The organism is Rothia sp. HMSC061E04 (assembly GCF_001813685.1).
Lineage (GTDB): Bacteria > Actinomycetota > Actinomycetes > Actinomycetales > Micrococcaceae > Rothia > Rothia mucilaginosa.
Genome location: NZ_KV813701.1, coordinates 328 through 57,371 on the forward strand (window position 1 = coordinate 328; position 57,044 = coordinate 57,371).

The following is a 57,044-nucleotide window of genomic DNA, read 5'->3' on the forward strand; positions in this document are numbered from 1 at the left end:
GGGGGGGGGGGGGGGGGGGGATTACGCACCGCCAACTTAGAGATATTTCTCCAAACTGCTCTCCGCCATGCGGGACAGCTGCTCACGCACCGTGCGGGCACGAGCCTCACCCACACCGTCCACGGCACGCAAATCCTCGAGGGACGCTGCCATCAGGGCCTGCAGGCTGCCGAAGCGCTCCACCAGACGCTCAGAAATAGCGTTCGGGATGCTCGGAATACCGGCGAGCAGACGGAAACCGCGAGGCTGCAGGGGGAACTCCAGATCGGGGTTCTCGCCAAAGCCGACAGTGCGGGCAATCGTGCGCAGATCCACGATAGCCATATCGTCCAGGTTCTGAAGTGCCTCAACACCGGCGGTAATCAGCTCGTCGTTCACCTCGGGCAGGTAGTCGCGCAGAATCAGGTCGCTAGCGGTCATCTCGGGGGCGCGCAGCTCCTCCAGCTGCAGGGCAATCAGGCGGCCGTGCACGCCGAGCTCTAGTACGTAGTGGCTGACCTCGCGGATAATGCGGTTCACCATCTCCATGCGCTGCAGGGTCATCGCCACATCACCCAGGGAAACGTTCGACTCAATCTCCAGGGCAGACAGGCTGGAGAGCACCGAACGCAGACGCTTCTTATAGCTTTCAAGGGTCTGAATCGCCTGGTTTGCGCGGGCCATCAGGTACTGGCTGTCCTCAACCATGTAGCGGGTGCCGTCAACGTACACCGAAATCACGGACATCGATGCGCTCACCGAAATCACGGGGAATCCGGTCTGAATGGCGGTGCGTTCGGCGGTGCGGTGGCGGGTGCCGGACTCGTTCGTCTCAATGGAGGCGTCCGGCATGAGCTGCACGCCGGCGTGCAACAGGCGGGTGGCGTCGCGGTCGCAGATGATAGCGCCATCCATCTTCGCCAGCTCGCGCAGGCGGGTTGCCGAGAACTCGGTGTCGATGTTGAAACCACCCGAAGACAGGGAGGATACGGTGCGGTCGGATCCGAGTACGATGAGCGCGCCCGTACGGCCACGCATGATGCGTTCCAGGCCCTCGCGGAGCTCGGTGCCGGGGGCGATTCGGGCGATAGTTTTAAGCAATAGGTCACTATAATTCATCTGCACAAAAAACATTGTACCCGTAAGGGTGGTTATTGAGCCAGGTCAGGAGCGGAACGGCGGGCTAAAGTGCCTCAAAAGCGAACGGATATTCTCGATATTTATACAGGAGTGCACGAAGTGAAACTATCTACATTTAAGAGTAAAAATGCGTTCTGCGGTACCCCATTTCGCCGTGACCAAACACCGCGCACCATATCGCCCCAGACCCTAAAATAGACCCATGACCGCGCGCACGAAAAACACCAAAACCGCACCCGCCTACCGCTGCACCGAATGCGGCTGGACCACCGCCAAATGGGTAGGCCGCTGCGGCGAATGCCAGACCTGGGGCACCGTCGAAGAAGCCGCCGGGGGCACCCGTGCGCGCACCCGCGCCGCATCCAGCGTGCAGAAACCCGCCCAGCCCATCGCAGAAGTCGACTCGCGCGTAGCCGCCTACATGAGCACCGGAAACCCCGAATTTGATCGCGTGCTCGGCGGCGGACTGGTACCCGGCGCGGTCATCCTCATGGCGGGCGAACCCGGCGTGGGCAAATCCACCCTGCTGCTGGATGTCGCCGCCACCTTCGCGCGCGGCACCGTCGCGATTGCGGGACAGCAGGGAGCGCAGAATATCGTGCCCCAGCCGCCGCGCCCGGTCCTGTACATTACCGGCGAGGAATCCGCCGCGCAGGTCAAGCTCCGCGCCGACCGCATCCGCGCCATTGCGGACACCCTCTACCTGACCAGCGAAACCGACCTCGGCACCGCCCTGGCACATATTGAGCAGGTCAACCCCTCCCTGCTGGTCATTGACTCCGTGCAGACCCTCGCCTCCGCGGAAGTTGAGGGTAGTGCCGGCGGCGTGACCCAGGTGCGTGAGGTTGCCGCCTCCGTGATTGCCGCCGCGAAGGAACGCAATATGTGTACCCTGCTCGTGGGCCACGTGACCAAGGAAGGCACCATCGCGGGCCCTCGCCTGCTCGAGCACCTGGTGGATGTGGTCTGCCAGTTCGAGGGTGATAAGCACTCGAATGTCCGCATGCTGCGCGCGATTAAGAACCGCTTCGGACCTACCGATGAGGTGGGCTGCTTCGACATGCACGAGGACGGCATCGCGCCGGTGCTGGACCCCTCCGGCATGTTCGTCTCTAGCACCCCGCACCCGGTGGCGGGCACCTGCGTGACCGTCACGATGGAGGGCCGCCGACCCCTGCTCGCGGAGGTGCAGGCGCTGCTGGATCAGGCGGTGGCACCCGCCCCTCGCCGTACCGTCTCGGGCCTGGATTCGGCGCGTATTCAGATGCTGTTGGCGGTGCTGCAGCGCCGCGCCGGGCTGAACGTGGGCAAGCTCGACTGCTACGTCTCCACGGTGGGCGGGGCAAAAATTGCCGAGCCCGCCGCTGACCTGGCGTGCGTCATGGCCCTTGCCTCGGCGGCGCAAAATAAGCCGCTACCGCGCAAGCTCGCGGTCTTCGGCGAGGTCGGCCTGGCCGGTGAAGTGCGCGCCGTGCCGGGCATCCGCCAGCGCATTGCGGAGGTGGGCCGCCTGGGCTTCACGCACGTGCTGGTGCCCGCCTCCCCGACCGGTGTGGGGGACGTGCCCGAGGGCGTGACCGTGCGTGAGGTAACCACCCTGGGTGAGGCACTCGCGCTGCTCTTCCCGCAGAAGTAGCCGCCCGCGCATTAACAGCATAGAGATAGCGGAGGAGGGGGCTCCCGGCTGGCGTGAATGCCGGCCGGGAGCCCCTCCGCTGTATCTTGATGGTTGCCACTGACCCCACTAGAGCCCCGCTAGAACCCCGCTAGGAGGAGCGGCTCTCCTCCTCGTTCTCGTGCAACATGATGTTGATCGAGCGGGTGTTGAGCTTGTTCGTGCGGTGGGTGTTCACCGCGCTATCGGTCACGTCATCAACCACCATGGAGTCATCCATGTCAGCGTCAACAATCGGGATTGCCGAGGTACGCGGTGCATGTTTGGTGACCGCCTCACCCAGAGGCACCAGAACCGCCACGGCATCCTGGTGGGACATACCGGTTGCCTCCATAAAGTCCACCACAATCAGGCGGAGCATCAGCACGAGCGACTCGCCCTCAAAGGTCGCCACACCCATTGTGCGCGGCTCGAGGGTGCCGGCAAGCTTAATCATGTGCTCGCGTGCCTCCATCATGTAGTGCTCGCGTTCGCCCTCCGTCGGGGCGGACATGCCCAAGCCGAGGCTCTGCGCCGCCAGCGACAGCTCGGTCAGCGCGTCACTGAGTGAGAGCTGCGCGGCGGTGCGCAGTTGCACGTGGTGAATCGTGGACGCCATGCGGCGGTTGAGCACGCGGTCGTTACGGATTGCCAAATCCACCGCGGCGAGAGTCTTTGCCATGCGCGCCAGCTCGCCCTTGCTCTTGCGGCTGTTCCAGGACAGCTCATTCATACCCTGCGCGGTGATCAGGTCGCCTCGGCACGCATCATACAGCGGTTGCAGGGCGCGGGCATCGAGTAGGCTCTGGTACGCCTTGTTGTAGTCGTAGTAGCGGATTGCCTCGGAGGAAAGCTGGAAAACCTTCGCGAACGCATCCATGAGAGCCTGGGCGCGGGCACGCGGGTTCTTACGCGGGTCGCGTGGCATCAGGTACATGGCGAGGAATGCAAAGGCGCCACCAACGATACCGTCAAAACTGCGGGTGAACGCGTCATCAGGCACCGGTAGGAGTAGCACAAAACACGCCTGGAAGCTCAGCTGAATCGTGAAAATAATGCCCTTATCAATGAAGCGGGCAATAATCACGGACAGGAACAGCACGACCGCCGCCTGCCAGGTGCCGTGGCCAAGAAGAATCAGCAGAAGGTCGCCAATGAGAATGCCGAGGGTCACGCCGAAGGACACCTCAAGGATGCGGCGGGAGTGCTTCGCGCCGCTCACATAGCCGAGGGACACGAGGGCAGCAACCGCGGCAAAAATAGGTTCCTGATGACCTAGAACGTGCTCGGAGAAAAGCCACGCGCCCATAGACGCCGCAACAATCTGCACGGACTGAAAGAAGTCAGCCCGGACTCGTTCAATGCCCTCATGGACGAACTGCCGGGCGTTCTGTTCAGTAGTGCGTAGAATATCTGCGAATCGTGCCATGGGCACCATCATACCGGCGCGTGTGCGGTGCACAAGAGGCTAGGGCAGTGTTGGGCGCAAGTGTGAGAGAATCCGCGCCCCGTACCCGCTCTGGAGCCGCGTTTTCCGAGGAAACCTAGCTCCAAAACCGCTGCACGAGCCCCCGTTACGCAGCCTTGGCCCCCGTTACGCAACTTAGCCGCGGAGGCGGCGCGCCACCCTCGCCAGCAGGCCCGGCTGGGCGGGGTGAGGCTGGGCGGGTGCCTCATCAGATGACTCAGACTCAACGGTGACAGGATGCGTTTCTTCGGCGCCGTGTGGCCCGTGAACACCGCGCGTGCTGTACCCGCCGCCGATTGCGCGGGCACGTTCGAGCTGCCGGCGGTGCTCAGCATCCCAGGAGTGCGCCCGGTCAGACATTGCCCACTCGAAACCCGCGGTGAAGGAGGTTTCGGTAAAAAGATCGCGGGCGGCGCGGACGGTTGCACCCAGCGGCTCGGGGAGAGCCGGGACCTGCTCCACGGCGGGGAAGGGTGCGGGGGTTTCTGCTTCGCCTTGAGTTTCTGCTTTGCCGTGATTTTCTGCATTGGGGGCAAGAATCTGTGCGAGCAGGTAGGCACGCTCGGTGCGCAACACCTCCAGCAGTTCGGTGTGGCGTGCATCCGATGCCACCGCCGCGTGCCGCAGAGCGGCGGCAACCATCAGCTCGGGAACGCCACCGGCGAGCATGCCCAGCGGCAGGGTGAACTCGCCCAGCCCGTACAGGTTCAGAGCGCCGCCCACGCGCATCTGCGTGAAGGCATCCGGCGCGAGGGCGAGCACGGGAATACCCGCCGCCGCAGAGAACACCGCCGGGTGGTAGCGGCTGGTCAGCGTGAACGCCGCACCACGGTGCACGGTGACGCTCTGGTCGGCGTGCAGAATCGGCAGCAGGGTCGCCGGGGTGGAGGGGCTGAGCTGCTCAGCGATGCGCTGGTGCGTATGAATATCGCCGCTTTCGGGGTTCTGCGGGTCGCCAAAATGGCTCAGGAACACGGGTGCGTAGCCGTGCTCGCGCCACATGCTATCGAGCAGACGTGCGATTTGCTGCGCCTGCTGTTCGGTGCACTCGTTGACAGTCACGCACACGTAGCGCTCGGGCAGGTTATCCAGTGCCTGACTTGCGGAAATACCTTCCGTATAGTGCAGGGTACGCGCCGGGGAAGCCGGTAGGTAGTCGGTGGCATCGTCCACGCTCAGGCGCGCATCAATACCCCGCTCACGGCACCAGGCGAGGGAAGAATGTTCGCGCACCGTCACCGAACGGGCAACGCGCAGCATACGCTCCAGAACCTGCGCGTCCTCGGGGTTGAGCACCGGGCCCAGGGACTGGCCGGTCACGTACACGGGCACGCCCGCATGCTCGGCGGCACGCACCGCGGCGGCGCGTTCGTAGAGCAGCCAGCCGTAGCGGGAATTGAGGTTGCCGCCGCCGGAGATCACGACCGCGTCCATGGTGGCGATAGCGTCCGCGAACTCCACCATGCGCTCAACGGTCTGCGCCAGCGGATGTAGCACCTCCGGCAGCGCCTGCACCTGCGGCAACGCCACCAGCTCGTTAGCGGAGGGGCGCTCCCGGTCGGCGTGCAGCTGCGCCAGGACGCACTCGAGCGCCGCGAGGGTCAGCTCGCGTTCAGCCGGCGCCCAGGGGAAGAGAAAAAACGGCAGGTACTCGTAGGGTACGCCCGCCTCATGATGTACCGCCGCGCCAATATAGCGCGCTGAATGGCCTACGTCGCGGGTCATGAGGGTGACCGCCGCGCCGCCTTCGGAAAGTGCCTCCGCGCTCGCAATGGTCATGGCTTCGTCGCCCACGTGGTAGGTGTGCTGGCCGATATCGCCGATGACGAGCACGCGCGGTGCTTCAGTAAAGTGCGGTGCTTCAGTAATAGGCAGTGCTGTAGAAGAATGATTGTTCTCCGTCATGGCTATGCGCCCTTCTCGCCGGTAGAACCATCCTCAGTACCGCGACGAGCCTGAGAACGCTGGCTGAGGGAACGCTTCGCCAAGGAACGCAACGCGCGGCCCGGGGTGCGCAGGTGCTTGAGAACCCGCAGACGCTCCTCAATACCCTGCTGACGGGCCTCGATACGTTCCAGGCGGCTCTCAATAGAGCGCAGAATGTCCAGGGATTCGCGGGTCAGATCGTGCCCGTCAATCACGCGGCGCTCCAGGTCAGCCGCCAAATGCGCCTGATACAGGTACGCACCCGGTCGGGCACCCGCCTGCAAATCCTCGCGGATAGCGCGGGCGCGCACCAGCGAATCGAAGCGGGCATGATCAGCCTGACGCTTCACGCTATTCGCCTCGGCACCCTCCGCGTCGGGGCGCAGTGACCAGTACGCCAGCGGCTCATCCACCAGCAGAATATCCGCAACGGATGCGGCACGCATGTTGAACTCCCAGTCGCCGACCACCGGCAGGGACTCGTCATAAAAACCGACCAGCTCGTGCAGGCTGCGGCGGTAGAGAATACCAATCGGCACGGCACGGTTCGTGCGGAAGAGGAACTGCAAACCCATGCCGGGCAGGCCGTCGTGGAAAATACGCTCCTCGTACACCTCGAACTCGCCGTCGGCGTTCTCACGTTCGTACCGCTCCACAACGCGGGTGGTGCACATGAGCGCGCCGCTCTCTTCTAGCGCCGCGACGGTGCGTTCCAGGAACTCGGGTGCCCACAGGTCGTCGTCATCGTGAATCGCCACGTATTCGGAGGTGGTCGCCGCCAAACCGGCGTTGGATGCCGCCTCCATGTTGCCGCCGACGGTGGTCAGCAGCTGCACGCGGCTGGAATCCTGCGCGTTAGAACCCAGCAAACCCAGCGGGGAAGCCTCAATGACGGCGCAGGTTGCCTGCTCGTCGCCTCCGTCGTTAATCACGCAGACCGTGTAGTCGGTGAAGGTCTGCTGCGCAATGTTCTCCAGGGCGCGACTCAAGAAGCGGGGGCGGTCCTTCGTGCGGACCAGAATAGCTACGGTAGGGGAAGACATAACCACAATCAGTCGAGGGCGAATGGGCCCGTGCCAGCCCAAGAACTCAACCCATTATGAAGGTGTGCACTGTTCAGACTCAACCCGCCGCCCGGCTAACCCGCGACAGTGGGCATGCACAGGCATGCACCGCCCCTAAAAACTAGCTGATGGACTGTAGCGCCACCATTGCCAGCACACCGAGCACAAAGCACGCCGGAATGGTTACCAGCCACACCAGAAGAATCTGCAGAACAATCCTGGACTTCAACGCGTTAAGACGCTGATTCACGCCCGCGCCGAGCGCCGATGCAGTCGCCAGGTGCGAGGAGGAGAACGGCACCTGCAGCAGGAAGTAGCCGAGCACCTGCACCACCGCGGTCGTGCCCTGAGCGACCGCGCCACGGAACGGGTCCAGGCGCACCATCTTGTAGGCGAAGGTGTAGCCGATGCGGCGGCCACCGGTCAGCGTACCGGCACCCAGGCTGAGGGCAATGATGATGGTGCCCAGCAGCATCCCGCCCCAGGTGAGGGACTGAATAAGCGCCGGATCCATGATGCGTTCGCTCAGCAGCGCCCACAGCAGCAGGTACAGGTAGCCGGTCTGCAGGCCGTGTAGCAGCGAAATCGCGGAGGCAGACACCGCCAGCACCTCGCGTGCATGCTGATTCACCAGGCGCGGGTTGTGGCCGACCACCAGCCGGTAGAACGGCACCACCATCAGCCAGGACAGCAGAAAAATGAGCGGCGGCAGGTAGAAGAGAGGCAGCAGGGTCGCCCCAAAAATATGCGGCAGGAAGGCGAGGGAACCGAAGCCTTCAACGGCGCTGTCACTCCTCGTCTGGGTCCACCAGCTCACACCGGCGAGGGCACCGACCAGCGCGTGAGTTGAGGAGGACGGCAACCGCAGAAACCAGGTGAGCACACCCCAAATAGCGCAGACGAGCAACGCCGCAACGATGCCGTTCAGGCCGGTGGTACCCTCCGGGGCACTCACCCACGAGGCAGAATACTCACCGAGCAGCAGGAACGCACCGATTACACCGAGCACGTTGAAGAGCGCGGCAAGGTACAGGGCGGAGCGCTCGCCAAGGGCGCGGGTACGCACCGGAACAGCAACGGAGTTGGAGGCGTCGTGCACACCGGTGACGTAGACCGCGGCAATGAAGGCGCAGCAGGCTAGAAGACCCAGAAGCATTAGGATTCCTGAACGATAATGCGGCCGATCTCGGCAGACACATCACGCATAGCGTTGGAGGCAGCGGTCAGCTGCGCCAGGAAGGTGGCGTAGCGGCGGTACCGTTCGGGGGTGTAGCGTTCGGCAATGTACGCGTCGTATTCTTCGGCGGTGCGCAGCGCCTGGCGGGAGATACGCAGCATGTCCATCCAGTAGTTGTCGAGGCCGCGAATATCGGCAAGTTTGGGGATGACGGCGGCGGTCAGCACCGCCTGACGCTGAATAATGTCCAGGATTGAGGTGATGTGCGTGGCGAAGCCGTCAATGCTGTGCAGGGACAGCACGTGCGCGGCACTCGTAAGCTTCTCAACGGCGTTGGTGAGCTTGCGTGCCAGCGTGTACAGGTCTTCACGCGGAATCGGTGGGGAGAAGGAGCTGCGCACCTCGGTGAGGGTGCGGAACAGCAGGTTCGTGGAGTCCGCCTCGTGGGTGAGCATGCGTTCGAAGAGTTCGGGGTACTCCGCGACGGGGGAGCCGACCATTTCTGAGAGCAACGCGGCAGCCTCACCGACCTGCGCTGAAATTTCAGCGAGGGAGGCGAGGGATTCGTTGGCGTGGGGGAAAAGTCGGTGCAGCATAGTTCCCAGTCTAACCAGTATTGGGGGCTGCGGGTGCGCATAGTCCGCGCGTATCTCACGAGCGCCCGACCTGCAAACGCTACTGTAACGACCAGTAAATGTTATAGCGCCGACCTGTTCACGGTTGCGCATGAGGGTTTTAAACAAAAAACGGTGGGGGTCGATTTCTCGACCCCCACCGGAACGTTTAGGGATGTCGGGTTGGGAGCGCCTCTCGGCGGAAGGCCGCTCGAAGCGGCTAAAGATTTGGAGCCCGGGGCTACCTATTAGCAACCCGACATCTTGTAATTATTATCCACCCGCACCCTGCGCAGAGTCAATCGGAAACAGGCTTTTCAGGCCTTTGCGGCCCAATGTGGAACCTCTGCCAATTCGCGGCACGAACCCGCATTTTTAGGCGCTCAAACGTTGCAGAAGACTAGAATGCTTCGAGGTTGGTCTGCGATTTTTCCTGCGCAGAATCAGCCCCGGAACCCCCGTTAGCCTGCTGACCAGCCTCAACGGCGCGCAGCTGGGCGGCGACCGCCTCCAAATCGTGCGCAATCTGCTCCATCTGCTGAGCCTGACGCGGCAGGCGAGCACGACGCTCCACCGCCTCACGCTTCACCTCGTGGCTGCCCGGAACCGCACCATCCTGCCCGGCAGAGCGCGCATAATCGGTGCGAATACCCAACGCCACCACGTGCGCAAACGCGGCGCAACGTTCCATCGCAATATCCATATCGCCGGTGTACAGGCCCGCCAAAATCTCATCAATCGTGCGGACCACCTCGTCGGCACTCGGCGGGTCGGGAACACCCGCCACCACGTGCGAACGGTAATCCTCCGCCATTCCCAGCTCAAAAGCGCGGCTTACCCCGCGCGGCGAACGATGCACCACGTCCCGCAGCCAGTACATACGCCACAGCGCACCCGGCAGGGAGTGGGCGCTCGCGTGCGACCAGAGTTCGGCGAGGGTCTCAATACCGTAGTCGTCGGTGAAGCTGACGAGCCGTTCGGTCATCTGTTCGTCGGTGCCGCGTCCGCGTATCAGCAGGATTCGTGCGGAGGCGTGCGCCGCCTCTTCGCGTGCGGCGGGGTCCATGCCGCCTTCGTGGCGTTCAAATTTCTCGGCGGAGTAGAGGACGGGGCGGTGGTGGGTGCGGTGTCGGGCGCGCCCGGAGGCGCCGGTTGATGATGTGGGTGTAGACATAGGATTTCCCAGTGTACCGTTCATTGGCTGGGGGCCGGTAGTGTATAGTATTTCTATCTGCACACTTTCAGTTTTGTGTGGATAGGAGCGCCTTTAGCTCAGTCGGTAGAGCTACGGACTTTTAATCCGCAGGTCGTGGGTTCGAGCCCCACAGGGCGCACTAGCCGACCCGTCGCCTCCCGCTTTGCGGGGGTCGGCGGGTTTTTGCGTCTTCACCCTCGTGTGCGGGGTTTTATCCCGTGTTGATTCTGTGTGGTGGGGCGTGTCCTGCCGGGTTAGTCTGGCAGTTTTTGATTCGTGTACGTTGACCCGAAAAGATGAGGAAACCCGTGAGCGTCACCATTAAGAACCCTGAAGAAATCACGATTCTTGCCACTGGCGGTACGATCGATAAGTTCTATTCGGTGGCGGGCACCATGGATATTGGTGAGCCTGCCGCTAAAGACCTGCTGGACCGCGTGATTACCGATATCCGTTTTGATATTCGCCCGCTGATTGGCAAGGATAGCCTGGACATGACCAATGAGGATCGTGCCGAGCTGACCGAGGTGCTGAACGCTGTCACTAACGACCAGGTGCTCATCACTCACGGTACCGACACCATGCCGGAGACTGCCCGCTACCTGGTGGAGCACGCCGACCTGGGCGATAAGGTTGTGGTGCTGACCGGTGCGATGCAGCCCGCCGTGATGGCTCGTTCGGATGCCGGTTTCAACCTGGGTGCCGCTATTGCCGCCCTGAACCTGCTGGAGCCGGGCGTGTACATCAGCATGAGCGGTCGTATTTTCCCTGCTGAGAGCGTGCGTAAGGACCGTTCTCGCGGCATTTTTGAGGGCTAAGATGGCTGATTCTTCTGCTCGTATGCTGCGGGGTGAACCAGTTTCTGCTACTGAGCTTGCGCCGGTGGAGGGCTCCTCAGATCTTGTGCCGCAGGAGCATATGTCGCAGGTGCAGCTCATGCAGCAGCAAGCGTTGGATGAGCTGGAACAGCAGGCTGACGAGTTCTGGAATGTCACCAGTGATTACCTGCTGCCGGCTAAGAACCTGTACCTGGTGCGTGTGCTGCTGCTGGTCGTACCCTCGCTGATTACTGTTTATTACTTCATCCGCGTCACGCTTTTCCCGATTGGTGCGGTGCCGCTGGTCTATCTGGTGATGCATGTGTGGCTTGCCATGATTTACCGGGCGAACCGTTCGGTGAAGCTGGTGCTGCTGGCGAATGCGGCATCCGGGGTCGCGGCGGCCATAATGACAGCGTTCTTTGCCTATGCGCTTGTGACGGTGCAGGGCCCGCAGACGCTGCTGGACCGTGTGGGCGTGCTCTATACGGTGAGCCTGCTGACGGTCATGGCGTCGTTTGCGTTGGAGGTTCTGTTCTCGCTGTTCTATAGTTTGGCGGTTCGTAGGAGCTTGCGTTTGACGCGGCAGAAGCAACAATCGGAGCAGCAGGGCGCTGAAGAGCAGAAGGCAGAGGAACCAAAACCAGAAGAGCCGAATCCCGAGGCACCGAACGCTGAGGAGTTGAACACTGAGGCTTCGCGTGCTGCGGAGCAGAGCTAACGCGCACCGACGGGCGGGGATTTTCCTGCGCATCCGCGCCTCTGCCGGGTGATGCCTGACGGGGCCTTGACGGGGTGTTGACGGGGCGATAAGAGGCGGTGTGACACGCTCTCAGTGATGCCCAGCTACTGCTCAGATTCCCTTAAAGTCCGCGTGATACGGTAGAGACAGAAACACGACCAGCACCTGTCAGGAGGTCACCCATGGGCGCTACACATCTGAACACAGATGCTGCTTCATCCGCAGAACACCCGGATGAAGATATCAGTGTGCAGACTCGCTATCAGGCGCCTATCCGCCACGCGACTCCTGCCACGCCGGAGGTGTCCGTTCCGCTGAACGTGCCGCCGGTGGTGACTGGTTCGCATCCGGTTATTTCGGCGACTTCTACCGTCATCATTCAGGATGGTACGAACCCTCCGATTGTGGTGCGTACGCATCCGACGGGTCCTCTACCGCCGTTCCCGGGGCAGGGTCAGTTGCCCGCTTTTCTGCGTACTTACACCGCTGATGAGGTGAAGGAGCGCAAACAGAAGCTTAAGAAGAACCTCCTAGTCCGCGCGGTTATTCTGAGTATTTTGACCCTGGTCGAAGGGCTCATTATTTCTCAGTACACGCAGCCGTTGGCGATTTGCTTTGGTTTTGTGGCGGCGCTTTACCTGGTGGTTCAGATGTGGCCGCTGATGCGCCCTCCGAATGATTCGACGGACGCCTCCGTGTATAGCGTTTGGGCTATCTGCTCCCTGATCGGGTATGTTGCCGTGGGGCTGGTGCTTTCACCGATTACGTTCCTGCTGCTGATGCTCGACTGGGCTGGAGTTTCGATGGGGCTTGACCCCCTGCTGATACTTGTTGTCTTGGGCCTAGTCTGGTTGAGCGAGGTCGGTTTATCGTTGCTGACCATTTACCGCTTCAACAACTTGCGAATTGCGATGGCGAATCAGGCAGATTCTCCGTTGCTACCTGACAGTATTTCTGCGACGGTTGATCCGTCCACTTCTGCCTAGAGTTTTGAGGCGGTGCGGTAGACAAACGCCGCGCCGCCGCCCACACTCACATCACACACTCGCTCATACGTTTTCCGCACACTATCAGCCGATATCCGAAAGATTCAGCTATGTCCGCCGTCGAGTCCTCTCCGCCATCCGCTCCGAACACCACGCATCCTACGAAGCCCGCCACCCCCACTCTCGTGTCTGTGGCGGGTTGGGTTCTGCTTGTTATTGCTGTGGGCTGGCTGGCGCTGATTGCGTACACCGGCGTCTCCTATGCGACTACCCATTTGTCGCATTTTTCGACCTGGCGTGCCCAGTCGCTGGTGGATGCGCAGGCGTACTATCCGGTGCTTTTCCTGATGGTCAGCGCGTTCGGTAATGTGACCCTGCACGGCTTCTGCACGGTGGCGTATCTGCGTGGTTACCGGTGGGCGGCGTTGGTGCTGTCGGTGGCATTGGCGTTGGGCGTTTTGGCTTCTTTACTGATTATGCTGACTGTGGCGGCTCTTCTGGGCACGTTGAATGGTGCGCCGAGCCAGGATGTTGAGCTGCTGCTCAGTAGCGCTTCGCCGCTGTACACGCCGGTGTATATTGCGGGTCCGTACATGCTGGTGTGCGTGGTGGCGTTGGCGTTGGTGTGGTCGCGTCAGTCGCGTTCTTATATGGAGGCGCGCCGTGATTGGCGTGTGCGCCGCAGCGAGGATTACCTGATTTAGCCTCATTTCTTGACGCGGGCACTGCGATACACGGGTCTGCGGCTCACCGATAATTTTATTCACCCAACCACAGTTAGGATGACTCGTGCACCCTACTTCCGAACCTGCGCACAAATCCTCATCGCAGACTAGCCCCGGCGCCCCCAAGCGCACATATGATGAGCGGGCGGCATTTGAAGAGGCGAAAAGAAACCTTGGCATAGTTGGCGAGAGGGAGCAGGAATTTAACCGGGCCTGGAGCTTCTTGGTAAAGCCTATTCCATCGGTATGACGCTCATCCTGGTGTATTTCCTCCTGGATGCGTACCAGATTCTCGTTACTGCGGGTCGTAGTTTGAACATCGGCTCGTTCCTTAGCTATGCCCTGCCGAAGGTTCTGTCTGACGCCATCTTGGTGGTGCCGTTCCTCTGGATTGTTCTGGGGTGGGTCAAAGACGGGTACATTAATCCGCGCCGCCTGATGATGCTGTACCTGCCGCTGTGCTGTGTGAGCGGTGTGCTTTCTTTCGCCGGTGTTTTTGGTATGGCGCAGGTGCTTTTCCCTGCGTTTACTGCTCTGGATCCGGCATCGCATCCTGCCGCCGCTTCATCTATCGTGACGCAGGTTCTGGTTGCGGTCATTACGGCGGGTAGCGCTGTTCTGATGTTTCTTCTGACCCGCCCGGCTGTGGGTGTGGTTCCGAGCTTTGCGGTGATTCGGAAACAGATGAGGGCTATCGAGGAAAGCATGTCGGGTGCTGAGGACGAAGAAGAGTTGACTCGCGAGGATGTTCTTCGTCAGCTTGAGAAGGAAGAAGGCCCGGTCAAGGACTCTATCGAGCAGCTGTTGCGTGAGCTTTCTGCCGATTATGCGCTCTCGAATGATCCGGTGGAGAAGAACCGCCTGCTGGATGAGATACAGCAGGTTCAGCGCGCCCAGAAGGCGGGTGTAAAGCCCAATCTTGGCGGCGCCTCCGCTGGTAGGCGGGTAAGCCCCACGAGCAAGCACACGGGGGCGAGAAGGCTACTGCTGGCTCTACCGCGCCTGAGGTGGTGCTCCCGCCGTGCCCGAAGGCGCTGCGTGGCGTCATGTGGTGCGCTACAGCGATTATTATTCTGTCCGCAATCCAACGTATCTATGTATCTATCCATAACGAGGTGCCAGATCGCGTTATGGAAATGATGCCGGGCATCATCATTTCAGGCATATTCGCTACCTTCATCTTCTCTCTCATACCGATTTTCGTCCTCCGCCGATTGTGGAAGGGCCGTAGATGGGCGTACTTCCTCACCCTCTTCGGTAGCGCTTTTGCGGTTTTTGTTGGGGCGCTGAGTTTGCAATCTTTCATATCGGCTGATTATTTCTCCAGGCTGGCGGATGAATCGTTAACGTCACGACCCAGAGACTACGTAGTTTCCATCGTGGTGAGTGACATTATGGGAGCTTTTCTCACGGCTTTCTATCAGGTGATTGTTGTGTTGCTCTTGAGCCGTTCCACCAGGTCGTACGTGGCTGCTGCGCGGTTGACGCGGTTGAAGGCGCGCGAACAGGTGAACGCTGATGATGGCTGGGTCGTTTTCCATCAGGACGCAGAAACGTGTGCTCACCTGGACGAAGAGCAGACACGTCGGGAAGAGAAGGAAGCTAACTGACGGGCTGAAGAAGCGGCCGCGCAGCAGTACAAGACGACCCGCCGCACGGATGCACGGAGGAACTCCCGCAGCGAGCAACGCGGCTATAAGGATACTTCCGTGTACACCGAGGAAGGCTACCGCCTCAATTAGGATGGGATGCCCCTCTTCATGGGGAGACTCTTCTGCACCCGCCCCGCGCTATAGCGTGCGGGGCGCGAAGAAAAGAAAGAAACAAAGATGTCAGAACGCCCCCCCAAAGCAACCGCTAAATGATCCGGAGTACACGGTTCCCGAGTACACCGTGCTGCTACCCTCCGACGAGGCTAAAAACAGCACGGTGGAGAATAGCGAGCCCTGTGACAGCACCCCCGAGCACGCCAGCACCCCCGAGCACACCACTACCGACAATCGGGAGGCGACCGCCGGATACAACGCTACCGCCTCCGAACATGCGGGTTGGGTACGATCGAAGGCTCTGCGCAGCGCCAAGCGGTGCACCACCGTGATCATTATTCTGTCGCTTTTCAGCACTATCCAACTCTTCCTGTTCTACGGTAAACCGATTGCCGGTTTGGAGACGCTACCTGACCTTGTCGTGCGTATGCTGGGGTACCCTCTCCTCTTTGTTCTTATCCAGTTTTTCCTCTTCTGGATGACCTGGAAAGGGCACAGGTGGGCGCACATACTTATCCTCATGTACAGTGCCTACGAGGTCTTGAGTCGCATGTATTGGTTTGCGCAAGATTTCCTCGTGGACTCCCGCTATATCACCTTGTTGATGGATGAGTTGCAGTCCTCCGACTCTGCAGATTTTGCGGTCGCTCTTCTCATCCATACCGCGATTGGTGTTTTCATTACTGTCCTCTACGTCCGGAATATTGTGTTGTTGACTCGTCCCTCTGCGTGGGCGTACACGACTACCAGCGGCAGCGCACCGAACAACCAAATGGTTGGTCAGAATCCGTCGGAACCTGACGTAAATTCCAATGAGGGTGGGAACCGCCTCAACTAGGGTGTTTGCCTCAAACGACGCCACTACCACCAAAAGGCTCAGGGCGTGAAAAGGGTGGGGATACCAAACGGCATCCCCACCCTTTCGCGTTAAATATCGAAATCTTCTAGCTGGTAAAACCCTTTGAGTTACCTAAAAGGTTCCAGGCTTCGTATAAAAACTCTACAAGACTCGAAGAGCTTACCCTATACTGAAAAAGTATTATTCTCTCAGCTAACTACATCAAATAACTCTTTTAGGTATGTTTCAAGCAATTCTACCTAAATGAGTGGAATAATCACCGACTTACGCACCATCGTGCGAGCATGCGAGAGAAAGAACGACGATGTTTAACAATACTTCCGGTGCCTCCGCGGGCACACTGGCACCTCAGCCTAACGCCGCAGCATCGAACTTTGCGGCACCGAATTTTGCGGCACCCGCCGCAGCGGCGCCTCAGCTTCCGGTTCCTGCAGGTGCCCGCCCCGTGTATGGTGTTCCGGGTGTTCAGCGTGCTATCAATCTTCCGTCGCGCCCTATTGCCATCTGGGCGGTATCCCTATTCTTGATGCTGTACATGTCCACATATCCTCTACAGCCTCTTGTAGGTCTGGAATTTACGGGCGCTTACATGTTTGCAGGTATGACGATGGGGCTTACGATGGTTCTCCCTATTGTTCTTGGAGTAGTCTCTGCCTGGTACCTCAATGAGGGTTATGAGTGGGCGCGAGTGGTGATTATTATCGAGGGTGCGTTACGCATGATCCTAGATATTGTGTATGTAGTTCTCTGTGCTCACGTTTTCTTTGACAATGAATACGATTCGCAAATGCTTAGGGTGTTGTTCTTTGGCCCGTTTATGACTCTTGAAGTCTTGTGTGCAAAGCTCGCCTTTGATTTCATTAGCCGCATCGTGATTATTGTTCTTCTCTGCCAGCCGCAGGTGGGGCGGTACATCCATATGCGTGGAGACCTGCGACGTATGGGTGTGCGCTAAACATAACTAACCGGGGCGCAACCCCGCCCGCCTCTTGAGGCAGGTTTCATACGAGCCTGCCTGGGGATAGAACAATCACCTGAACAATCACCGACTCACGCATCAGCGTGGGGCACATACAAGAAAGAACGACGATGTTTAACAACGCTCCCAACTCTTCGGCTACTGGCCCGACATCTCAGCCTAATACCGCAGCACCGAACTTTCCGGCATCGAACTTTTCGGTTCCGGGCGCACCCGCTCCTTCATACAGCATGCCGGGCTCCTACGGACTCATTTACGTCCCTTCGCAGCCTGTTGCCCTGCGTGCGGCGATGGGCTGCGCAATCGCTGTGATGGTATTGAGCGCCCTATCATCCCTGTACGTGATGGCCTGGCGTGGTGTGGAAGTCGCTGGTCTTTCATGGATTGGCTTTACCGCTATCGGCGGGCTCGTCATCTGGCAGCTCTGGCAAGGAGCCCGCTGGGCGCACATACTGGTCATTGTTGACTGTGCGCTATACCTTGTCCTTAACCTATTGGGCTTGCTGTTGCTTCCTCTTTTGCGTCAGATTGGTGTACCCGTCCTAGAAGTGATTGGGCTAGCAGGCGCATACCACTATGGAGATCCTAATGTCTTCTTTGTGCTGGCTCTAGGCAGGACCGCACTTGATGTTGTCTTGCATATTGCCATCATTATTCTTCTGGCTCAACCGCAGGTATTGCAGTACTTCAAAGCTCACGCAGACCTTCGAAGCATAAGCGTAAAGTAACCTCGCGGAGGTGTAGCTGGCTTCCGGGGCATCACCTCCACCGGGTTTGAGAGAACGCAAAAGGGTGGGGATACCAAACGGTATCCCCACCTTTTCTCGTCCCCGGCTCAGCAGCCGAGAAGGACTCACGTATTACTCAGCAGATTCCTGCTTCGCCTTCGAACGGCCACGCAGGTATTCGATAATAACCGGCACCACAGAAACCGCCACAATAATCACAGCAATGTACTCAATGTTGTTGTGCACGAACGGGATACCGCCCAGCAGCACACCCGCCAGACCAATCGAACCAATCCACGCAACTGCGCCAACAACATTCCACAGGTGGAACTTCTTACGGTCGTACGAAGAAATACCAGCCGCAAGAGACACAAAAGTACGAACAATCGGTACGAAACGACCCAGAACCAGAGCCAAACTACCGCGCTTCTGAAAGAACTCCTCAGTAGTGTGCAGGTTCTTGGTGCTCAGAATCTTCGCGTCATCCTTGAAGATCTTACGGCCGTAACGGGCACCAATCTGGTAGCCAACCTCAGCGCCAGCAATAGCAACCAGCACCAGGACCGGGAACGCAACCCACAGGGACAGGCCCATCTGCTCATGCAGCATACCCAGAGCAAAAATCAGGGAGTCACCCGGCAGAACAGGGAAAAGAACACCGGACTCAATAAATACGATAATTGCCGAAACTACCAGAACCCAGGGGCCGGTATCGAGCAGGAACTGCTCAAGGTCGAGACCCAAGAGCGCAACCGGAAGATGCGCCAAAGCGGTGGCAAGAAAAGTCATAAAAAATCCTGAACTGTGAGTGGACCGCACGCACGGATCGGCGGCGGAGTAACACCAGCATAGAAAGCGTACCTATGGTGAACATTGTGCAAAACTATGCGGAGGCTGTGTATTACTGGCACAATTCTACCGGCATTTACACCGGATGCACGGGTGAGCGAGGCGTAAATCTCCGCGCCCGCATGGCGAAACAACCCGAGGTGACGCGGTGCTCGCGTGCCTCCCCAAGAAATGACCATCCGCAGAGCCGGAGGATACGGGGTGTGACATGATGGAAAGAGAGCACGGCGCGTCGCGGCGTAGCGATTGACCCAACCACCCACCGTTGGAGAGAACCATGAACCCCGAACAGGCGGCTTCCAGCTCCGCCGATCTCCTGCATGCTGAAGCCCGTGAAGTGTTGCGCCGCCTCACCGGCGTCGCTAATGCCGAGTTCCACGACGGCCAGTACGAGGCGATTCGCGCCCTCGTAGCCGACCGCGCCCGCACCCTCGTCGTGCAGCGTACCGGCTGGGGTAAGTCCGCGGTCTACTTCATCTCTTCCCTGCTGTTGCGTGCCCGTGGTATGGGCCCGGCTCTTATCGTCTCCCCGCTGCTTTCCCTGATGCGTGATCAGGTCGAGGCGGCATCCCGCGCGGGAGTGCGCGCCGCCATGGTGAACTCCGCGAACGTCACCGAATGGGATGAAATCCGCACCCGCCTCGAAGCTAACGAGCTCGACGTACTCCTGGTGGGCCCCGAACGCCTCAATAACGCGGCGTTCCGCGAGCAGTGGCTGCCGTACCTGCTGCCGCGCCTGGGGCTACTCGTCATTGATGAGGCGCACTGTATTTCTGACTGGGGTCACGATTTCCGCCCCGACTACCGCCGTATTGGTTCGCTCATTAAGTCTCTGCCAGCGGGCGTGCCGGTGCTGGCGACTACAGCAACCGCGAATGACCGTGTTAGCCGCGATATCGCCGAACAGCTCAGCACCGATACGACCGCACCTGTACATGTGCTGCGCGGTCCGCTATCCCGCGAGTCCCTGCGCCTGGGCGTTCTGACTCTGCCCCATGAGGCGCAACGCATCGGATGGCTACTCATGCACCTGAACAGCCTGCCCGGTTCGGGCATTATCTACACGTTGACTGTCTCCGCGGCAGAAGATACCGCAAATGCTCTGCGCGCCAGCGGCCACGAGGTGCTCGCCTACACCGGCAAAACTGACCCGGATGAACGGCTGGTTGCAGAGCAGGCACTCAAGGAGAACCGGGTGAAGGCGCTTGTTGCGACGAGCGCCCTCGGTATGGGTTTTGATAAGCCTGATTTGGGTTTTGTTGTGCACCTGGGTGCGCCGTCGTCTGCGGTGAGCTACTACCAGCAGATTGGCCGAGCCGGACGAGGCGCCGTCAACGCTGATGTTCTGCTCCTGCCCGGTCGTGAAGACCGCGCCATTTGGGAGTATTTTGCGACCGCCTCCATGCCCAATGAGGAGCAGGCGCTGGCGGTGCTGGATGCCCTCGCCCAGTCCCCGGAGGGGTTGAGCATTACCGCGTTGGAGGCGCGCGTTCAGTTGCGCCGCTCCACCCTGGAGCTTCTGCTGAAGGTGCTGGACGTTGAGGGTGCCGCTGTGAAGGAAGGTAACTATTGGCGTCGAACCTCTTTGCCGTGGCAGTACGATAGCGCCCGTTATGCGGCGGTGGCGCAGGCGCGTGTGGCGGAGCAGAACGCCATGCTCGAGTATGAACGCACTAGTCAGTGCCGGATGCTTTTCTTGGCTCAGCAGCTTGATGATGCTTCCGCGACTGCTTGCGGCCGTTGCGATGTGTGTGCGGGTCCCTGGTACCCGGTTGAAGTTCCCGCTGAGGCTCAGCAGGCGGCACAGAGCAGCTTCAATACGGTGGGTGTGCCCCTGCAACCGCGCCGCATGTGGCCGAGCGGGCTGGATCAGCTGATGGGTGCGGATGCGCCGCGCGGTCGTTTGTCTAAGGACGAGCAGGCTGAAGCCGGTTACGCTTTGGCGCGTCTGAGCGACATGGGGTACGGTACTCGTCTGCGTGAGCTTCTGGCGACGAATGAACTGGGCGAGCCGGTTGATTCTGAGGTTCCTGCCGAGCTGGGTCGCGCCTGCGTGAAAGTGCTTGCCGCTTGGGAATGGTCTGAGGCGGGTCGTCCGGTGGCGGTGTTGACCCTGCCGTCGCCGGTGCGTCCTCGTTTGGCTCAGTCCCTTGGTAGGGGGCTTGCGTCGGTGGGTCGTCTGGTGGATTTGGGTCAGGTGTCACTGGTGGGGGAGCCGCGTTTCTTTGGCGGTAATAGCGCATTCCGCTGTGCGGATGTGCTGCGCTCGTACCGGGTGCCTGCAGAGGTTCTGGACTATGTGCGTGAGCATCGGTGCCCTGTTCTGCTGGTTTCTGATGTGGTGGATTCGCGGTGGGCGTTTACGGCTGTTGCGCGGGAGCTACGGCTGGCGGGTGCTTCTGCGGTGTATCCTTTCTCTTTGGCAGCCACCCACTAGTTGCGCCTATTAACGTTTATTTATTCCCCTGACGAGGTTGTATGTCATATTCGGAATATTCAAAATTGACGGTCACAGACGGTTCTTCCGCCGTGCTCAGCGATATTCCCGCTCGCCCCGAACACAGCGAGTGGATGGTCCGCGCCCTCGCCGAGGGTGCCGCCGCAGGTGAGCGTGGTGAGATCCCTATCGGTGCTGTGGTGGTGGACGAGCAGGGTGTCATTATTGGTTCGGCAGGCAATACCCGCGAGCGGGAGCATGACCCCAGTGCCCATGCGGAGGTGAATGCGATTCGTCAGGCGGCGTCGCATCGTGGTCAGTGGCGCCTGGACGGATGCACGCTCGTGGTGACGGTTGAGCCGTGCCTGATGTGCGCCGGCACGATCCTGGCCTCGCGCGTTTCGACGGTGGTTTTTGGTGCCTGGGAGGAGAAGACGGGGGCTGCTGGCAGTCGTTACGATGTACTGCGTGACGGCAGGGTTGCTCCGGTTCCCGAGGTGTATGCGGGGGTGCGTGCTGATGAGTGTGCGCAGCTGATGGTGGACTTCTTTAAGGAACGCCGCCCCTGACCTCACCTAGGCCCCACCCCTAAAGATGGTTTGTATAACGCGAAAAGCCGCGCAGAGATTGCGTGGCTTTTCGCGTTATTTGTACGAAAAACCCCATTTATTTGAAAAATACTTCAAAAATTTCAAAAATGACCCCTATTTTTTTATGAAAAGCCCACCACATCACACATAACCGGGTCTAACATATATAGGCATTGGAGCCTCCGCCTGCCTGCGCCTGACGTTCTACACCCTGCGTGGTGCCGCGGATGACTCCCAGAAACTCACCCGAACCATCCATTCTCTGAGGGGATCTAACCGTGTTAAGCGTTGACAATATTTGGGCAAAAGGGCGCCATACTCCGCTTTTTGACCGCACCACCTTCTCAGTGGGTGAGGGTGAAGTCATTATTGTTCAGGCGGATAGCCAGTTGGAGCGTACCTCTCTCGCGTTGGCGCTGACTGGTCGCCTTCCCCTGTCCAGCGGCACGATTAGCTGGAGCAAGGGCGATGATGAGCCTCGCCGTATTTCGATGAAGCGTCTGCGTGCTCTTAGCAGCGTGGTGGACTCTCCTGATGTGACCGCTCCTGAGCAGCATATGCGCGTGCATGATTACGTGTCGGAGATGCTCTCCTATAACTTGCCGATTTTTGGTCGTTCCCGTGCGAGCCGCTGGTTGGCCGAGCGCGGTCTTGATGAGCTGGACGGCCTGTGGATGGATGAGATTAGCGGCGAGATGAACATTGAGCTGATGGCTGCTTTGGCGCAGCATAGCCCCTCTGACTTGCTGGTTTTTGATACTCCTTCCCGCCACCTGAACCACACGTACATGTGGCTTCCGTACCTGGAGGAGCTTGCCGCCGATGAGGACCACCCGCGCACTGTGGTGGCTGTTGTTCCGCATATTTCTGAGTCCTGGCATGGTGCGCGTGCCGTGGTCGGTCGTGCCTCTGAGGAACAAGCCTCTGAGGAAAACGTGCCGGCTCCTGTTGAGGGCGAGATTGAACCCTCCAATGATTCCCCCGAACATGGCGAAAACGCTGAGAAGGAGTAAGAATGACTGTTCTGCGTGTTGCACTCGTTGAGCTGAAGCGCCTGACCAGCGGTGTTCTGCCGGTTCTGGTGCTGCTTGCGATGTCCTGCATTCCGCTGCTGTATGGCGCCCTGTATCTGTACGGTAACTGGGATGCTTACGGCAATGTGAATGGCATTGTGGGGGCCCTGGTGGTTGAAGATGAGGGCGCTGAGGATTCTGAAGGTAAGCAGGTGAACACCGGTGCGGACGTGAAGAAGAACCTTCTAGACGCTGGCACGTTTGATTGGCGTCAGGTGCAGACCCGTGCTGAGGCTGTTGAGGGCGTGGAGAACGGCACCTATGACTTTGCGATGGTGATTCCGAAGGATTTCTCCCGTAATTTGCAGAGTGCCGGTTCGTTCAAGCCTGATGCTGACGGCAAGACGGGCACTATTGATGCGCGTTCGGCGGGTATTGAGGTCATTACGAATGATGCCAATAACTATGTGCTGACGAATATTGTCACGAAGGCGGGCACTGCGGTGCGTGATTCGGTGGCGGAGAAGGTCGGTAATTCTACGGCGAATTCGCTGTTGGCTAGCTTCACGACGATTCATTCGAAGATGGGTGAGGCTGCTGATGGTGCGTCGAAGGTGAATAACGGCACGGTGAAGCTGGCGGATGCTATCACTCAGCTGAAGGACGGCACTGCCACGGTGAATGATGGTGCCGTGAAGCTGAAGGACGGCACTTCCTCCTTGGCTGATGGTCAGTCCCAGTTGTTGGATGGTCAGAAGCAGTTGGCGGAAGGCGCTGCGAAGCTTGCTGATGGTGTGTCGACTTTGGATTCGGGTGCCGAGAAGCTGGATTCTGGTGCTGCGAAGCTTGCCGATGGCGCTTCGAGTTTGAAGGATGGTTCGTCGACGTTGGCTTCGGCTGCGGCGTCTGCTTCTGATGGTGCGGCGAAGTTGAAGGACGGTTCGGCGACCCTGGCTGAGGGTACTGCGAGCTTGAAGAGTGGTTCGGCTTCGGTTGCGAAGGGCGCTAATGATTTGGCCTCTGGCATTCATCAGTTGCGTGCAGGTATGGATCAGGCGGGTATTCGTGAGTTGCCGGCTGAGCTGAACGCGATGTGCATGCGCCTGCATGAGACGGATACGTCTGCCGGTAGCGGCGATTTTGGTCGTGATCTGTCGAATACTGTGGTGTCTGCGAGTGCGCAGAAGGTGCGTGCTCAGGTGACTCCGCTGGTTGAGGCGGGTACATTGACTCAGGAACAGGCTGATCAGCTGGTGGCTGCTGTTGATTCTGAGGAGACGAAGAATGAGGTTGCTGAGCTGAATCAGAAGGCTCTGCAGTCTCATTTGGCGGCTCGTGATGCTGCCGCTGCTGATGCCCTGTCGAAGCTGAGCGCATTGAAGTCGAGCCATTGTATTTCTGATGGTTCGTCGTCGACTGCGGCGAAGATTCAGACTTTGGTGACTGGCGTGGATTCGCTGGATTCTGGTGCTTCGTCGCTGGCGAAGGGCGCTTCGTCGCTGGCTGAGGGTGCCGCTCGTGTGGATGCTGGCGCGTCCTCGTTGGCGTCGGGTTCGGCGAGCCTGGCTGATGGTAATTCTAAGATTGCTTCGGGTGCTTCGAGCCTTGCGAGTGGTTCTGCGACTCTGTCGGGTGGTGCTTCTGAGCTGAAGGAGGGTACCGGTTCTTTGAAGAGCGGTACCGCCGAGCTGAAGGATGGTAGCGGCACTTTGGCGCAGAAGGAGCAGTCTGCGGTTGAGGGCCAGCAGAAGCTGGCTGATGGCGCGGATAAGCTGAAGGATGGTGCGTCGCAGCTTTCTGACGGTACGGCGAAGCTGTCTGATGGTTCTTCGAAGCTGAATGATGGTGCTTCCGAGTTGAAGGATGGTACTTCGTCGCTGGAGAACGGTCTGGCTTCTGGCGCGAAGCAGGTTCCGAGCCTTGCGCCGACTGATCAGGCGAAGATTGCGGATACGATGTCGAACCCTGTGACTTTGTCGCAGGAGTCGCTGGCGTCGGCTCGTAACTATGGTGAGGGCATGGGCCCGTTCTTCATGTGCTTGGCGCTGTGGATTGGCGGCTTGATGCTGGTTCAGACGTTGCGTGTGATGAATAACCGTGCGTTGGCTTCGCATGCTCCGTCGATCCGCGTGATGCTCGGTAGCTGGATGCCGTTCGGCCTGGTGGGTATTGCTCAGGCGACTCTGATGTTCGCCGCGATTAAGTTTGGTTTGGGCTTTGAGATGGCTCATCCGTGGCTGGTGTGGCTGTTCCTCTGCTATGTGGCTTTGGTCTTTACCGGTTTCATTCATGGTTTGACGGTGATTTTGGGTGCGCCGGGCAAGCTTGTTGCTTTGGTCATTCTGATTCTGCAGCTGATTACTGCGGGTGGCACGATGCCGTATGAGACTTTGCCTGAGTCGATTCGTTGGATGCATGATTTCTTCCCGATGGGTTATGCGGTGGCGGGCACGCGTCGTTTGGCGTATGGCATTAATGAGTCGAGTCTGTGGGGCATCATGCTGGTTTTGACTTTGTGGGGTCTGGCTGGTCTGGTGTTGGGCTATATTGGCACGCGTCGTGATCGTACGTGGTCCCTGAAGAAGCTTGCGCCGGAGATTACTGTGTAACGAACCCTGTTTGGTCGCACCGGGGGAAAACTGTCTAATAAAATAGAGATATATCTGCAAAAAGGGAGGGAGGACTGCTGATGTTGCAGCGCCCAGTCGCTGAAGCTTCAAGTCGTCGTCCCGGCCGTACAGGTAGAACTCAGTTGAAGTTGTTCAACGCTGCTATGGAAATCATGACCCAAAAGGGGCTTGAGTACGCCACTGTTGAAGAGGTGGCTGCCCGGGCGGGTGTTTCTAAGGGAACCGTGTATTACAACTTCGGTTCTAAGAAGACCATGGTGGATCAGCTGGTTCAGTACGGCACGCAGTTGCTGCTGAGCGATGCGCGTCGCGCGGCGTCGGTTCATTCTGATCCGCGTGAGGCGTTGCGGAGCGCTGTTCGCGCCGCGTTCCAGTATCTTGAGGACCGTCCGGGTTTTACTCGGATGTGGCTTGCGGAGACGTGGAAGGGCGCGGATGGTTGGACCGAGGCGATGAGTGATAACCGTCTGAATCTTCTGGATTATTTGCAGGAGATGACGGAGGCTGTGGCTCGCCGCTATACGGTTGATACTGCTCAGAATCCTCGTGCGATTGCGATCTCTATGTTCGGAGCGATTTATATGCTTGCTATGGATCGTGAAGTGCATCAGGCGGAGCGCAATGCTGAGGATGCAACGCGTGCTGTCATGCTGGTTGTAGATGGGTATATCCGTCATTAGGCGGACCTGTTGGGTCTGTAGACCTAGCCGGGACTTCGGTGTCGGGTGTCGAAAAGGGCACGGTGAAAAGGGGCCGTGAAGAGGGCGACACCCGGCTGCCGCACGTGGTTTTTCTTGCTCTCTTGTTGGGGGTGTGCTATAGTTTTCCACTGTTGGTGGTGTGTCCGAGCGGCCGAAGGTGCATCACTCGAAATGATGTTTGGTGTAAAAGCCAACGGGGGTTCAAATCCCTCCACCACCGCACCAACGAAAACCCGTCGAGATTCGTCTCGGCGGGTTTTTGCATGCCTGGATTGTTCTGGGGTGGTGCTGGCGGGTGTGTTGGTAGGTGCTTGTGCGGGGGTACTTCGCCTCGTTTTATAGGTTGTGTGCCACTTCCGGGGCTTTGCCGGTGCTTGCTGATTCGGGGGTGGGTAAAATCGTATTATGCGTATTAAGATTCTTGACCACCCGCTGGTCTCTCACAAGATTAGTGTTCTGCGTGATAAGAACACCCCGTCCCCGATTTTCCGTCAGCTGGTTGATGAGCTGGTGACCCTTCTCGCCTATGAGGCGACTCGCGAGATTCGCGTGGAAGAGGTTGAGGTTGTGACTCCGGTGGCGACTACTACCGGTGTTCGTATTGCTGATCCTAAGCCGCTGGTTGTTCCGATTCTGCGTGCTGGTCTGGGCATGCTGGAGGGTATGACTCGTCTGGTTCCGACCGCTGAGGTGGGCTTCCTGGGTATGGCTCGTAATGAGGAGACCCTGGATATTGTGACTTATGCTGAGCGTCTGCCGGAGGATTTGACTGGTCGTCAGGTGTACCTGCTGGATCCGATGCTGGCTACCGGTGGCACTCTGATTGAGGCCATTAAGTTCCTGCGTGAACGTGGTGCTGAGTCTGTGACTTGCGTGTGCCTGATTGCTGCTCCTGAGGGCATTGCTGCTCTGGAGAAGGGCATTGAGGGTATGGAGAATGTTGACCTGTTCCTGGCTGCTCGTGATGAGCGTCTGAACGAGAAGGCGTACATCATTCCGGGTCTGGGCGATGCTGGTGACCGCCTGTACGGTCTGGCTGAGTAGTTTTTCAGCGTTATTCACGTGATGTGAGTGGGGCGCCTCTGCATATGTTTAAGCATGTGCGGGGGCGCTTTGTTGTGTCTGCGGGGGGCTGTGCGCAGGTTATACGTTGTGATGTTGGGTGCTTGTGTGGGTTTATGAAACACCCTTGATAATATGTGATGAGGAACACTATAATGCTTTGAGGGCCTCAAAATATATTGAGCATATTCGCAGCTTCACATGAAAATACAGGGTGAAACCAGTAAATAAAAGAAGCTATGAATATTTATAAGGGAAAAAATACTGAAAGCTTCAGGTAGTCCCCGAAACCCTAAAACATGAGAGAGGGCATTGTACTCCTCTCGCCCATAAAGATGAATCCACTATGCTGAATCCGCTTGATTTATCCGTCAAATAGGAGAAATATTAAGTAAGAGGATTGAGACTCGAACAGGTATTGGGGACTGTTTTAGCTCCGCGTCACTTCCGGCGCACCCCACACTACGTACGACAGGGATCCCGTACACAGACTTTGAGAGAAGGTTGAACCATGTCAGGCGCTGTACCTGGATATGTCCACATCTCCCAGCGCGGCCGCGCCGCTAAGCGCCAGGTCGTGCAGCCCCAGCGTCCCGCTGCGCCGGCCGCAACGTTGCGCCCGATGACTTTCTCAGCCGGTGACTCTGCCCATAAGCAGGCTCAGGAAAATGAGGCACGCGGCTTTGTGCTCTATGTGGGTTTGAACGAGGAACTTGCTGCAGCGAATGGTACCTCCCTGGTGCGTATCGTTCAGGATCTGCGCACTTACGCACACCACCTGGCTCCCGAGTCGGAGTCGTACGCCGCTGTGGCGTTGGCTCCGGTGAACGCTGAGGGTAGCGACCTTGAGGTGGTACGTAATGCGCTCGGCGACCCGACCGCAATGTACATGCACCCGGAGGCGAATGTCGCCCGCGAAGCAGAGACCACGAATAGCCATTCTTCGGGTGTGCTGATTGATTTGGCACGCCGCGAGGTATTCCTGGATGGTGAGCCGCTCATGCTGACCTTCAAGGAATTCGAGCTGCTGGCACACCTGGTGGAGAACTCTTCCCGCACCGTGGGGCGTGAGGAACTGCTGAAGGCGCTGTGGAGCTCCGGTGACGAGCATCCGCATGAGCGTACGATTGACGTGCATATTCGTCGTCTGCGTTCGAAGCTGGGCCGCCTGTCGGGTACCGTGCGTACGGTGCGCGGTCAGGGTTACCGCTTCTTTGAGCACCCCGAGGTTGTCGTCTGGGCTGCTCCGGAGTACTCGATTTAGTTTTTAGAGTGCACCCCGGTGTGCTGGCGTGATGCCGGTACGCCGGGGTTTACTTGTGCCCCGCCTGTGGGTGTTAGTGCGCGTGCTGTGCGGCGTGCGGGACGTCCCGGCGCCCTCTAGCTAGAATGGGTGTATGGCTGAAAATTCTTCCAACACTGCATCTGGCTCGCACCGCAGCGGGGCCAAGCGTCTGATTATTATGCGCCATGCGGAGGCTGATTGGGGTCTGAATGATTTTGATCGTCCGCTGACGAAGCGTGGTCATGAGCAGGCTGCCGCCGCAGGTGCCTGGTTGGCTTCTCGCGGTTATATTCCGGAGCAGATTATGTCGTCATCGGCATTGCGTACTCGCCAGACGACGACTTGGGTTTCGGATGGTTTGGGGGCGAAGGCGCCTACCGCTCATCTGGATGAGGGTCTATATGAGGTGTCTGCGTCCCGCATTATTGCGCGCATTAACAGCGTTTCGGAGAATGTTCATTCTCTGATGGTGGTGTCGCATCTGCCCGGTGTGCAGGATGCGGCGCAGCGTTTGATGGGCCCGGATTCTGACCCGAACGCGTCCATGGATGTGTACTACGGTTTCCCGCCTTCTTCCATTGCGGTGTTTGAGGTGCCGGGGGAGTGGGCTCTGCTTGATGGCGCGGATGCGCGCCTCGTGGACTTCAAGAGCTTCTAGACTTCGCACCCGAATGAAAAGGGTAAAGTAAAAGCCCCGTACCAGCTGGTACGGGGCTTTTTGTGGCGGAGACGGGGGGATTTGAACCCCCGGTCGAGTTTAACCCCGACCCTTCATTAGCAGTGAAGTCCATTCGGCCGCTCTGGCACGTCTCCACGGTGCGCTCGCGAGCGCATCCCTATAAGAATATAGGCTGTTTTGCGCTTGGTCAATTCGACCTGTGAGGCGTGAGAGATATATGGGTGGGATGGTGTTGCGGTGGGAGTTGTGAATATGCTGCTTGGTATTCTGCTCAGCCTTTTGAGATGCTGCTGTTGTTTATGGTCCTGGCGTATGTTTAGATGGATATCTTTCATAGCTACTGGTCGGAGAAGACTCGCGAGCGCTCCGTGTGCCCGCAGATTTTTGTATATCCTTTAGAGCACCCAGCTAATGCATTGCGGTGCATTGTGGGGGCTTGGGCAGCGGATGTAGTTGTACCCGTTCCATTCATGGGTTAGGGTGAATTAGGTTTAACGCACACCAGCCGTACGAAAGTGAGATGCCATGTCTCAGAATCCTCGGGGTTCAGACCCCTACGACTACAACCCGGACTACAACCGTCTGAACGAGCAGTACAACCAGAACGGTCAGTGCGGGCAGAATACGAAGTATGGTCAGTATGGTCAGGGCTCTTACGGCCAGTACGGTCAGCCAATGATGGTTCCTGTGGGCTTTTTGCAGAAGACCCCTGAACAGATTGCTGGTGAGAAGGCTGCTCAGACTTCTACGGTGCTCGGTATTATCGGCTTGATTTGTGTTCTGACGCTTGGCTGGTTCTTGATTGGTATTCCCTTTCTGATTCTGGGTGTTATCGGTGTCTCCAAGGCGAATGAGGCGGAGCGTTTCGGTGTGGCGGCTTCGACTGGTCGCATCCTGAATTGGATTACCGTAGTTATTGGTGGCATTTTCCTGGTGCTTTACGGCGGTAGTATTCTGATGCTGATTCTGTTGGCTTCCTCAGAATCCGCGGCCAATTCCAGACTGGTGGATGTTGCGCAGATACTGGCATTCTTCTAAAAGCTTCTGCCCTCGCTGGAGGGTACGCGAGAGCCCCGTTCCTCAATACGAGGAACGGGGCTCTTTGTGCTCCACGCGTGGAGCACAAGCTAAAACGCGGATGGTAAGGGATTTGAACCCTTGAGACGGGGTCACCGCCTACTGGTTTTCAAGACCAGCTCCTTCGGCCGCTCGGACAACCATCCATACGCACCAGAGACCGGCATTTTATGGCAATACCGTGCCGCAGGGCACTACGAGATTATCTCATGCGATAAGCTTTCTGTAAATCGCGCACCAACGATGGTGCTTCCGGCAATGAGGAGGACTCATGAGAGCAATTATTGAGAACAGTCACGGTGGACCTGATGCTCTGACAATCAGCGAAGTACCCGCCCCCGTACCCCGCTCCCACGAAGTTCTCATCCGCGTTCACGCCGCCGGAATCAACCGCGCCGACGCCCTGCAGCGCCGCGGATTCTACCCGCCGCCCGCCGGCGCGAGCGCCATCTACGGCCTCGAAGTAGCCGGCGTCATTGAAGCGGTCGGTGAAGGCGCCTCCGTGGAGAACTGCGGCACCCCCGTCATGGCGCTCCTCGCTGGAGGCGGCTACGCCGACTACGTGACCGTACCGGTCGACCACGTGCTGCCCGTACCCGAACAGCTGAGTTTTGCCGAAGCCGCCGGTATTCCCGAAGTCGCGGCAACCGTCTACTCGAACCTGGTTCTCACCTGTGGTATGAGCATGAACCCCGCCGAAAACCTCAAGGAAGACGGTGAACCCGCGGTGGTGCTCGTGCACGGTGGTACCGGCGGTATCGGTGTGCACGCTATTCAGCTGGCGCTCGCCGTAGGTACCCGCGTGTTTGCAACCGTGGGAACCGAGGAAAAAGCAGAATATGTGCGCTTACTAGGTGCGGAACCCATTATTTATACAGAACATTCGTTCCGTGAAGTTCTGCTGGCTGAAACTGGCGGACGCGGCGCTGACTACATCCTCGACGTCGTGGGCGGAAAGTACCTGGACGACAATCTGCACACCCTCGCCGACGGCGGGCACCTGTGCATTATCGGTCTGATGGGCGGCGCCAAAGCAGAAGTGAACCTGGGGTATATGCTCTCCCGCCGCCTGTCGGTGCACGCTACGAGCCTGCGTACCCGTTCGGATCATCAGAAGGCTGAGATTCTGCGAGGTGTACGCGAACACGTGCTGCCGCTGATTGAATCCGGCAGGATTGGCGTGGGTCTGGACCGTATCTTCGACATGGAGGAGGCGGCTGCCGCCCACGAATACTTCGACTCCGGTCAGCATCGCGGCAAGATTGTGCTGCGCATGGTCTAGAAATCGCTGCGCCCCTGCGGTGCTATTTTAGGCCGGTGCCATTTTAGACTGGCGCTGCGGGGAGCGTCGCGTGAGCGGCGTGAAGAAAATCTGGGTTTGAAATAAACAGTTGACTGCTGACATCTCGTCACCAAAAGAGATTTAGGGTAACCTAAGTATAGGGAGGTTTGCGGGTCGCCGCAGAGCCCATCGCCGGCAGCCTCCACCGACCAACCAACACGGCACACACACCACGCAGAGGAGGGCACATGGGACTTAAAAGCTACCTGCAATCGCGCCGCGACGACGCCGAGCTCGGCAAAGGCATCTGGCGCCGATCCCACGACCGGTTCATTCGCGGTATCGACCGCTTCCACCAGGTCCTCGAACGCCTAGCGGCAACCGACTCATCCGACTCCATGATCGAGCTCATCGTGCCGGATGCAAACGCGCTCGCCGACCTCATCCCGCGCGTGCGTGCAGTCGCCATGGAAGCGCACCGCCTCGCCCCCAGCGACGGCGATATTCCCGCCTCCCCGTTCGGCACCTACTCCGACCTGAACCGCGCCCTCTCCAAGGCAGGTAACGCCGTGGCACTCTGCGCCGAAGCGCTCGCCATGGCACGCTGCTTCGGCAATTGTGCCACCGGATGCGACCGCCAGGTGAGCGTGCACCGCCGCGTGGAAACCGTCATCCAGCACATTGAAGACGCTGAGCGTCTGATTCAGCGCGCCCAGAAGGAAGCCGCCGGCAAGCTGACCTTCGACGATGGAATCCCCGTGGGCCGCACCCAGCTGATTGAGGCATAACACAGGGCCTAAATTGCGGTCAACAGGCGGGTTAGTTTGATGTGCACCTCAACAGGCGATACGCTTAAAGAAGAGGTGTAGGACACTTCTTATGCGGTTCCGTCACAATGGAGGTGACGACACAATGCGATGGTACGCGCGGAAGAACCGCAGGCTTTTTCCTGCCCCTCTACGGCACAACCCAATGCATATACAATTCACGGAAGAAGTCACACACCATGTTTGAATTCCACCGCAATGAGCGTGCGCGTCAGCTGCGCCCCAGCCTCTCACGCTCCTGGCTCCTCGTGCGCGCCAACTCCTCCGAAGAAGTCTTTGAAGAGGCCTTCGAATCCGAGGCTGACTCCATCATCATTGACCTTGAAGACGGCTGCCCCGCCGAAGAGAAGGACGCCGCTCGCGAACAGGTCGTCCGTATGCTCAACTCCGGCGTCGTCGCATGGGTGCGAATCAACGCCATCACCACCGAACACTGGTGGAAGGACGTCAAGGCCCTCAAGAACGTGAAGGGCCTGCGAGGCGTCATGCTTGCCACCGCAGAGCACGCCACCGACATTGACCGCACCGCAGCCGAGCTGCCCCCCGGAACCCCCATCATCGCGCTGATCGAGTCCGCACTGGGCGTGCACCACTCCATCGAAATTGCGCGCGCAATCGGCACCTTCCGTCTCGCATTCGGTGCGGGCGACTACCGCCGCGACACCGGCTCCTCCGCAACCCCCATGGCGCTCGCCTACGTGCGTTCGCAGCTGGTCATCGCCTCCACTCTGGGTGGTCTGCCCGGCCCCATCGACGGCCCGACCCTCGTCGCATACGGCGCTGACCTCTCCAAGGCATGCGGCTACGCGAACGACCACGGCATGACCGGTAAGATTACCCTCGACATCCGCCAGACCGAGACCATCAACGCCGCATTCTCTCCCAGCGAGATCGAAATCGAAGAAGCACACCAGATGCTCGACGTGCCCCTCGACGGCCCCCGCGACGGCTCCTACCTGCCGCGTTACCTGCGTGCAAAGAAGGTCAAGGAACTCGCCAAGGTTTACGGCCTGTGGGGCAAGACCGACAGCGACTTCCAGCGTGCATCCAAGTAAGGTGCTCGCCTAAGGTACACGCGTAAAAAGCCGCGCATCCGACCCCTGAACGGGGAACCGGATGCGCGGCTTTTGTCTGCCTGAAACCTCACGAGGCTACAGCCTGGCGGGCTGCCGGTCAGCAACCTAGTTGCGGGGCGACTTTCCGCCCGTCAGCGCATGAGCGCACACGTACGAAGTCGCCAAAGAAATCACAATCGGCACCAGGAACGAGGTGTCATCCTCATACACGGAACGGTAGAAGAACCACACCGCCAGGGAAACCACCAGCGCCAGCACGTACACCAGCGCAAAACGCATCGTGGGGCTCATCGGGCGTGCAGAGCCCGCAGAGGCGCGGCCTGCCTGCGAACGGCCCCTCTGGCGCTTAGCGGATGCGGATCGAGAAGACATGAGAATCTCCTAAAGTTCGACGGTGACATCTTCGAGAAAACGACATCTCTCAGATGCTAAAAACCGCCGCAACACACCGGAAACCGGCACGCGTTACGGCGGATGTGGAGCCCCCAGTGGGATTCGAACCCACGACCTTTTCTTTACGAGGGAAATGCTCTACCCCTGAGCTATAGAGGCGCATATGCTGCCGTTCTCAACTGCCCGAAAGCAACCGGCGAACAGTGCATACCCCGCAATAGTACCAAAAAGGCGGGGGAGAGGCTAATTACTTTCAACACCGGGCCCGCAGCTGAGAGTAGGCGACAGGGCGGCTATGGTGTGCACTGCATTTACCCCGCAAACCCGCCCGAAGATAGGGAAAGTTCAGGGCAGGGGCATACAATAAAGCCTGTACCCACGGCGGCTGACAGCACCTCAGAGTGCACATCAACCACAGATTAATCAACCACAGATGTAGCAAACAGGCCAGCCCGCCACCCGTAGAGAGAGGAACCCCCATGACTTCACCCCTCAACCGTCGCACCCTGCTGCTGGGCGTAGTGCCCGCCGCCGCCCTGGGGCTGAGCGCATGCGGTTCCAGCTCCTCCCAGTCCTCCGCATCGGCATCGGCGAGCGCTTCGGCGAGCGCCACCGCAAGCACCGCCGCTACCTCGGCAAGTGCATCCGCTAGCGCTTCGGCATCCGCTGACCCTTCGGGTACTGCTTCGGCAACCGCCGATGACGGCTACGTCGGTTACCGCCTCAACCGCGAAGTACCCGGTGCAGGCACCGCAACCCTGTACACCGACTACCAGTGCCCCTACTGCGCTAAGGCAGAACCTAAGTTTGAAGAAGCCGCCAAGAAGCTTGACGGCATCATGAACGTGACCGTGCGTCACATGCCGCTGAACATGCACGCCAACGCCGTACCCGCCGCGCTCGCCGTAGAAGCCGCAGCAGCTCAGGGTAAGCACGTTGAAATGGCGAACAAGCTCTTCGCCACCCAGAACGACTGGAAGAACATCAAAGAACGCGATAAGCTGCGCACCCTCTTCAACGACTACGCCAAGGAACTGGGCCTGAACGTCGAAGAATTCGACAAGGTCCTACTCGCCTCCGACACCGTCAAGCCCATCCAGCGCGACTACGAGCACGCCGTGAAGATTGGCGTGAAGGGCACCCCCACCTTCGCCGTGAACGACAAGGTCATTGAGGGTCTGGATTCTTCCTCCTCGGTGGATGACCTGGTCAGCACCTTCAAGCGTGAAGCTGGCGTGAAGTAGTGGCACACATTCAGCTCTCCGGCGGGCAGCGCGCCGAAATTCACCCCGACGGGTTCAGCGACCACGGCCACGTCCTCGAAATCGGTGGCGCCGAGCAGTCCCACGTGGACGTACAGAACCCCGACTACGTGTTCTACGAGTACCTGCGCCGCATCGCAAACGCGGTGGATGCGCTCGCACCCGCCGGCGAACCCATCACCGCCGCGCACCTGGGCGCCGGTGCGCTCACCCTCGTGCGTTACATTCAGGCGACCCGCCCCGGCTCCCGCCAGGTTGCCGTGGATATTGAGCCCGAGCTCATGGGCTTCGTGACGGACCGCCTGCCGCTACCCGCAGGCACCGACTGCCAGCTTGTGGTGGGGGATGCCCGCGAGCAGCTGGCGAACCTGCCCGAACTGCTGGGCGTGCCCGGCTTCGATGCGATTATCCTCGACATCTTCACCGGCATGGACGCACCCGCCCACCTGGCGAACCGCGACTTCTACCGCGAACTCAAGGACGCCCTGAGCGAGCGCGGCATGGTCGCCATCAACGTGGGCGACGACGCGGGTCTGCCCTTCTTCCAGCTGCAGGCAACCGCCATGCTGGAAGTCTTTGACCACGTGTGGTGCCTGTGCGAGAGCTCCATGCTCAGCGGGCAGAACGAAGGCAACCTCGTGCTGGTTGGCACCGCCCGCGAGCTGGACGAGGACACCCAGGACCGGCTGTACGCGATGGGTCCGCATCCGGCGGAGGTGCTCACCACCGATGAGCTGCGCGACCTGCTGAACGAGCTGGCCGAGAGCTAAACCTGACATACAAAACCGTTGAGGCGGGTACCAACCAGGTACCCGCCTCAACGGTTTTCTATAAGGCTTTCTGTACGCCGCACGCGGGCAGAATTTTAGTTTTTACTCGGGTAGCGGCATGGGAACGGGGTCCTCACCGTCATCCTTCTGTTTGGGGGAATCGCCCTTCGTGGTGGTCAGCGTAATACCCACACTCGCCGTCATCAGCAGACAGATTGCCACCCAACGAATCGGGCCGGTCTCCTGATCCAGCAACGCCCAACCGGCAATCGCCGCAATCGCCGGTTCCATGCTCATCAGCACACTAAACACCTGCTGCGGCAGGTTACGCAGAGCCATCAGCTCCGCGCTATAGGGAATCACCGAAGCGAACATCGCGGTACCAAAAATCATGAGGAGCAGCATCGGATCCTGCGCCGCATTCCACATCGGCTGAGGAGCCGGAACAACCGCTGCCACCGGGGCAATGAATGCGGCACCAACAAGCATCGCAACCGCCAGACCGCTCGCACCCGGAACCAGGGCACCCACCTTCGCGCTCGAGCGAATATACAGCGCCCAGAACACGCCAGCAATCAGCGCGAACGTCAGACCCAGGTAGTCGGTATCCTTACCGACCGCCGCCTCATAGCCGAGCACCAGCATGCCCGCCAGAGCGCAGAGCACCCATACCGCGTCGCGGAGCCTGCGCGTCAGCATGGACGCCAACGCCAGCGGGCCCAAGAACTCCACCGCAACCGCCAAACCAATCGGGATGCGGTCAATCGCGCAATAGAAGAAGCCGTTCATCAGACCGAAAGTCATACCGAAAATGATGACGGCATGCCACTGCTCCTTCGACCACGACAGCGCACCCGGCGGCATTTCGCCGCCGCGGCGGGTATGCCAACGCGCCGCCAACCACACGGCGCTACCCACCACAATGGAAGCAATCGCCAGGCGGCTGACACTAATAGCCAGAGCGCCAAACAGCGGGAAAAGAGTAATCGCGAACGCGGCACCGAACTGCAGCGATGAGCAGGACATCAGCACAAACATAATGCCCAGTGCGGGGCGTTGAGATGAAGTATGCGGCATGATTCTCCTTCCTGCGCCTCACAAGGCGGTACTTCTCCACGTGTGCATGCTGTGCCGCTACGGGGCAGAACGAACGCTCCAATAGCGCCGTTTAAAGAGCGCGCCCCCCGGGCAACACGAGATACTATCCTACTCGTTACCCGGGGGGGGCTAGAAGCCGTTGACACGGCTACAGTTCAGTAGATTAGAGGCCCTTCGCCTCACGGTCAGCCTTAATCTGTTCAGCCGACGGAATCGTAATAGAGTTAGTCGCCATCTGCGCAATATCCACCGCGTGCGCATCCACCGCACCCGGCAGGTAATGGTCCGCATCCTCCAGCGTGCCGTCCTCCTGCGCCTTCTTCTGCGCACGAGCGTGAGAAATCGAAATACCGATACTCGCCGCCACCAGCAGAGCAATAGCAACCCAACGAACCAGGCCGGTAGCTTCACCAAGCATCACAATACCCACAGCCGCCGCAATCGCAGGCTCCAGGGACAGCACCACGCTATAAATGTGCGCGGGCAGCAGACGCAGCGAAGAAACCTCACCCAGCGCCGGCAGGGCAGAAGCCAGCAGACCCATCAGGCAGCCAATAGCCAGCAGGTGCACATCCTGGGTGACCTTCAACAGGTTATTGCCGCTTATCAGGAACGGGAACGGCAGAACCAGCAGGGTAGAGACAACGTTACCCACGACCATGCCGCCCATACCCGGAATCAGAGCGCCAACCTTCTCAGTCGCCAGAATATAGGCGGCACGAGAAATAGCGGTCAGGATTGCGAAAACCACACCCATCAACGCGAAATCTTCAGGCTTCGCCTGGGACTCAGCAGTCAGAATCGCCATGCCCGTAAATGACAGAGCAATCCACACCAGGTCCAGCTTACGGCGCGACATAACCGTCGCCAGCACCAGCGGACCCATAAACTCAATAGCCACCGCAATTGCTAGCGGAACCTGCTCAATAGCCACATAGAAGAAGGCATTCGCACCGGTCAGGGCGACACCGAGGACAATGACCGCCATCCACTGCTGACGGGTCCACGAACGAATCTGCGGGCGGAAGAACACCCACAGCAGGATAGAAGATGTCAGCAGGCGCAGAGCGACCACGCCCCAGGGGCCCAAATCGCCCATGAGCTGCTTGGCAAGAGCCGCACCGAACTGCGCCGAAATAATCGCGCCGGTCGCGTACGCAACACCCAGCCCCTGAGTCGCCAGGGGAGAACGCGCAGCATTGGGCGTATGGGTGGAAGAAGTCATAGTATTCCTTAGGATTCAGAAGAGGTATTAGCCGCTATCTGTCATCAGGCGCAACCCGAATCTCCGTGAAGCAGGTCACGCACTATGCAAACAATGAATAGTGTGTAATCTACGACAATTTTACGCGCTTTAAAATTGGGCGCAAATAAAGACCAAAACACCCTAACAAGCGATCAAAAACCTCCACGCCCTCGGTGAAATTTCACCCCCCAAACCCCACCACAGGCCCCATATTCAGGAAAAATTCACCAAGCCGTGATTTACTGAGAGCATGCTTGACCCGAAGAAGTCTCTATTCGATGAAGACGGCAACCCCCGTCCCGCACTGACCACCACCCTCGACAACGTACTGCGCATGCAACGACCGCTCGCGCTGTCCATCGTCAAAAAACTGCGTGAAGCACACCCCGACGAAACCCCCGAACAAATCCACAAGCGCCTCGACCGCACCTACCTGCGTGACATCACCGCCATCGGCGGCGTCACCGGCGCATCCGCATTCGTGCCCGGCGTCGGCACCGTCACCGCCATGAGCCTGTCCGCGCTCGCAGTCGGCGGCTACCTCGAACGCACCGCACTCTACGCCCAGGCAGTCGCAGAACTGCACGGCGTGCACGTACACGACCCCGAAACCGCCCGCTCCATGGTCATGGCAATCATGCTCGGCGAAGAAGGCTCCCAGCTCATGAACACCGTGCTGCTGCAGACCGGCAAGGCAGGCGGTGTCTCCAACAAGTGGGGCATGCTGCTCGGCAACTCCTCCAGCGGCAAGATGTTCAGCGTCGAACGTACCATCCGAAACATGTTCATCCGCCGCTTCCTCACCCGCCAGACCGGTGCACTGCTCGGCCGTGCCCTGCCCTTCGGCGTGGGCGCAGTCGTTGGCGGTGGCGCGAACCTGACCCTCGGCAAGGACGTCGTGCGCAACACCCGCCGAGCCTTCGGCGACGCGCCCGCCTACTTCCCCGCAGAGCTCATGATTACCCCGCGTGCACCGCGCGTACAGGGCGGCGAAGGTTCGGACGGCTCCTCCGGCGTGGCTGGCTCCCTGCTCAAGGGCGTCAAGGACGCAGGTAAGGCTGTAGGCAAGGTCTTCACCCGCGACAAGGGCAACGACACCGAAACCGGTCACCACCGCATGCTCGGCCGCTAAAATCCTCGCCGGTCATAAAACCGGAACATAGCGAAGACCCAACACGCTAAAGACCCCGAATCCCTGAATGCAGGGACCCGGGGTCTTTTGTTTATATCTTTGCTACGGACTAAGCGTTCTTCGCATGGTCCAGCAGCTGAGCCGCAATACCGTTATAGGTGTGCGGAGTCAGAGCCGACAGGCGTGCCTCAGCCTCGGGGGAGAGACCCAGAGTAGCCACGAACTCCTTCAGACGAGCTGCATCCACGCGGTGCCCGCGAGTCAGCTCCTTTAGACGCTCGTACGGGTTCTCCATGCCGGGAACACCCGCGATAGCCTCAGCGCGCATCACCATCTGAATTGCCTCAGCCAGAACCTCCCAGTTCGCATCCAGATCAGCCGAAATAACGTCGGTCGCAATATCCAGACGCTGCAGACCCTTCACCACATTGGAGATAGCCAGCACCGAGTGACCAAACGCCACACCGATATTGCGCTGCGCCGACGAGTCAGTCAGGTCACGCTGCCAACGAGAAGTTACCAGGGTCGAAGCCAGCGAATCCAGCAGAGCGTTGGACAGCTCCAGGTTAGCCTCCGCATTCTCAAAGCGAATCGGGTTCACCTTGTGCGGCATAGTCGACGAACCGGTCGCACCAGCCACCGGAATCTGACGGAAGAAACCAATCGAAATGTAGCTCCACACATCGGTGCAGAGGTTGTGCAGCACGCGGTTGAAATGAGCGATATCCGAGTACAGCTCAGCCTGCCAGTCGTGCGACTCAATCTGAGTGGTCAGCGGGTTCCAAGTCAGACCCAGGTGCTCCACAAAACCACGAGAAATCTTCTGCCAATCAGCGCTCGGCACCGAGGCGTAATGCGCGGCGTAAGTACCGGTCGCGCCATTAATCTTGCCGAGGAACTCGGTCGCCTTCACGTGCTTGACCTGGCGCTTCAGGCGGTAGGCGAGCACGCCCATCTCCTTGCCCAGGGTGGAGGGGGTCGCCGGCTGGCCGTGAGTGCGGCACAGCATCGGCACGTCGCGGCCGTCCTCAGCCAGCTTCAGCAGAACATCAATCAGCTCCTCCGCGGCGGGGATCCACACGTTCTCAACGGCGTCCTTGATGCCCAGCGCGTAGGAGAGGTTGTTAATGTCCTCAGAAGTGCAGCCGAAGTGAACCAGCGGCACCAGGTGACCCAGGCCCAGGCCCTCCAGGCGGCGGCCAATGTAGTACTCGACCGCCTTCACATCGTGAACGGTGACAGCCTCAATCTCAGCCAGCTCCGCCACAGAATCAGCGTTGAAATCGGTCACGATGGCGCGCAGGCCCTTCTTCTGTTCCTCGCTCAGCGGGGACAGACCCGGCAGCACCTCGTGCTCGCACAGGTAAATGAACCACTCAACCTCAACGTGGATGCGGTCGCGGTTCAGAGCCGCCTCAGAAAGGTAGTTGGTCAGGGGTGCGGTCACGGATGCGTAGCGTCCGTCGAGGGGGCCCAGCGCAAGTTCGCCGGTGCCCAGGTCAATACGGCCAGAAGGCAAGAAGGTGTTATTGGTGTGAGACATAGCTCTATTTTTGCATGAATTCGCTGAAAAAAAGAGGCGGGAAGAGCATATGGACGTGACGGGCGGCTTGGTTAGTTGCAGAAATATGACAAAACGAGGTGCTGCGGAAGGGATATTTTTCGGGTCTTGAGGGGTCAAAACGTGCGAATTTTTCGAAACAAGCCTGAGTTATCCACAGGTTGGCGTACTCGGCCTGCACGGTCACCGCGGCAGATTTAGCCTAAAACAAACCCGAACACAGGACAGAAACAGGCACACAAACAACCAGTCCAACCACCGAAAGGACGCCCCATGAACACAATCGTCGACACCGCACCACCTCCCGCACCCCAGCTGCCCCGCATCGAACCAACCGATATCCTCCGCGCAGCAGGACACATGGGCATCGGCACCGCTGCCGGCCACGCCCTCGCCGAACAGCTCATGGCGGCAGCCGCCCTCGCCCGCGCCAAAGGCGCAGAACTCGCCCACAGGATGCGCACCGAAGCCCAAGAAATCCGCACCGCACACCAATGCGCCAACGAACTCAACGGCGACCGCTGGGCATCCGAAGCCGGACGCGCCTACCGGCGACAACTCGAAGAACACCGCGAAAAAATCCGCAACCAAGCCGAACAAGCCGAAGGCACCGCCGCCATGATCGCCGCCGCCGGTGAAGAACTCGCCAACGACCTCACCGGCAAAGCGCAGGCTATCAAAGCTGCCGCCTCCGCCATAGATAACCTACTCGGCAAACTCGCCGACGGTTCCGCCGACGCCCTCGAAAAACTTAACCCCGGCGAAATCATCGCCCGCTCAGGCGTGCAAAAAGCCCAGTCAACGCTCGATTCACTCATGCACGTGAACCTGCCCGACGGGCTGAGCTCGCTCATCCGAACCCACTAACCTCACCCCAGGAGACACCATGATTACCGGACCCACCGTTGCACCCATCGGTGACCTCAGCAACTCCGCAGGGCCCACCGCAGGCACCATCAGCGTTGAGCTTGAAGAAATGCCCGCCATCGCCGACGGGCTCGACACCGTCAGCCGCACCTGCGCCGACGGCACCATGCCCATTCTTGGCATCGCCGCTGAGACTCGTCTCTTCCTCGGCATCAACGGACGCGCCCAGCAGGCTGCCGCCCTCTGCACCAGCCTCGCCGCAGACCTCGGCGGAAGCGCACTAAAGTTCGGCGCCACCGCAGCCGCCGTCCGCGCCGCCCACAGCTCCTACCTGCAGGTTGAAAACACCATCGCAGGCTGGTTCGACTCCATGGGCATCGCAAGGGACGGCAAGCTACCCGACGGACGCAGCACCCGAGATCACTTCCGCGGCCTCATCGCTGGAGAACCCGGCGAAGCTAACTACCTCTTGAAGCTCACCATTCCCGAACTCGGATACTTCTCAGCCTATTGGGTATTGCCTCATTCACCTGTAGTGGCAGCCATTATCTTCGGCTTCACTGCCTACATGGATGCCAAATGGAATCCCGAAATTGCTCGTCAGCGTATTGCGGGGCGACTCTCCGCTGTAACAAAAATACCCCAGGGAATCATTGAAAAAGTCTTGGCCGTAGGCGGAGTTGGAATCGTCGGTCCCCTCCGTGATCCGGATTCTGAGAAGAAAGCGCATAACATGCGCACTGCCTCAGCCGACGATTACGGGGTCAGTGCACATGCTGGCGAGAAGGATCGTCTCACGGTGGACGCTAGCGCTGAACGTCTGCAGGCTGCTGCCAAGGCACAAGATCAGGAGTTTGAACGCTCCCAACAGGACCCGACTAAGGGCGAACGCGGTGCCGTGCTCGTCACCGTCATGTACGAAGCAGGACACGAAGGTGACCCCGCCCATGCTCTGTACGTCGTGAGTATTCCGGGTACTAACTTTGCATCCCTTGGTGGATCGCCTATGGATGTTCCTGGGACTCTTCGCGAAGCACTGGGTAACGATACTCTGGAGAACCCCGCCTATCAGATGGTTCTGCAGGCCCTCCGCGATGCCGGAGCGCCTCAGGGTGCCCGCGTGTACATGGAGGGTTTCAGCCAGGGTGCCATGATTGCCTACAACATGGCTAATAGTCTCGAGGTTGCCAAGGAAATCAATATTGTGGGTGTCTACGCTCAAGCCTCCCCGCTACGAGGTCTACCGGCTAAACGCCGCGACTTTGGAGTGGATTACGTGGAGGGAGATGGAGACCCGGTTCCTGACTCTGCGTTGAGGCCTGAGGGAGGGTGGCGTCCCGATGAACGTGATACCGCAATTACAATCTCAAATTTTAGACATAATAGCGGGGAATACCGAGAAACTCTGCAACGTGAAGGATACGGAAACCAGACTCTGGGTGCCCTCAGAGCGGCTATGGGCAACAAAGGTTACGTGCAAGGGGAACAAAAGGTTACCTCGGGCTCTGCTATGCCAGATGGTTACACGTTTGAAGAACGTCTGAACGAGTATGGACTGCGTGGGGCTAGGTACACTCAACAGGCTCTTGAAGCTGGGGTGCAGCTTGATTCTCGAGTTTTATATGAGGGTATAGACCAACTAACAGATGGAGAACTGCACCGAGTAGATAGTGTAGTGCGTGGCAACGTCGAAAATACGCGGCAGAAAATCGAAGATACCGTTGCAGATGCCCAGGTGGGCATGGAGATTGCCAAGCAGAAGGCAGAGGGTCTTCAACGAGAAGCTGGAGAAACCGTACAGGCGGCTGCTGGGCAAATCGCCGCCGTCATCGAGGGCGTCCAAAAGACCATCCCTCACCCCGAGCCTGCACCCATCAAGATGCCCACTCGAATCGAGGCAGAGAGGCAGTTACCCCCTGCAGGTCTAATCCCGCCGGATATTCTGCCCAAACCTTCAGAGCTGCATACGCACATCGAAAAGGCTGTTACTCAGCCAATCATTGATCATCTGCAGCTCCCTACAGCTGGTTCTGTGCTCAAGAATCCTCCAATCTTCGGAGCCGGACAAGGTGGAGACTACGGTGGCGTTGAGTCGCTCATTCCCATCCTGCCAGGCCAGAAGCCTGCACCCATGCTCCCGCCCAAGAGCATTGACCCCGGGTTCCTCGCACCAACTCCACCCGAGAATATCGACCCCGGGTTCCGCGCCCCGGGCCCTCCCGAGGACCTGACTCCCATCGAGGAGAGTGAACCCCTGATGGTCTAAACACCGAGTCTAAAAGTACCAATCTCAAGGACTCGGTGGAGGGTGGAGGGGACGAGTAGAGTAGAGAAGAGAAAAGGAGGGGCGCCACCGGGAACAACCCCGGCGGCGCCCCTCCATCTTTGCGTACAGCTTTTACACACAGCCTTTTGCGTACAGCGCTCGCGGCCAGTATCTGCTGCCTGCACAGCTACAGCTTGCTCGCGACCTGCTCTCCAGGTGAGAAGCGTTAGCCTCCGAGCCGCCCGCAGGCACATACTGGAACCATGAGCCAGTCAGCTGAACACGCCAACATCCCGGTCCGCCCCGTCTTCAACACCCTGCCCAGCTACGCGGCAGGCAAGCCGCCCGTACCCGTTGAAGGCCTCACCCAGTACAAGCTCTCCTCGAACGAGAACCCGCTGGGCCCCGTACCCGAGGTCGCGTGCGTCCTCGCAGAATTTGCGACCGCGCACCGCTACCCCGACCCGCTCTCCACCGCCCTGCGCCACAAGCTCTCCGCACGGCTCGGCGTGGACGCTGACGACATCGTCACCGGTGCCGGAAGCCTCGGCGCGCTCAACCAAATCCTCAAAACCTTCGCCGGTGTAAACGCCGACGGCGTGCAGGACGAAGTCATCTACGCCTGGCGTTCCTTCGAGGCATACCCGATCCTCATCGGCATTATGGGCGCTCGCAGCGTGCAGGTGCCGAACCTGCCCGACGGCTCGCACGACCTGGACGCCATGGCGGCAGCCATCACCGGACGCACCCGCCTGATCCTGGTCTGCACCCCCAACAACCCGACCGGCCCCGCCGTCACCGAAAGTCAGACCCGTGCGTTCCTGGCGAAGGTGCCCGCCCACATCCCCGTGGTTATTGATGAGGCGTACTTCGAGTTCTGCGCCGCCTCCACCGTGCCGGAAGGTGAAGAAGCCCCGCTGAATGGCATGGACATCTACCGCGACTACGAGAACGTCATCATTCTGCGCACCTTCTCCAAGGCGCAGGGCCTGGCGGGTCTGCGCGTGGGCTACTCAATTTCGCACCAGCAGATTACGCAGCACCTGCGCGTGGCGGCAACCCCGTTCGCCGTGACGGCGCTGGCTGAGGCGGCGGCTATCGCCTCCATCGAGCATGAGGATACGGTCATGGAGCGTGTGAGTCACCAGGTCGCTGAGCGTGAGCGCGTGACCGCTCGACTGCGGGAGCTGGGCTACGATTTCCCGAGCACTTACGCGAACTTTGTGTGGTTGCCCCTGGGGGAGCGCACGGGTGATTTTGTGCAGCTGATGTCTGAGCATGCGCTGTCGGTTCGTGCGTTCGGCACCGAGGGTGTTCGCGTGAGCATTGGCGAGGTGGAGGCGAATGACCGTTTTCTCTCGCTCTGTGAGGTCTTCGCGAAGGGGCTCTAGAGCGTCTTGTGAAGGGGTGGGGGGAACCCACTCGACCCTAATTGAACAATGTACTATTTTCCCTTGTCGAGGTTTGTTTGGGCTTTTCAAATGGTTCTCGCGCGAGAAAAATGATGGCCCGAAAAAGCTCTCAATAGCTAAACTAAACCTCCCATATATTCTCGAAAAAGAATATACGGGAGGTTTAATTTAATGATGTTCAAATAGTGAATGACAGGGCATAATACACTGCGTTATCAGCGTAACTGCCGCGAGATAAAGCCGAAAAGAGTAGACTGGTAACTATATATGCCCAGACCCTCACAGGCTTGCCGGAACACCTCAAACCCTGCACCATCAGGTGAAAGTTGAGACTAAAACCCAAGCCGCTGAGGGCCAAGCCCTCGTCACGTGTGGAGGTTAGATGCACGAGAACGACAAGTACCCCGGAGTGCCCGAACGCATCCAGCTCATGGATGAAAACGGCACCGTACACGAACACCCCACCTACAGCCGGTACATCGAAGACGTCAACGCAGACACCCTGCGCGAGGCATACCGCCTCATGTACACCACCCGCCGATTCGACGACGAGGCAACCGCCCTGCAGCGCCAGGGTCAGCTCGCCCTCTGGGTACCCAGCCGAGGCCAGGAAGCCGCACAGGTCGGATCCGCACTCGCCTACGCACCCAACGACTACATCTTCCCCTCCTACCGTGAGCACGCCGTCGCCCTGACGCGCGGCGTGGACTTCCGCGACCTGATCACCATCTTTCGCGGCTCCACCACCCACGGCTGGGACATGAAGGCACACAACTTCCACACCTATACCAAGGTGCTTGCCGCCCAGACCCTGCACGCAGTCGGCTACGCCATGGGTCTGAACTTCGACGCCGACATCGAGGCTGAAACCGGCACCCGTCGCATCGGTCAGGGTCAGGCAACCGACCCTGCCGAGGATACCCAGAAGCCCGCCGTGGCGGTCTACTTCGGTGACGGCTCCTCCACCGAGGGTGACGCACACGAGTCCATGGTTTTCGCCGCCTCCTATAACGCGCCGGTGCTCTTCTTCGTGCAGAACAACCGCTGGGCTATCTCCGTGCCCTTCGAGGTGCAGTCCCGCGTGCCGGTGTCCACCCGCGCCGCAGGCTACGGCTTCGAGGGTATTCGCGTTGACGGCAACGACGTTCTCGCCGTACTGGCTGCAACCCGCTACGCCATGGAAAAGATTCGCGCCGGCGAAGGCCCCGTGCTGATTGAGGCTGAAACCTACCGCCTCGGCCCGCACACCACCGCGGATGACCCCACCAAGTACCGCACCGACGCCGATCTTGAGGGCCCGCTGCACCGCGACCCCATGATTCGCCTCGAGAAGTACCTGCGCGAGCAGGGCTACGCCGATGATGCCTTCTTCGAAGAGGTTGCAGAATCCGCGCAGCAGGTCGCATCCGGCGTACGTGAGGCAGTGCTGAACTCCGAGGTCGCCGACTTTGAGCGTTTCTTCGACCGCGTCTACGTGCAGGAACACCAGCAGGTTGAAGACGACCGCGAGTTCTACCGTAACTACGTTGCAGGCTTTGAAGAGGAGTAAGCATGAGCGAGAAAATTGAACGTTTGACCCTCGCCAAGGCGATTACCCGCGGCCTGGAAGACGCCATGGAAGCCGACCGCACCGTCGTCATGCTCGGTGAGGATATCGGCAAGCTCGGCGGCGTGTACCGTGTGACCGAGGGCCTGCAGGCGCGCTTCGGCACCCGTCGCGTCATGGATGCGCCCCTGGGAGAGTCCGGCATTATCGGCACCTCCATCGGTATGGCGCTGCGTGGCTACCGCCCCGTGCCGGAGATTCAGTTCGACGGCTTCGTGTTCCCCGCCTACAACCAGATCACGAGCCAGCTGGCGAAGATCCACAACCGCACCGATAAGCAGTACACGGTACCGGTGACTATCCGCATTCCGTACGGTGGCGTGATTGGTTCGGTGGAGCACCACTCCGAGTCCCCGGAGGCGCTGTTTGCCCACACTGCGGGTCTGCGTATTGTGACCCCCTCGACCCCGCACGAGGCGTACTGGATGACCCGCAAGGCGATTGAGTGCCCCGACCCGGTCATTATTTTTGAGCCGAAGCGCCGCTACTGGCTCAAGGGTGAAGTGGACTTTAGCGATACTTCCTTTGATCCGTTTAGCGCCCAGGTGGTGCGTGAGGGTACGGACGCGACCATCGTTGCGTACGGTCCGCTGGTGCCGGTTGCTCTGGCAGCGGCAGAGGCTGCCGTGGAGGATGGCCGTTCGATTGAGGTCATCGACCTGCGCTCGATTTCGCCGCTGGATGTGCCGACCGTTGCCGCTTCGGTGGCGAAGACTGGCCGCCTGATTGTCGCGCACGAGGCGCCGACCTTTGGCGGTATGGGCGGTGAGTTGGCTGCGGCGATTACGGAGCGTTGCTTCTACAGCCTGCAGGCGCCGGTGATTCGCGTTGGCGGCTACTACATGCCGTACCCGGTTTCCCGTGTTGAGGAAGAGTACGTGCCCGATATTGACCGTATTCTTGAGGCGGTTGACCGCGCTTTTGACTACTAGGCATTCCCTGATCTGACGTATCAGCGTGTTGCGCTATGGCGGGTTGCGAGCCCGCACAGAATATTCCGTATAGGGTATATGCCCTAGTGAGAGGTAAAAATGTCCCAGATTTTCCCGCTCCCTGACGTGGGCGAAGGCCTGACCGAAGCAGAAATCCTCAGCTGGAAGGTGGCAGTCGGCACCGAGGTCGCCATCAACGACGTCCTCGTCGAAATTGAAACCGCAAAGAGCGTTGTGGAGCTTCCCTCGCCCTTCGCCGGCACCGTCGAGGCGCTGCTCGTTGCCGAAGGCGAAACCGTTGAGGTGGGCACCCCGATCATCAGCATCTCCGGTGGCGACAACGCCCCCGCAACCCCGGCGGCACCCGCCGCGGCAGAGCCTGAGTCCGGCACCGCGCTGGTCGGTTCCGGCCCCAAGGCGGATGCTGTGAAGCGTCGCGCCCGCAAGCGCCCCGCCTCCGCAACCCAGCCCGCACAGGCTGCTGCGGCACCGGTCGCACCGGCTGTTCAGGTACCCGTGGCGCACACCCCCGCCGACTTGGCGAACCGCAACCAGGGCCTGCTGAGCGAGCTGGCTGAGCGCGCCTCCCGCTTTGTGGAGAACACCCCGCTGAATTCGGTGGTGCAGCGTCTGGCACCCGAGCCTGCAGCGGCTCCCGCGCCGACTTTGGCTCCCGAGCAGGTTCCGCACCGCCCGACCCTCGCGCCGCCTCCGGTGCGTCTTGCCGCAAAGGAGCTGGGTGTTGACCTGGCGAACGTGACCGCTACCGGTGCGCGCGGCCAGGTGACCAAGCAGGACCTCATGAACTATGTGGCGCACCTGAGCGATGTGCAGCATAGCGGCGCCCGCCAGCCGTTCTGGCAGCCCGCAGCCACCCCCGGTGACCGCATTGAGCGCATCCCTGTGCGTGGCGTGCGTAAGGCTACCGCGAAGGCTATGGTTGCTTCGGCGTTCAGCGCCCCGCACGTGTCCATCTTCGTGGATGTTGACGCCTCCCGCACCATGGAGTTCGTGAAGCGCTTGAAGAAGTCTCGCCACTTTGAGGGCGTGAAGGTCACCCCGCTGCTGGTGCTTGCCGCCGCGGTCATTTGGGCTGCTGAGCGTAACCCGCAGGTCAACGCGACCTGGACCGATAGCGAAATCCAGATTAAGCACTTCATGAACCTGGGTATTGCTGCGGCGACCCCGCGCGGCCTGATGGTTCCGAACATTAAGGACGCCCAGGAGCTGTCCCTGCGTGAGCTGGCTATCGCGCTGAACAACCTGACCACTCGCGCCCGTGAGGGTAAGACTCAGCCCGCTGAGATGGCGAACGGTACCCTGACCATTACGAACATCGGTTCGCTGGGTATTGATACGGGTACCCCGATTATTAACCCCGGTGAGGTGGCGATTGTTGCCTTCGGTACGATCAAGCAGAAGCCGTGGGTGGTTGATGGTGAGGTCATTCCTCGCTGGGTGACGACCCTGGGTGGTTCCTTCGATCACCGTGTGGTGGATGGCGACCTGTCGGCTCGTTTCATGGCTGATGTGGCTGCGATTCTTGAGGAGCCTGCCTTGCTGCTGGACCACTAGGCGGCATGTTTTAGCTAGTCAGCGTCGTATTGCTGGGTAGCTGAGGCTGTTGAGGATACAGATATTTAGATGCAGAAAACCTCCGGTACCTTACTTAAGGTACCGGAGGTTTTCTGTACGGTTCATTCCTATCGCAACGAGGCGCGGGTGCTTAGAAGACTAGGTGTCCAGAAGCCTAGGCGTCCTCGCGTGCCACCTGGTCACTCGGGTACTTGTCCACTCGGCGGTGGTACAGGCGTCCGCACAGACCGCCGAGGATAGCGCCGAGGAAGCTCAACGCCAGAACCAGCAGAACCGCCAGCAGGCCGTTCGCGAAGTCGCCCCCCATCAGCTTCTGCAGGGACAGGGACGCGACACCGTTCTGGAACAGCTGAGGCGCGAGGAAGGTCGCCAGGGACCCGATGATGAGCACCATAATCTGCCAGAGCCATACGGCAATGCCCTGCTTCGCACCGGCGAATCGTGCCATGCGTCCCGCCGCGTAACCGCCCACCAGGTAGGCGAAGAAGATGAGCACACCCAACGCCACCGCGACCGGCACAGCGTTCGATGCGCCGCTGAACAGACGGGAGACCACCGAGGCGTACTCGACGGACTCGGTCTGACCGGTCAGGGTCAGCCACGACTTGATAGCCCACAGGCCACCGTCCATGAGGGAGATGGTAATCAGCCAGCCGAGCAGACCGGGCAGCAGGTGCATGCGGGAGTAGCGGCTCTTCTGCATGGACAGTGCGGTTGCGGCGGTGAGGATGGGGTCCGAACCAGCGGCATCACCTGCGGGGGTGGGGATGACGAAGCGGTCATCTGCCGCGGGGTCAGCCTGCGGGGTGCTCGATGCCGCGTGGGCGTTGCCGGGTGCGGGCACCTCGTAGCTTGCAGCGGTGGCAGGTGCGGTAGTGGGGGCGCCACCGCCGCGTACGTTGTCCGTGCTGGGGGCTGCAGGCTTGTCGAGCCAGCTGAGGTTGTCATCTCCGGGTTCGCCGAAGTGAGCGCCGGATTCTGCGCCTTGAGAAGTGGCGCCGGGGGAGAGAATCGGCTGGGTTGCTGTAGCTGCCTCGGTGAGGGAGCGGGTCGCATCCTGCGAGGACTGTGCGGAGGACTGCGCCGAAGAGCTCGACTCGCGCGCCTTTTCGTGGGCGCGGCGTGCCGCGTTCAGCTCCTCATCGGTCAGGACCACGGTGGGGTCGTCGGAGGAGAATGCCGCCTCCCACAGGTCACTTTCGCTGGGGGTGGACGCCGCGGCGGCCGGGCGCTGCTGCGGGGTGTTGTTCTGTGCGTTCATTAAATCCTTTGGATTCTAGTCCTGGGTGCTGATTTAGCGGTTGCGGTCAGCGTAGAAGGCGCGTGCTTCTTCCAGGGCTTCTGCGGCGTAAGTGTGCGGGTATGCCGGGCGTTCGTTCTCGTCCAGGGGGCGGACCACGCGGCCGGGGTTGCCCACCACGAGGGAGTTAGCCGGGACGTCCTTGGTGACGACGGTGCCCGCGCCAATCACGGAGTTCTTGCCGATGGTCACACCGCCCAGGATGATGGCGCCGCCACCGATCCAGACGTTGTCTTCAACGGTGATGGGCTCGCCACCTTCCCAGTATGCGGCGCGGTCGACCGGGTTGAGCGGGTGGGTGGGGGTGAGGAACTGTACGTTGTTGCCGACGAGCACGGTGGAGCCGATGCGGATCGGGCAGACGTCCAGGAAGACGCAGCCAAAGTTGAAGAAGGAGCCGTCACCAATATAGGTGTTCACGCCGTAGTCGAAGCGTGCGCCGGGGCGGATGTGCGAGTGCTCGCCCAGGTGGCCTAGGTGTTCACGGTAGACGTGCATTGCCTGTGCCTGCTCGCCGCGTGCGTAGTGTTCTTCGGCGAGGACGGTTGCAGCGTGGATGCGCTTAGTCTGCGCGGCGCATTCGGCGTCGGGCATGTAGGCGGCGCCGGAGACCATGCGGTTGAAGATGTCGCCGTTGGGGCGCTGCGGGGTGTGCATTAGTGGGCTCCTCCCAGAAGGTAGACTAGCGCGATGATGGCCATTCCGAAGAGAATGACGACTCCTCCGGCGATAGCGAATCGTTTGGAAATTTCGCGGAGGAGCTTCTTGAACTGTTCGTCAGTGATCTCTTGCTGTCGTTTACTCATGCTTTAAGTATCCCAGAGTTGCTTGGGTTTACCTTAGTGTTTCGGCGTTTATTGCGGTATCTGGGGTGGGTGTACGGCGTGATTTTCAGCGTGGAAAGAAACGCGGCTGAGTTGAAGGGTATGGGCACGGGAAGGCACAATCAATGCATGACTGAGGCTCAGAAGAACACGAACCTGCAGGATGCGGCGGCACCTGCATCCCCCGCTGGCGCGTCGGCTGGCGCGCATCCGTTGGTGCATCGTCCCTGGTTGAAGAACTATGCTACGTGGACTGCCCGCGATATTGAGCTGCCCGAAACCTCGCTGAGCCACCTCATTGACGAGGCGGTCCGCACCGTACCCCACAAGGTGGCGCTGGAGTTCTTTGGCGCGACCACAACCTACGCCGAGTTGGGGGACCAGATTGAGCGTGCTGCGGAGGGTCTGCGTGTGGCTGGTGTGCAGGCGGGTGACCGTGTGGCGCTGATTTTGCCGAACTGCCCTCAGCATATTGCGGCGTTTTACGCGATTTTGCGCCTGGGCGCGATTGTGGTGGAGCATAACCCTCTGTACACGGGCGCGGAGTTGCGCCACATGTTTGAGGATCACGGCGCGAAGGTCGCGATTGTGTGGGATAAGATCGCCTCGCATATTACGGGTCTTCCGGCGGATATCCGCCCGAACCATATTTATTCGGTGAACATGATTTCGGCGATGCCCGCGCTGATGCGTACCGCGCTGAAGCTGCCGTTGAAGAGTGCGCGTGCTTCGCGTGAGAAGCTGACCGGTTCTGCGCCGGGTACGGTGTCGTGGGCTCAGCTGGTGAAGAGCGAGCGTATTGACCCGTCGCATCGCCGCCCGACGGCGCACGATATTGCGCTGCTGCAGTACACCTCGGGTACGACCGGCCTGCCGAAGGGCGTGATGCTCACGCACCGCAACCTGGAGTCTAACGGCCGCATGGGTGAGGCATGGATTAACCCGGGTGATGACGAGGTTATTTACTCGGTTCTGCCGCTGTTCCACGCCTACGGTATGACCCTGGGCGTGACGATTGCGTCGCTGTGCCGTGCCCGCCTGGTGCTGTTCCCGACTGTGGACATGGATCTGATTTTGAAGGCGATGAAGAAGACCCGCCCGACCATTCTTCCTGCGGTTCCGCCGGTGTATCGCCGCCTCATGGATGAGGCGAAGAAGCGCGGCGTGTCCCTGGAGGGTATCCGTTACGCGGTCTCCGGTGCGATGAACCTGCCGCCTGAGCTGGTTGCCGAGTGGGAGGAAGCGTCCGGCGGTTTCATGGTGGAAGGCTACGGCCTGACCGAGTGCGCGCCGCTGGTGTCCTGCAACCCGCTCAATGACACTCGCCGTGCCGGTTTCATTGGTGTTCCGTTCCCCTCCACCGATATTCGTGTGGTGGACCCGGAGACCGGTGAGGATGTGCCTGAAGGTGAAGAGGGCGAGCTGTGGGTGAAGGGCCCTCAGCGTTTTGCTGGCTACTGGAAGCGTGAGGACGAGACCGCGAAGACCATCACCCCCGAGGGCTGGCTGCGTACCGGCGATATTGTGCGTCTGGACGAGGACTACTTCATTCAAATTGTCGACCGTATTAAGGAAGTCATTATTACCGGCGGTTTCAACGTCTCCCCGACGGAGGTTGAGGTCGCCCTCAAGCAGCACGACATGGTCGCGGATGCGGCAGTCGTCGGTATTCCGCTGCCCGCCGGTGGCGAGATGGTGGTCGCCGCTGTGGTTCCCGCCCCGGGTCGAGTGGTGCAGGAGCATACTCTGCGTGAGCACTGCTATTCGAAGGTGACCCGTTATAAGGTTCCGCGCCGCATCGTGGTGGTGGATGATCTGCCCCGTTCGATGCTGGGTAAGGTTCTGCGCCGTAAGGTGCGTGAGCAGCTGATTGCTTCGGGCGAGTTCGATCAGTAGGTTGATGCCCCGCCCGCCCGTAACGGGTGGCACTATGGACGCCGGCTTGGGTTTTCGTACCCGGGCCGGCGTTTTGTGTGTGCCTGAATACATGGTCAATGACGCTTTGTGACCTGGAAATAATCATCGCATGACGAATTATGACAAAATATGACGACCTTGACGTTCTGTGTCTCATGAATAGCCATTAACTTCCACACCCGCCCTTGTGCGTGCTGTAATTGTCCCATCATCATTCCCATCGGATGTGCTAGTACCAACGTGAGCACCCGGTGGAACGCATCATCATTCAACAGAAAGATTCATAGCCGTGAAGAAGTTTGCTGCTGCTCTCGCAGTTGTCCCCATGGTCTTTGGCCTGGCAGCCTGCGGTTCCACCAACTCCTCCTCTTCCTCCTCTTCCGCATCCAAGAAGGTCACCATCGGTGTGGTTGGCTCTGAGAAGTTCAACAAGACCCTGAAGGAAGAAGCTAAGAAGCAGGGTATCGACATTGAGTTCAAGGAGTTCAGCGCTTACACCGAGCCGAACCCCGCACTGGACGCCGGTGATATCGACATGAACCGCTTCCAGCACATCGCGTACCTGTCCAACTACAACGTGAGCGCTAAGAAGGACCTGCAGATTGTCGGCCCGACCGTCATCTACCCGATGGCTCTGTTCTCCAAGAAGCACTCCAAGTTGGCTGACATCCCCCAGGGCGGCGAGATCGTTATCCCGAACGACACCGTGAACGAAGCCCGCGCTCTGAAGCTGCTGAAGACCAACGGCCTGGTTACCTTCAAGAACGCTGATGTTGACGCACCCACCATCGACGACGTGGACACCGCTAACTCCAAGGTGAAGGTCACTCCCGTCGACGCAACCCAGACCGTGGTTGGCATGGAGTCCGCTGACGGCGCAGTCGTCAACAACGACTTCCTCAAGGATGCAGGCCTGAAGCCCGCAGACGCCCTGGCTCAGGACGACCCCAAGACCGACCCCTCGGCTGTCAAGTACGTGAACCTCTTCGTTGCTCAGAAGGACAAGGCTGACGACGAGACCTACAAGAAGATTGTTGAAATCTTCCACACCAAGCCCGTCATGGATGTTGTTCAGGAAGAGACCCGCGGCACCGCTGTTGAGGTCAACGTGAGCACCGACGAGCTGCGTCAGTCCCTGGCTAACGAAGAAGCCAAGCTGCGCGCCAAGAAGTAATCTTCTAAATACACGCCTCCTCTAGGCATACGCAAAGGCGGTAAGTCTAAGCACCCGATGCGGGTCACGACAGGCTTACCGTCCTTTGCGTACCGGCGTTAATGCCCTTTAGCGCCCCAACCACGACATATAACGGATACAAACTTATGAGTGAACTGGTACAGAGCTTCGGTGACAGCACCGAGCCCATGGTGGTTCTGGACGGAGTCTCCAAGGTCTTCGGCAACGGCCCCAAGGCAGTAGTTGCTGTGGACAACGTCTCCCTCAGCATTAACCGCGGTGAAATCTTTGCAATCATCGGCTACTCTGGCGCCGGTAAGTCTACCCTGGTCCGCCTCATCAACGGCCTGGAAACCACCACCAGCGGCACCCTGACCGTTGGCGGCTTCGAGATTTCCGGTAAGCGCGACTCTGAACTGCGTGAAGCACGCACCAACATCGGTATGATCTTCCAGCAGTTCAACCTGATGAACTCCCGCACCGTGCTCGGTAACGTCGAGTTCCCGCTGAAGATTGCCGGCTGGTCTAAGAAGGACCGCCGCGAACGCGCCCTGGAAATGCTGGAGTTCGTGGGTCTTGCCGACCGTGCAGGTCATTACCCGAACCAGCTTTCGGGTGGTCAGAAGCAGCGTGTGGGTATTGCTCGTGCGCTCGCGACCAACCCTGCCCTGCTGTTGGCTGATGAGTCCACCAGCGCGCTGGACCCGGAAACCACTCATGAAGTTCTTGCGCTCCTTAAGCGTGTGAACCGTGAACTGGGTGTGACCGTCGTGGTGATTACCCACGAGATGGACGTGGTCTCCAGCATCGCTGACCGTGTGGCTGTCATGGAGTCCGGCCGCGTGGTGGAGCAGGGCAACGTCTACGACGTCTTCTCCAACCCGCAGACCGACGTAGCAAAGCTGTTCGTGGCGACCACCGTCAAGCTCGCCCCCACCGGCAAGGAAGCGGCTGAGCTGCGCGCAAACCACAAGGGTTACCTCATCAACGTTGAAATCGTGGAGGGTAACCAGGAGCTCGGTAAGGTGCTGTCCTACCTGGGTGCCCGTAACGTCCGCTTCAACATTGTGGGCGGCGGTATTGAGACCCTGCAGGGTAAGGCATACGGTACCCTCACCCTGGAACTCCTCGGCGAAATCACCAGCATTGACGCCGCCGTTGCCGAACTGAAGACCGTTGCCCGCGTGCAGGAGGTGCGCTAAATGTTTGCTACTACTCTTCCGCTGGCTGCGTCTAAGACGGACTGGTCCGAGTTCCTGCCCGAGAAGCTGCTCCCGGCTATCGGCGATACGTTCTACATGGTGTCTATCACCATGCTGTGCGCCGGTCTGGTCGGCCTGATTGTGGGTGCTCTGCTGTACACCACCCGTGCAGGTAATATCTTCCAGAACCGTTTCGTGTACACGATCCTGAACATTCTGGTGAACGTGATTCGCCCGATTCCGTTCATCATTTTGATTGCGGCTTTGGGCCCGCTGACGAGCGCCGTGGTGGGTACCCGCCTGGGCGTGAATGCGGCGGTCTTCGCGATGAGCTTCGGTGCTGCATTCGCTATTGCCCGTATCGTGGAGCAGAACATGGTCTCCATTGACCCGGGCGTGATTGAGGCGGCGCGTGCGATGGGCGCTTCAAAGCTGACCATCCTGTTCACCGTGATGATTCCGGAGGCGCTTGGCCCGCTGATCCTCGGTTACACCTTCCTCGTCATTGGCGTGGTGGATATGTCCGCTATGGCCGGTTACGTGGGTGCTGGCGGTCTGGGTAAGATTGCGATTGTGGACGGCTACCAGCGCTTCAACGATGAGATCACCTGGGCTGTTGTGGCGATTATTATCGTCCTGGTTCAGCTGGTTCAGTTCCTCGGTAACTTCCTGGCGAAGAAGGTTATGCGCCGATAAGCTCGTGCCCCCTGTAGGCCTTGTAGGTACTGTAGGTACGGCTGATACAGGATAGAAGACCCCCGGTCTGCTCCTTGAGGAGCGGGCCGGGGGTCTTTCTTGATGCTACCTATCAGGTGAGGCTGTGGGGCGGGCGCCTCTTAGTTCTGCGCCGCCTCCGACTGCTGTGCCGCCTCAAGCTTGGCGATCCAGGTGCGCACCAGCGAAAAAGCATACGCACCTAGGAAAGAAGAAGAGAGGTGGGTGAAAGCAGCAGGGGAAGTGAAGACTGTTTACCGCTGTATCTGCGATAAGAACCTAGAAATGTTTAAGGCAGAGGAGCATCTGAAGCGCATTAAGACGACTTAGGATGCAAGTTTGCTGAGGAGAGAGAACGGGCTGGGAGCTTTAGCAGCTAAACACTATAGTTTGTAGTGGCGCAAATTATTATTGAATTATTACTAAAATAATCTTGACTCCCAT

49 protein-coding genes and 5 tRNA genes are annotated in these 57,044 nt (G+C 59.6%); 37 read left to right on the top strand and 17 right to left on the bottom strand.

The features are described from left to right. Positions 1-36 precede the first annotated feature (36 nt). A complete protein-coding gene (disA, locus tag HMPREF2927_RS04500) occupies positions 37-1,113 on the bottom strand; it encodes a DNA integrity scanning diadenylate cyclase DisA (protein WP_049337760.1) in 1,077 nt (358 codons plus the stop codon). 208 nt (positions 1,114-1,321) lie between these two features. On the opposite strand from disA, the gene radA reads away from it, so the two are divergent. Beyond that, positions 1,322-2,755 carry a DNA repair protein RadA gene (radA, locus tag HMPREF2927_RS04505; RefSeq protein WP_070685921.1) on the top strand — a complete coding sequence of 478 codons (1,434 nt, stop codon included), beginning with the start codon at positions 1,322-1,324 and terminating at the stop codon, positions 2,753-2,755. Between the two features lie 130 nt (positions 2,756-2,885). On the opposite strand, the gene HMPREF2927_RS04510 is transcribed toward radA, so the two are convergent. The 6 genes from HMPREF2927_RS04510 to HMPREF2927_RS04535 all read right to left on the bottom strand — a co-directional run bounded on the left by HMPREF2927_RS04510 (position 2,886) and on the right by HMPREF2927_RS04535 (position 10,196). Further along, positions 2,886-4,214, bottom strand: coding sequence for an FUSC family protein (locus HMPREF2927_RS04510; protein WP_070685923.1), 1,329 nt, complete (start codon positions 4,212-4,214; stop codon positions 2,886-2,888). 162 nt (positions 4,215-4,376) lie between these two features. Next, positions 4,377-6,146: a polysaccharide pyruvyl transferase family protein gene (locus HMPREF2927_RS04515; RefSeq protein ID WP_070685924.1), complete on the bottom strand. Its 1,770-nt coding sequence runs from the start codon at positions 6,144-6,146 to the stop codon at positions 4,377-4,379. A 2-nt stretch (positions 6,147-6,148) separates the two neighbouring features. Continuing rightward, positions 6,149-7,210, bottom strand: a complete 1,062-nt coding sequence (locus HMPREF2927_RS04520; protein WP_070685926.1) for a glycosyltransferase family 2 protein — start codon at positions 7,208-7,210, stop codon at positions 6,149-6,151. 142 nt (positions 7,211-7,352) lie between these two features. After that, on the bottom strand, positions 7,353-8,387 hold the full coding sequence (locus HMPREF2927_RS04525) for an inorganic phosphate transporter (protein ID WP_070685928.1): 1,035 nt from the start codon (positions 8,385-8,387) through the stop codon (positions 7,353-7,355). Further along, the gene (locus tag HMPREF2927_RS04530) at positions 8,387-9,004 is read right to left on the bottom strand and encodes a hypothetical protein (protein ID WP_005504391.1); all 618 of its coding nucleotides are present in this window, start codon (positions 9,002-9,004) and stop codon (positions 8,387-8,389) included. The genes HMPREF2927_RS04525 and HMPREF2927_RS04530 overlap by 1 nt, the downstream gene beginning before the upstream one ends. A gap of 418 nt (positions 9,005-9,422) precedes the next feature. Beyond that, positions 9,423-10,196, bottom strand: a complete 774-nt coding sequence (locus tag HMPREF2927_RS04535; RefSeq protein WP_083311177.1) for a histone acetyltransferase — start codon at positions 10,194-10,196, stop codon at positions 9,423-9,425. Between the two features lie 87 nt (positions 10,197-10,283). On the opposite strand from HMPREF2927_RS04535, the gene HMPREF2927_RS04540 reads away from it, so the two are divergent. The 10 genes from HMPREF2927_RS04540 to HMPREF2927_RS04580 all read left to right on the top strand — a co-directional run bounded on the left by HMPREF2927_RS04540 (position 10,284) and on the right by HMPREF2927_RS04580 (position 17,820). Continuing rightward, positions 10,284-10,356: transfer RNA gene (locus HMPREF2927_RS04540), tRNA-Lys, on the top strand. Positions 10,357-10,525: 169 nt separating this feature from the next. Further along, a complete protein-coding gene (locus tag HMPREF2927_RS04545) occupies positions 10,526-11,035 on the top strand; it encodes an asparaginase domain-containing protein (RefSeq protein ID WP_083311180.1) in 510 nt (169 codons plus the stop codon). Between the two features lies 1 nt (position 11,036). Next, a complete protein-coding gene (locus HMPREF2927_RS04550; protein WP_070685934.1) occupies positions 11,037-11,756 on the top strand; it encodes an amino acid transporter in 720 nt (239 codons plus the stop codon). 203 nt (positions 11,757-11,959) lie between these two features. Continuing rightward, complete coding sequence (locus HMPREF2927_RS04555; RefSeq protein WP_070685936.1) at positions 11,960-12,763, top strand: organic solvent tolerance protein OstA; 804 nt, start codon at positions 11,960-11,962, stop codon at positions 12,761-12,763. Between the two features lie 110 nt (positions 12,764-12,873). Beyond that, a complete protein-coding gene (locus tag HMPREF2927_RS04560) occupies positions 12,874-13,467 on the top strand; it encodes a flagellar type III secretion system protein FlhB (protein ID WP_005504401.1) in 594 nt (197 codons plus the stop codon). 267 nt (positions 13,468-13,734) lie between these two features. After that, a complete protein-coding gene (locus tag HMPREF2927_RS09255) occupies positions 13,735-14,628 on the top strand; it encodes a hypothetical protein (protein WP_233992169.1) in 894 nt (297 codons plus the stop codon). Continuing rightward, complete coding sequence (locus HMPREF2927_RS09260; RefSeq protein ID WP_233992170.1) at positions 14,619-15,098, top strand: hypothetical protein; 480 nt, start codon at positions 14,619-14,621, stop codon at positions 15,096-15,098. Before HMPREF2927_RS09255 ends, HMPREF2927_RS09260 begins: the two co-directional genes overlap by 10 nt. A 319-nt stretch (positions 15,099-15,417) precedes the next feature. After that, positions 15,418-16,092: a hypothetical protein gene (locus tag HMPREF2927_RS04570; protein ID WP_371441155.1), complete on the top strand. Its 675-nt coding sequence runs from the start codon at positions 15,418-15,420 to the stop codon at positions 16,090-16,092. A 325-nt stretch (positions 16,093-16,417) separates the two neighbouring features. Continuing rightward, positions 16,418-17,068 carry a hypothetical protein gene (locus HMPREF2927_RS04575; protein WP_070685939.1) on the top strand — a complete coding sequence of 217 codons (651 nt, stop codon included), beginning with the start codon at positions 16,418-16,420 and terminating at the stop codon, positions 17,066-17,068. A gap of 134 nt (positions 17,069-17,202) precedes the next feature. After that, positions 17,203-17,820, top strand: a complete 618-nt coding sequence (locus HMPREF2927_RS04580) for a hypothetical protein (protein WP_070685941.1) — start codon at positions 17,203-17,205, stop codon at positions 17,818-17,820. 132 nt (positions 17,821-17,952) lie between these two features. Here the strand turns inward: HMPREF2927_RS04580 and HMPREF2927_RS04585 are convergent, their stop codons facing one another. Further along, a complete protein-coding gene (locus HMPREF2927_RS04585; RefSeq protein WP_070507274.1) occupies positions 17,953-18,609 on the bottom strand; it encodes a DedA family protein in 657 nt (218 codons plus the stop codon). 337 nt (positions 18,610-18,946) lie between these two features. Here HMPREF2927_RS04585 and HMPREF2927_RS04590 point away from each other — a divergent pair, with 337 nt between their 5' ends. From HMPREF2927_RS04590 to HMPREF2927_RS04630, 9 genes are all read left to right on the top strand, one after another. After that, positions 18,947-21,106 carry a RecQ family ATP-dependent DNA helicase gene (locus HMPREF2927_RS04590; protein WP_070685943.1) on the top strand — a complete coding sequence of 720 codons (2,160 nt, stop codon included), beginning with the start codon at positions 18,947-18,949 and terminating at the stop codon, positions 21,104-21,106. 41 nt (positions 21,107-21,147) lie between these two features. Beyond that, positions 21,148-21,675 (top strand): nucleoside deaminase, encoded by a 528-nt coding sequence (locus HMPREF2927_RS04595; protein WP_070685945.1) that lies wholly within the window; start codon positions 21,148-21,150, stop codon positions 21,673-21,675. 299 nt (positions 21,676-21,974) lie between these two features. Beyond that, positions 21,975-22,709: an ATP-binding cassette domain-containing protein gene (locus HMPREF2927_RS04600; RefSeq protein WP_070685947.1), complete on the top strand. Its 735-nt coding sequence runs from the start codon at positions 21,975-21,977 to the stop codon at positions 22,707-22,709. A gap of 2 nt (positions 22,710-22,711) precedes the next feature. Next, positions 22,712-25,318 carry a YhgE/Pip domain-containing protein gene (locus HMPREF2927_RS04605; RefSeq protein ID WP_070685949.1) on the top strand — a complete coding sequence of 869 codons (2,607 nt, stop codon included), beginning with the start codon at positions 22,712-22,714 and terminating at the stop codon, positions 25,316-25,318. Positions 25,319-25,398: 80 nt separating this feature from the next. Continuing rightward, a complete protein-coding gene (locus tag HMPREF2927_RS04610) occupies positions 25,399-26,019 on the top strand; it encodes a TetR/AcrR family transcriptional regulator (RefSeq protein ID WP_070685951.1) in 621 nt (206 codons plus the stop codon). Positions 26,020-26,173: 154 nt separating this feature from the next. Beyond that, positions 26,174-26,260, top strand: a tRNA-Ser gene (locus tag HMPREF2927_RS04615). A gap of 185 nt (positions 26,261-26,445) precedes the next feature. Further along, positions 26,446-27,084, top strand: coding sequence for a uracil phosphoribosyltransferase (upp, locus tag HMPREF2927_RS04620; RefSeq protein WP_005507583.1), 639 nt, complete (start codon positions 26,446-26,448; stop codon positions 27,082-27,084). A gap of 529 nt (positions 27,085-27,613) precedes the next feature. Then, the gene (locus HMPREF2927_RS04625; RefSeq protein ID WP_070685953.1) at positions 27,614-28,366 is read left to right on the top strand and encodes a winged helix-turn-helix domain-containing protein; all 753 of its coding nucleotides are present in this window, start codon (positions 27,614-27,616) and stop codon (positions 28,364-28,366) included. Positions 28,367-28,499: 133 nt separating this feature from the next. Further along, positions 28,500-29,045 carry a SixA phosphatase family protein gene (locus tag HMPREF2927_RS04630; RefSeq protein ID WP_070685955.1) on the top strand — a complete coding sequence of 182 codons (546 nt, stop codon included), beginning with the start codon at positions 28,500-28,502 and terminating at the stop codon, positions 29,043-29,045. A gap of 63 nt (positions 29,046-29,108) precedes the next feature. On the opposite strand, the gene HMPREF2927_RS04635 is transcribed toward HMPREF2927_RS04630, so the two are convergent. Then, a tRNA-Ser gene (locus HMPREF2927_RS04635) sits at positions 29,109-29,200 on the bottom strand. 391 nt (positions 29,201-29,591) lie between these two features. On the opposite strand from HMPREF2927_RS04635, the gene HMPREF2927_RS04640 reads away from it, so the two are divergent. Then, positions 29,592-30,104 (top strand): polyprenyltransferase, encoded by a 513-nt coding sequence (locus HMPREF2927_RS04640; protein ID WP_070685957.1) that lies wholly within the window; start codon positions 29,592-29,594, stop codon positions 30,102-30,104. Positions 30,105-30,201: 97 nt separating this feature from the next. On the opposite strand, the gene HMPREF2927_RS04645 is transcribed toward HMPREF2927_RS04640, so the two are convergent. After that, positions 30,202-30,289 (bottom strand) — tRNA-Ser (locus HMPREF2927_RS04645). A 125-nt stretch (positions 30,290-30,414) separates the two neighbouring features. On the opposite strand from HMPREF2927_RS04645, the gene HMPREF2927_RS04650 reads away from it, so the two are divergent. The 3 genes from HMPREF2927_RS04650 (at position 30,415) to HMPREF2927_RS04660 (ending at position 33,307) form a co-directional block, all read left to right on the top strand. After that, complete coding sequence (locus HMPREF2927_RS04650) at positions 30,415-31,425, top strand: NAD(P)H-quinone oxidoreductase (protein ID WP_070685959.1); 1,011 nt, start codon at positions 30,415-30,417, stop codon at positions 31,423-31,425. Positions 31,426-31,673: 248 nt separating this feature from the next. Then, positions 31,674-32,213 (top strand): hypothetical protein, encoded by a 540-nt coding sequence (locus tag HMPREF2927_RS04655; RefSeq protein WP_049358270.1) that lies wholly within the window; start codon positions 31,674-31,676, stop codon positions 32,211-32,213. Between the two features lie 218 nt (positions 32,214-32,431). Continuing rightward, positions 32,432-33,307, top strand: a complete 876-nt coding sequence (locus tag HMPREF2927_RS04660) for an HpcH/HpaI aldolase/citrate lyase family protein (protein WP_070685961.1) — start codon at positions 32,432-32,434, stop codon at positions 33,305-33,307. Positions 33,308-33,433: 126 nt separating this feature from the next. Here the strand turns inward: HMPREF2927_RS04660 and HMPREF2927_RS04665 are convergent, their stop codons facing one another. Both HMPREF2927_RS04665 and HMPREF2927_RS04670 read right to left on the bottom strand, forming a co-directional pair. Continuing rightward, the gene (locus tag HMPREF2927_RS04665) at positions 33,434-33,700 is read right to left on the bottom strand and encodes a hypothetical protein (protein WP_070685963.1); all 267 of its coding nucleotides are present in this window, start codon (positions 33,698-33,700) and stop codon (positions 33,434-33,436) included. Positions 33,701-33,805: 105 nt separating this feature from the next. Continuing rightward, positions 33,806-33,880: transfer RNA gene (locus tag HMPREF2927_RS04670), tRNA-Thr, on the bottom strand. 320 nt (positions 33,881-34,200) lie between these two features. Here HMPREF2927_RS04670 and HMPREF2927_RS04675 point away from each other — a divergent pair. Together HMPREF2927_RS04675 and HMPREF2927_RS04680 are read left to right on the top strand one after the other, a co-directional pair. Continuing rightward, positions 34,201-34,965 carry a DsbA family protein gene (locus HMPREF2927_RS04675; protein ID WP_070685965.1) on the top strand — a complete coding sequence of 255 codons (765 nt, stop codon included), beginning with the start codon at positions 34,201-34,203 and terminating at the stop codon, positions 34,963-34,965. Further along, positions 34,965-35,753: a spermidine synthase gene (locus tag HMPREF2927_RS04680; protein ID WP_070642377.1), complete on the top strand. Its 789-nt coding sequence runs from the start codon at positions 34,965-34,967 to the stop codon at positions 35,751-35,753. Before HMPREF2927_RS04675 ends, HMPREF2927_RS04680 begins: the two co-directional genes overlap by 1 nt. 102 nt (positions 35,754-35,855) lie before the next feature. Here the strand turns inward: HMPREF2927_RS04680 and HMPREF2927_RS04685 are convergent, their stop codons facing one another. Then, the gene (locus HMPREF2927_RS04685) at positions 35,856-36,830 is read right to left on the bottom strand and encodes an EamA family transporter (protein WP_049340378.1); all 975 of its coding nucleotides are present in this window, start codon (positions 36,828-36,830) and stop codon (positions 35,856-35,858) included. Positions 36,831-37,014: 184 nt separating this feature from the next. Further along, entirely contained in the window at positions 37,015-38,076 is a 1,062-nt protein-coding gene (locus tag HMPREF2927_RS04690) for an EamA family transporter (RefSeq protein ID WP_012902817.1), read from the bottom strand. A gap of 271 nt (positions 38,077-38,347) precedes the next feature. On the opposite strand from HMPREF2927_RS04690, the gene HMPREF2927_RS04695 reads away from it, so the two are divergent. After that, positions 38,348-39,229: a hypothetical protein gene (locus HMPREF2927_RS04695; protein WP_049357355.1), complete on the top strand. Its 882-nt coding sequence runs from the start codon at positions 38,348-38,350 to the stop codon at positions 39,227-39,229. 109 nt (positions 39,230-39,338) lie between these two features. Here HMPREF2927_RS04695 and purB read toward each other — a convergent pair whose 3' ends face one another. After that, on the bottom strand, positions 39,339-40,772 hold the full coding sequence (purB, locus tag HMPREF2927_RS04700) for an adenylosuccinate lyase (protein ID WP_070685967.1): 1,434 nt from the start codon (positions 40,770-40,772) through the stop codon (positions 39,339-39,341). A gap of 291 nt (positions 40,773-41,063) precedes the next feature. Between purB and HMPREF2927_RS04705 the strand changes: the two genes are divergently transcribed. The 6 genes from HMPREF2927_RS04705 to HMPREF2927_RS04730 all read left to right on the top strand — a co-directional run bounded on the left by HMPREF2927_RS04705 (position 41,064) and on the right by HMPREF2927_RS04730 (position 49,448). Beyond that, positions 41,064-41,657 (top strand): ABC transporter substrate-binding protein, encoded by a 594-nt coding sequence (locus HMPREF2927_RS04705; RefSeq protein WP_070685969.1) that lies wholly within the window; start codon positions 41,064-41,066, stop codon positions 41,655-41,657. 19 nt (positions 41,658-41,676) lie between these two features. Continuing rightward, entirely contained in the window at positions 41,677-43,923 is a 2,247-nt protein-coding gene (locus tag HMPREF2927_RS04710; protein WP_070685971.1) for an extensin, read from the top strand. 263 nt (positions 43,924-44,186) lie between these two features. Next, the gene (locus HMPREF2927_RS04715) at positions 44,187-45,314 is read left to right on the top strand and encodes a histidinol-phosphate transaminase (RefSeq protein ID WP_070685973.1); all 1,128 of its coding nucleotides are present in this window, start codon (positions 44,187-44,189) and stop codon (positions 45,312-45,314) included. 403 nt (positions 45,315-45,717) lie between these two features. Next, positions 45,718-46,884 (top strand): thiamine pyrophosphate-dependent enzyme, encoded by a 1,167-nt coding sequence (locus HMPREF2927_RS04720; protein WP_070685975.1) that lies wholly within the window; start codon positions 45,718-45,720, stop codon positions 46,882-46,884. Positions 46,885-46,886: 2 nt separating this feature from the next. Then, positions 46,887-47,873, top strand: a complete 987-nt coding sequence (locus HMPREF2927_RS04725) for an alpha-ketoacid dehydrogenase subunit beta (protein ID WP_070685977.1) — start codon at positions 46,887-46,889, stop codon at positions 47,871-47,873. A gap of 99 nt (positions 47,874-47,972) precedes the next feature. Continuing rightward, positions 47,973-49,448, top strand: coding sequence for a dihydrolipoamide acetyltransferase family protein (locus HMPREF2927_RS04730; RefSeq protein WP_070685979.1), 1,476 nt, complete (start codon positions 47,973-47,975; stop codon positions 49,446-49,448). Positions 49,449-49,623: 175 nt separating this feature from the next. Here the strand turns inward: HMPREF2927_RS04730 and HMPREF2927_RS04735 are convergent, their stop codons facing one another. Beyond that, positions 49,624-50,730 (bottom strand): hypothetical protein, encoded by a 1,107-nt coding sequence (locus tag HMPREF2927_RS04735; protein ID WP_070685981.1) that lies wholly within the window; start codon positions 50,728-50,730, stop codon positions 49,624-49,626. A gap of 33 nt (positions 50,731-50,763) precedes the next feature. Beyond that, positions 50,764-51,426, bottom strand: coding sequence for a sugar O-acetyltransferase (locus HMPREF2927_RS04740; protein ID WP_070685983.1), 663 nt, complete (start codon positions 51,424-51,426; stop codon positions 50,764-50,766). A gap of 296 nt (positions 51,427-51,722) precedes the next feature. On the opposite strand from HMPREF2927_RS04740, the gene HMPREF2927_RS04745 reads away from it, so the two are divergent. From HMPREF2927_RS04745 to HMPREF2927_RS04760, 4 genes are all read left to right on the top strand, one after another. After that, positions 51,723-53,489 (top strand): long-chain-fatty-acid--CoA ligase, encoded by a 1,767-nt coding sequence (locus HMPREF2927_RS04745; RefSeq protein ID WP_070685986.1) that lies wholly within the window; start codon positions 51,723-51,725, stop codon positions 53,487-53,489. A 310-nt stretch (positions 53,490-53,799) separates the two neighbouring features. After that, positions 53,800-54,684: a MetQ/NlpA family ABC transporter substrate-binding protein gene (locus HMPREF2927_RS04750; protein WP_049338396.1), complete on the top strand. Its 885-nt coding sequence runs from the start codon at positions 53,800-53,802 to the stop codon at positions 54,682-54,684. A gap of 146 nt (positions 54,685-54,830) precedes the next feature. Further along, positions 54,831-55,886 carry a methionine ABC transporter ATP-binding protein gene (locus HMPREF2927_RS04755; RefSeq protein ID WP_049338395.1) on the top strand — a complete coding sequence of 352 codons (1,056 nt, stop codon included), beginning with the start codon at positions 54,831-54,833 and terminating at the stop codon, positions 55,884-55,886. Then, positions 55,887-56,582, top strand: a complete 696-nt coding sequence (locus HMPREF2927_RS04760; protein WP_070685988.1) for a methionine ABC transporter permease — start codon at positions 55,887-55,889, stop codon at positions 56,580-56,582. Positions 56,583-57,044 lie beyond the last annotated feature (462 nt).

What these genes read in the sequence shown, in the direction of transcription:
- disA (WP_049337760.1), bottom strand. Translation starts at nt 1,113, where the DNA reads ATGTTTTTTGTGCAGATGAATTATAGTGACCTATTGCTTAAAACTATC.
- radA (WP_070685921.1), top strand. Translation starts at nt 1,322, where the DNA reads ATGACCGCGCGCACGAAAAACACCAAAACCGCACCCGCCTACCGCTGC.
- HMPREF2927_RS04510 (WP_070685923.1), bottom strand. Translation starts at nt 4,214, where the DNA reads ATGATGGTGCCCATGGCACGATTCGCAGATATTCTACGCACTACTGAA.
- HMPREF2927_RS04515 (WP_070685924.1), bottom strand. Translation starts at nt 6,146, where the DNA reads ATGACGGAGAACAATCATTCTTCTACAGCACTGCCTATTACTGAAGCA.
- HMPREF2927_RS04520 (WP_070685926.1), bottom strand. Translation starts at nt 7,210, where the DNA reads ATGTCTTCCCCTACCGTAGCTATTCTGGTCCGCACGAAGGACCGCCCC.
- HMPREF2927_RS04525 (WP_070685928.1), bottom strand. Translation starts at nt 8,387, where the DNA reads ATGCTTCTGGGTCTTCTAGCCTGCTGCGCCTTCATTGCCGCGGTCTAC.
- HMPREF2927_RS04530 (WP_005504391.1), bottom strand. Translation starts at nt 9,004, where the DNA reads ATGCTGCACCGACTTTTCCCCCACGCCAACGAATCCCTCGCCTCCCTC.
- HMPREF2927_RS04535 (WP_083311177.1), bottom strand. Translation starts at nt 10,196, where the DNA reads ATGTCTACACCCACATCATCAACCGGCGCCTCCGGGCGCGCCCGACAC.
- HMPREF2927_RS04550 (WP_070685934.1), top strand. Translation starts at nt 11,037, where the DNA reads ATGGCTGATTCTTCTGCTCGTATGCTGCGGGGTGAACCAGTTTCTGCT.
- HMPREF2927_RS04555 (WP_070685936.1), top strand. Translation starts at nt 11,960, where the DNA reads ATGGGCGCTACACATCTGAACACAGATGCTGCTTCATCCGCAGAACAC.
- HMPREF2927_RS04560 (WP_005504401.1), top strand. Translation starts at nt 12,874, where the DNA reads ATGTCCGCCGTCGAGTCCTCTCCGCCATCCGCTCCGAACACCACGCAT.
- HMPREF2927_RS09255 (WP_233992169.1), top strand. Translation starts at nt 13,735, where the DNA reads ATGACGCTCATCCTGGTGTATTTCCTCCTGGATGCGTACCAGATTCTC.
- HMPREF2927_RS09260 (WP_233992170.1), top strand. Translation starts at nt 14,619, where the DNA reads ATGGAAATGATGCCGGGCATCATCATTTCAGGCATATTCGCTACCTTC.
- HMPREF2927_RS04575 (WP_070685939.1), top strand. Translation starts at nt 16,418, where the DNA reads ATGTTTAACAATACTTCCGGTGCCTCCGCGGGCACACTGGCACCTCAG.
- HMPREF2927_RS04580 (WP_070685941.1), top strand. Translation starts at nt 17,203, where the DNA reads ATGTTTAACAACGCTCCCAACTCTTCGGCTACTGGCCCGACATCTCAG.
- HMPREF2927_RS04585 (WP_070507274.1), bottom strand. Translation starts at nt 18,609, where the DNA reads ATGACTTTTCTTGCCACCGCTTTGGCGCATCTTCCGGTTGCGCTCTTG.
- HMPREF2927_RS04590 (WP_070685943.1), top strand. Translation starts at nt 18,947, where the DNA reads ATGAACCCCGAACAGGCGGCTTCCAGCTCCGCCGATCTCCTGCATGCT.
- HMPREF2927_RS04595 (WP_070685945.1), top strand. Translation starts at nt 21,148, where the DNA reads ATGTCATATTCGGAATATTCAAAATTGACGGTCACAGACGGTTCTTCC.
- HMPREF2927_RS04605 (WP_070685949.1), top strand. Translation starts at nt 22,712, where the DNA reads ATGACTGTTCTGCGTGTTGCACTCGTTGAGCTGAAGCGCCTGACCAGC.
- HMPREF2927_RS04610 (WP_070685951.1), top strand. Translation starts at nt 25,399, where the DNA reads ATGTTGCAGCGCCCAGTCGCTGAAGCTTCAAGTCGTCGTCCCGGCCGT.
- upp (WP_005507583.1), top strand. Translation starts at nt 26,446, where the DNA reads ATGCGTATTAAGATTCTTGACCACCCGCTGGTCTCTCACAAGATTAGT.
- HMPREF2927_RS04625 (WP_070685953.1), top strand. Translation starts at nt 27,614, where the DNA reads ATGTCAGGCGCTGTACCTGGATATGTCCACATCTCCCAGCGCGGCCGC.
- HMPREF2927_RS04630 (WP_070685955.1), top strand. Translation starts at nt 28,500, where the DNA reads ATGGCTGAAAATTCTTCCAACACTGCATCTGGCTCGCACCGCAGCGGG.
- HMPREF2927_RS04640 (WP_070685957.1), top strand. Translation starts at nt 29,592, where the DNA reads ATGTCTCAGAATCCTCGGGGTTCAGACCCCTACGACTACAACCCGGAC.
- HMPREF2927_RS04650 (WP_070685959.1), top strand. Translation starts at nt 30,415, where the DNA reads ATGAGAGCAATTATTGAGAACAGTCACGGTGGACCTGATGCTCTGACA.
- HMPREF2927_RS04655 (WP_049358270.1), top strand. Translation starts at nt 31,674, where the DNA reads ATGGGACTTAAAAGCTACCTGCAATCGCGCCGCGACGACGCCGAGCTC.
- HMPREF2927_RS04660 (WP_070685961.1), top strand. Translation starts at nt 32,432, where the DNA reads ATGTTTGAATTCCACCGCAATGAGCGTGCGCGTCAGCTGCGCCCCAGC.
- HMPREF2927_RS04665 (WP_070685963.1), bottom strand. Translation starts at nt 33,700, where the DNA reads ATGTCTTCTCGATCCGCATCCGCTAAGCGCCAGAGGGGCCGTTCGCAG.
- HMPREF2927_RS04675 (WP_070685965.1), top strand. Translation starts at nt 34,201, where the DNA reads ATGACTTCACCCCTCAACCGTCGCACCCTGCTGCTGGGCGTAGTGCCC.
- HMPREF2927_RS04685 (WP_049340378.1), bottom strand. Translation starts at nt 36,830, where the DNA reads ATGCCGCATACTTCATCTCAACGCCCCGCACTGGGCATTATGTTTGTG.
- HMPREF2927_RS04690 (WP_012902817.1), bottom strand. Translation starts at nt 38,076, where the DNA reads ATGACTTCTTCCACCCATACGCCCAATGCTGCGCGTTCTCCCCTGGCG.
- HMPREF2927_RS04695 (WP_049357355.1), top strand. Translation starts at nt 38,348, where the DNA reads ATGCTTGACCCGAAGAAGTCTCTATTCGATGAAGACGGCAACCCCCGT.
- purB (WP_070685967.1), bottom strand. Translation starts at nt 40,772, where the DNA reads ATGTCTCACACCAATAACACCTTCTTGCCTTCTGGCCGTATTGACCTG.
- HMPREF2927_RS04705 (WP_070685969.1), top strand. Translation starts at nt 41,064, where the DNA reads ATGAACACAATCGTCGACACCGCACCACCTCCCGCACCCCAGCTGCCC.
- HMPREF2927_RS04710 (WP_070685971.1), top strand. Translation starts at nt 41,677, where the DNA reads ATGATTACCGGACCCACCGTTGCACCCATCGGTGACCTCAGCAACTCC.
- HMPREF2927_RS04715 (WP_070685973.1), top strand. Translation starts at nt 44,187, where the DNA reads ATGAGCCAGTCAGCTGAACACGCCAACATCCCGGTCCGCCCCGTCTTC.
- HMPREF2927_RS04720 (WP_070685975.1), top strand. Translation starts at nt 45,718, where the DNA reads ATGCACGAGAACGACAAGTACCCCGGAGTGCCCGAACGCATCCAGCTC.
- HMPREF2927_RS04725 (WP_070685977.1), top strand. Translation starts at nt 46,887, where the DNA reads ATGAGCGAGAAAATTGAACGTTTGACCCTCGCCAAGGCGATTACCCGC.
- HMPREF2927_RS04730 (WP_070685979.1), top strand. Translation starts at nt 47,973, where the DNA reads ATGTCCCAGATTTTCCCGCTCCCTGACGTGGGCGAAGGCCTGACCGAA.
- HMPREF2927_RS04735 (WP_070685981.1), bottom strand. Translation starts at nt 50,730, where the DNA reads ATGAACGCACAGAACAACACCCCGCAGCAGCGCCCGGCCGCCGCGGCG.
- HMPREF2927_RS04740 (WP_070685983.1), bottom strand. Translation starts at nt 51,426, where the DNA reads ATGCACACCCCGCAGCGCCCCAACGGCGACATCTTCAACCGCATGGTC.
- HMPREF2927_RS04745 (WP_070685986.1), top strand. Translation starts at nt 51,723, where the DNA reads ATGACTGAGGCTCAGAAGAACACGAACCTGCAGGATGCGGCGGCACCT.
- HMPREF2927_RS04755 (WP_049338395.1), top strand. Translation starts at nt 54,831, where the DNA reads ATGAGTGAACTGGTACAGAGCTTCGGTGACAGCACCGAGCCCATGGTG.
- HMPREF2927_RS04760 (WP_070685988.1), top strand. Translation starts at nt 55,887, where the DNA reads ATGTTTGCTACTACTCTTCCGCTGGCTGCGTCTAAGACGGACTGGTCC.